This window comes from Ruegeria sp. CDSC002 (assembly GCF_059610905.1).
The window spans coordinates 1-53,721 of the sequence record NZ_JBXWOM010000004.1 but is presented as its reverse complement, the minus strand read 5'-3'; the positions used below and the strand labels follow the sequence as shown (position 1 = coordinate 53,721).

Below are 53,721 nucleotides of genomic sequence, written 5' to 3'. Positions count from 1 at the left end.
TCTTTGGGTACGTCGTTCACGATCTCGACGCAGGCATCTGCAACAGCCAGCTGTTCGCTGGCGACGACATCTGCGGCGACATCGTACATGCGCACCATGGTCAGTGTCGGCGCAGGTTCTTCTGCGCGTCCGAAGGCCAACGTGCTTTCGCACAACGACACTGCCCGTGTGATCGAGTTCACCAGCTTAGGCGCCATACGCCGCACCAAGGGATCATCGCTGGTCTCAATCCGGTCGGTGAACAACTGTGCCGAAGTCAGTATGTTCCGCAAATCGTGGCTGACCTTGGCCACCGCGCCGCCCAGCTGCGCCAGCCGTTCACGTTGCTTCAATGCCTGCGTCAGCTCGGTCTGCAATTGCTGCAGCGCCTCCTCGGCCTCGCGAAGTTCGGTCACTTTGGAGTTGGGCGAGATGATTCCTCGTGCGTCTTCGGGCGCCTCTGCATAGCGCTGCATATAACCAACAACACTTTTGATCGGTTTCACCAAAACGACGCGCACAGCCAAAAACAAAAAGAACGCGGTGATGATGGAAATTACGAAGGACAGCCCCAGAATGCGCAGGCCATAATCTGTCATCGCCATTCGCAGCGGCATGCTTTCTATGGTGACTTCAATCAGCAGACCTGCCCCTTTGACGGGTTCGCCAATAACGCGGATGACTTCGTTCTCAGTAGTGAACAATCGCGCCAGCGCGTCGCGGATCAACACCCAGGGCCCTGCGTCGCGCAGATCGTAGGTCTTGGTGATCTGTTCCGGAATCGGCGAAGACAGCATAAGCTGGCGCACCTCGTCGCGGCGTAGCACGACGTTATAGACACCAGCGTTGGCCAGCAGTTCGGCCTCAAGGTCTTCGGCCAGCATATCGTCAGCCAGCAGCGCCAATGACGCGATCTGCGCGCGCTCAAGCCGGTTCAGCAGAAAGTCTTCGCGAAAGCGCGCGATTGAAGGAACAAAGATCAAAATCTCGGCCAACATCACGAAGACCGTCGTCAGGATCAGAAATCGGCCCGACAGCGAATTCAATCTGCTCTCCCTTCTTGGCTAGGGCATCCAGCGTTGGACGAACCTGACCACTTGTTTAACCATCTGATTCTCAAACAGCCTTGGCGAGAAATAGGCACCCGCCACCCGTTTGTTAAGCTCTCCGATCGTCGGATAGGGCGAAACCATCGCAGCAATCTGACCCATCTTCAGGTTATTGGCCAACGCAAGCGACCACAAGTTGATCAGCTCTCCGGCCTGATGCCCTACGATTGTGGCCCCCACAGGCCGACCCTTTATGACCATGACCTTAATGAACCCTTTGGTTTTCCGCTCAGAGATTGCCCGGTCGTTATGGTGATAGTCAAAGCGCGCGATTTCGACCTTGTCACCATGTTGTTCACGGGCCTGAGCCTCGGTCAGGCCCACCTGCGCCAATTCCGGGTCGGTGTAGGTCGCCCAAGGGATATGTGCGGCTTTTGCCTTCGAGGGCAGGCCAAACAACGCAGAACGGATGATGATCCCTGCGTGATATCCAGCGACATGAGTGAATTGCAGACCACCAGCGACGTCGCCAATGGCGTAAACTCTGCGATTCGTCGTGCGCAGCGCGTCATCGACCTTGATCCCGTTGCGGGTTGGTTCAATCCCGGCAGCCTTTAAGTTCAAACGGTCTGTGTTGGCCTTACGCCCGGCGGCCAACAACAAATGAGACCCCGAATAGATCTCACCCGCCTCGGTCACAATTTCTATGGCCCCTTTGTTGTCGCGAATCTGGGCGACCATAGCCTGTTCATGAATAACCACACCTTCGGCGCGCAAGCTGTCCAGAACGACCGCGGCGGCCTCGCGGTCATCCTTGCCTAGCGCCTTCAGGCCTTCGACAACCGTGACCTTACAGCCCAGTCGGACATGCGCTTGCGCCATCTCCATCCCGATCGGTCCGCCACCAATAATCAAAAGATGTTCAGGCTTGTCGCGCAGGTCAAAGATCGTCTCATTGGTATAGAATGGCACCTGGTCCAATCCCGGAATCGGAGGCACCAAAGGCGAAGAGCCCGTCGCGATCACTATGCGCCGTGCGGTGATCATGTTGTCGCCCGCCTGCACCTGTGTCGGAGAGACGAAACTGCCGAATTCCCGGATCACATTTACGCCGAAACCTTCAAACCGTTCCTGACTGTCCATCGGCTCGATCTGAGCGATAACATCGTGAACGTGGTCTTTGGCGGCGGCGTAGTCGACCTGCGGTACTACGTCAGCCACGCCCAGCGCGGCAGAATGTGCCTGACCGTAAGCGGCCTTGCCGCTGGCAATAAGGGCCTTGGAAGGGACGCAGCCGAAGTTGAGGCAATCGCCACCCATCTTGTGACCTTCCAGCAGAATCACATCGGCCCCCATCTGGCTGGCGCCAGCAGCGACTGACAGCCCCCCGGACCCGGCGCCAATCACCAGGATGTCGGTTTTCAATTCTTGCATGATTTCAGCGGTCCTTTCGGCCACGCAGGGATTTGATGACAATTGGCAGCGTGGCCAGCACACACAAGCCGATGATCGGGCCAATCACAAATGGTTCCCATAACAGCGATACATCAGGTGTTTCGCCCCGATCGAACACACCACCCAGCCCGACGCCGATCCATGTGTAGACGATTCCGCCCGGGATAATGCCCAGCGCGGTGGTGATCAGGAAGTTGCGGAACCTCACGCCGACCAGCGCCGGCACTAGGTTGGCCACAAAAAACGGCACAACGGGAACAAGACGCAATAGAAACAGCACCGAGATCTCATTCTCGCGTAGCCCGTCTTTCAGTTTCCTGATCGTCCCTTCCGAGGACTCAAGCCGTTTGGTCAGGGATTCGCCCAACCCCCAGCGCGCCGCCAGAAAGATTGCAGAGGCTCCGATGGTTGCCGCAAACACGTTGAACACGGTTCCGGCGAACAGGCCGAAAAGAAACCCGCCGGTCATTGACGCCACTGCGGCACCCGGCAGCGAAAACGCGACGATGACAATGTAAATGCCAACGAAAGCTGCCGCCATTGCCCAATAGTTGGCGTCGCGCCAGGCCAATAGCGCCTCACGATTGTCGCGCAGCGTCTCAAAAGTCAGGTAGTCGCCCAGTGTGAAGAACCCCACCGCAGCGACGGCGAGAATCACCAGCAATGGAATATGCCGCGCCAACCCGTTGCGCGGTGCCTGAGTCGTTTCGCTCATAAGGCTGTCCGGTTTGTTACGTTTCATTCTGACCCCAACATGCGCTGCTTGCGCCCTACGCAACAGGGGCCTCACGCTGCCTTGATGTTTTTGATAGAGAATGTGAGGGTTTGGGGCGATAATCCCGCTGATTTGAAACCTTTTGCCCGACACGATTACAGAATTGTTGCAAAAGCCACGAAAACCCCCACCTAGGGGTTTGACTTACCCCCCACTACCCAGTAGAGGACGGGCTTCGAACACCACGGGCAGGCGAATCCGCGCTGCACCCGACCGCATAGATTGGAGACGGAGCGATGAAACGCACCTATCAGCCTTCGAACCTGGTTCGCAAACGCCGCCACGGTTTCCGCGCGCGCATGGCCACTAAGGCCGGCCGCAAAATCCTGAATTCGCGCCGCGCACGCGGCCGCAAGTCGCTGAGCGCGTAAACCGCTCACCGATCAGGTTATGAACATGACGCCGCCGGAGGCCCCTCGTGGATGGTAAGAACCAGCCCGGGGAAACGCCCCCGGCGGCGTCCGTTTGCGCGCCTGAAATTTTGACCGTTCTCAGGAAACGATCTGATTTCCTTAAGGCAGCGCGTGCCCGCAGGCAGGGCACCTCCTCGATGATGGTGCAGGCTCGCAAACGTACCCTGGACGAGGCGACCGGAATTCGGGTTGGCTTTACCTGTTCCAAAAAGGTTGGCAATGCCGTAGCACGCAACCGCGCCAAACGCAGGTTGCGCGAGGCCGCTCGGGCTGTTCTGCCCGTCAATGGCCATGACGGGTGGGATTACGTCCTGATCGGCCGGGCTGAAACGACGGCAGCACGACCATATGAGGCGCTTCTGGACGATCTGCGTTATGCGCTTCGCAAAGTGCACAGCGGGCGGAAATGACCCTCTTCTCTCATATCGTGGCTTTGCCGGTCAGGGCCTATCGGCTGGTCTTCAGTCCCTGGGTTGGCTTCAATTGCCGATACCAGCCCACCTGCTCGGCCTATGCGCTGGAAGCATTGGAAAAGCACGGGGCCATCAAGGGAAGCTGGCTGGCTGCACGGCGGATTGGCCGATGCCACCCCTGGGGCGGCGATGGGTACGACCCCGTACCCAACCGCAAGGAAGACGACAGCTGATCTTTATGACCCTCCGTCAGCCTTGACCCATTCGGACATGCGCTGAACACTTGAACCCGTACTGCCCGAGGTTCAGATGACATCCGACGCCCGAAATTCCTTGCCGACACATGACGTATTGAATCAGCCGCCTGAGCGTGGGGATTCTAACCTCTGGTCTTCAGATCCCGTCCTGCGAAACGCCGTGCATTTCACGGGCGGTCGCGAAGCGCCTTTGGCGGCTTACGGGGAAACGTTGGGACGGGTGGAAACCCGCGAGCTGGGGCGTGAGGCCAATCGGCACCTCGCCGAACTTCGATTGTTCGATCAGGGCGGTAGGCGCCTGGACGAGGTCCGGTTTCACCCCGCCTATCATGAGATGATGCAGATCAGCCAATCTGCCGGCTATGCGGCCTTGGCCTGGGGCGGTCAGTCGGGCGGCCACACGACCCACGCCGCGATGATGTATCTGGCCAGCCAGGTTGAGCCGGGCCATTGCTGCCCATTGACCATGACCTACGCAGCAATCCCGGCCCTTGGTGCCAATGAACAGATCGCCTCCGAGTGGCGGCCTAAGCTCATGGCGCGCAGCTATGATCCGGCGACGAAACCGATCGAACAAAAGGCCAGCGCCACATTGGGCATGGCAATGACCGAAAAGCAGGGCGGATCGGACGTGCGCGCCAATACCACCATCGCTACTCGAGACGGCGAGCACTGGCGTCTGCGCGGGCACAAGTGGTTCTGCTCGGCCCCCATGTCGGACGGTTTTCTGACGCTGGCACAAGTGCCCGGTGGGCTGACCTGTTTCCTCGTCCCCCGCTGGCTGGACGGTGACCGCAACGCCATTCACCTGATGCGGCTCAAGGACAAGCTGGGCAACAGATCCAACGCCTCGTCCGAGATCGAATATCACGATGCACTGGCTTACCAACTGGGGGAAGAAGGCGCGGGCGTGCGAACAATTATCGAGATGGTCCATCACACCCGGCTGGACACGGCCATAGCTCCGGCAGGCCTGATGCGCGCAGCGCTCACCGAGGCGCATCATTGGGTCACCCACCGCAGCGCTTTTCAGCGCCGGTTGATCGACCAACCTCTGATGCGCGCTGTCCTGGCGGATCTCGTGTTGGACTGGGAGGGCGCGTTGACGCTGGGGATGCGCGTCGCGCAGGCCTTCGACGGCCAGTCACCCGAAGACAAGGCCTTTGCCCGTATCGGTGTCGCCCTGGCCAAGTTCCTGAGTAACAAGCGGTGCCCGGCCGTAGTCGTTGAGGCAATGGAGGTGCTGGGTGGCATGGGCTATGTCGAAGACACGCCCCTGCCCCTACTGTATCGCGAAGCCCCGCTGAACGGTATTTGGGAGGGGTCGGGCAATGTGATCTGTCTCGACATTCTGCGCAGCCTGTCTCGCGACCCGCTGGCCGCTGAGGTCCTGCAGGCCGAACTGGATATAGCAACGGGTGTCGACCACGGCTTTGACGCCGCGCTCAAGGCGCATCGTGATCGGTGGCCCGGGCTGCCGCCTGAGAGTGAAGCCCGTTGGTTTGCCGAACGTACTGCATTGCTGCTGACAGCCGCTCAGCTATTGCGTCGCGCACCCGCGGCCGTTGCAGATGGATTCATCGCCACAAGGCTTTTGGGCAACAGCGGCCGCATCTCCGGATCCGTGTCCGGGCTGGACACGGACGCCCTGCTTGCCCGACTGGGCTGACCCGGCCACTTGCCCGGTTGGCTTAACTGCTGTAGGGGCAGCGCATGTTTGACGAAGCTGACGATATCCACCCGCTCTTTGCAGGCGCGCCCTCGACCACCGAGTTCAAAAAACTGCGCAAACGCATTGTGCGGCAGACCCGTGAAGCCATCGAGCACTATGGGATGGTGGACCCGTCCGCGCATGACAAGGACGGGAAACCGCCCCGCTGGCTGGTTTGCCTGTCCGGCGGTAAGGACAGTTATACCCTGTTGGCCGTTCTGTACGAACTTAAATGGCGTGGCCTGCTGCCCATTGATTTACTGGCCTGCAACCTCGACCAGGGCCAGCCCGGATTTCCGGCCACTGTCCTGCCCGAGTTCCTGGAACGAATGGGCGTTCCGCATCGGATTGAATATCAGGACACCTATTCCATCGTGATGGACAAAGTTCCACAGGGCCGCACCTTTTGCGCCCTGTGTTCGCGCCTGCGCCGAGGCAACCTGTACCGCATTGCCCGGGAAGAGGGATGCTCGGCCGTCGTACTGGGCCATCACCGCGACGATATCCTCGAGACGTTCTTCATGAACCTGTTTCACGGCGGGCGACTGGCCACCATGCCGCCCAAGCTGGTGAACGAAGAAGGCGATTTGTTCGTCTTCCGCCCCCTCGCCCATGTGGCTGAGGCCGATTGCGAGAAATTCGCGACCTCGATGAACTATCCGATTATCCCCTGCGACCTCTGCGGCAGTCAGGATGGGTTGCAACGTCAGCAGGTCAAACAGATTTTGGATCAGTGGGAAAAGAACAGCCCCGGACGCCGTCAAGTGATATTCCGGGCCCTGACAAATGCGCGTCCGTCGCATCTTTTGGACCCAAAATTGTTTGATTTTCAAAACCTTGCACTCAAACCGAATGAAAATGACGAAAATTCGGGCGAAATTCCGCAGCTCCGTTAACGAGTGACTCAGATTGGTTTCCTAGGGTCGACCTGAGCGTTTCAAACGCAAGGTAGAGGCCCGAAGATCCGATGTGGAAACATATCTCAGTCAGCAGAATTTTTGACTCTCTTGCCATGGTACTAAGCGGCCCGCCCGCCTTGGCCTTCGCGCCTGCGATCAGTCTGGCCGCGTATTGGATTGGTGGTGAGCGGGCATTGGTTGTCGTGGCACTTACCCTGCCGCTTGTGTTCGCCGCGGTATCGACCGCGCACAAGGCCAGCAATCAGGAAAAAGACGGTAACGGCCTCCTCCCTCTCGACAGGTTTGCGGCCCAGATGGAAACGCTGTTTGCGGAAAATCAGCGCACTGGCCACGAAGCCTCCTGTATGATTGTTGAATTGGACGGGTTTTCGGAATGTCTTGATCTGCACGGAAATGCGGCCGGGAACGTAATGGCTGACCAATTCCGCAGCCGGGTACTTTCGGTCATACGCTCACATGACATTGCCACTGGGCTGGACCAGGGCAAGATCGCAATCGGCCTGCACGCCGCACAGAATCTGGATCTGGAGGCTTGCATACAGATGTCCGGGCGCATTCAGGCCGCCGTCGATGAGCCAATCATGCTAAATGGCACCAGCGTTTACATGTCATGTTCAATCGGGTTTTGTCTGCAATCCACTTTGCCCGACATCACCTTTGCCGAGTGGATCGATGCCGCCAACGCGGCCTTGGCCGAAGCACAAAGGAACGGTCCTGCAACCATCCGCGCCTTTTCATCTGAAACGCAGCGGCGGGCACGCGTGCGTGCCAACCTGCGCAACGAGTTTATTGCGGCCTTGGATAGTGGTGAAATCCGCCCATGGTTTCAGCCGCAGATTTCCACCGACACCGGCCACGTTACCGGGTTCGAGGCGCTTGCCCGTTGGGAACACCCACAGAAAGGCGTGCTGGGACCGCCGGTTTTCCTGCCTTTTGCAGAACAAGCCGATCTGATGGAACGCTTGGGTCAGGTGATGCGCCATCACGCTTTCGCCGCCATGCGCCAGTGGAACCTTGCCGGTGTCGTCGTGCCTCGGATTGGCGTGAATTTCTCATCAGAAGAGCTGCGCGACCCGGCGTTGATCGACCGTCTGAAATGGGAGCTGGATCAAAATGACCTGACGCCCGACAGATTGACCGTCGAGATTCTTGAAACAGTGTTTTCCAGGCGGCCCGATGACGTTATCACCCGCAACGTAATAAGCATGTCCAAGCTCGGCTGCTGCATTGACCTCGATGATTTCGGCACCGGCCACGCCTCCATAGCGTCGATCAAGCGCTTTGACGTCTCACGCATTAAAATCGATCGGTCCTTCGTGGCAAAGGCGGATCGGGACGCAAGCCAGCAGCAGTTGGTCAGCGCGATTTTGACCATGGCGGAGCGACTGAATGTCGAAACCCTGGCCGAGGGGGTCGAAACACAAGGCGAGCATGCCTTGATGGCGCAACTGGGCTGCGATCACGTGCAGGGGTTTGGAATTGGAAAGCCCATGCCCTTTGAAAAGACGTTGGACTGGATGGCCGCACATCAAAACAAACTCAACGGAATGCCAAAAATCGGGCGTCAGGCACGTCCTTAGGCGCGAATTAACGCCACAGAACCCCAATCGGTGATGAATTACAGGGCGATTCCGCTTGACCTTTGGGCCCGCACTCTGTTGAACCCAGCGGGTGTCTTTCACTGCTTAAGGTGGCTGTCCCCGATGGACGATCAGAACAAGAACCTCATCCTCGCAACCGCGCTCAGCTTTCTCGTGATCCTGGTTTGGTTCGTGCTGTTTCCACCGCCCGAGCCGACGACCGCACCGGAATCTCCCGAGATCAGCGCGACTGATGGTACAGAGGTTCAGACCCCAAGCGCTGCTGGCACCAATACAGTTGGTGAAGCAACCGCAGACGCCACCGAGATCGAGCCCGACGCCCAAGCACCTCGGGTCGAGATTGAAACACCGCGCCTGAAAGGCAGCCTGTCCCTGTCCGGCGGTCGTATCGATGAACTGTTCCTGAAAGATTACAAAGTTTCGATCGAAGAAGGCGCACCCATTGTCGAACTGCTGTCGCCCGTTGGTTCGGAATCGGCCTACTATGCCTTGTACGGATGGGCACCGGGCGCAGGCGTCGCCGGCGCTGACGTCCCCGGCCCTAATACACTGTGGACCGTCGAAAACGGCGAAACCCTGGGGGTCGATACTCCGGTCACTCTGAAATGGGACAACAGCAAGGGCCTGACCTTCCGCCGCACTATTGAGGTTGACCAGGACTACATGTTCACCGTCACCCAGTCGGTTGAGAACAATACCCAGGCCGAGGTCGGCATGGCCCCATATGGCATCCTGGCCCGTCACGGCATTGGCGAAGACGGCGACCTGCCCGATCTGAAAAACTTCTTCATCCTGCATGAAGGCGTTATGGTTATGGCTGACGGCGTTCTGGACGAGATCGACTATGGCGATGTGCGCGACTTTGACATTGACCCGAATGAGCGTGCGCAAGCCGAAGTCTTTCAGGTCAAGGAAGGTGGCTGGGTCGGCTTTACCGATCACTACTGGATGACCACTCTGATCCCTGCAGAGGGATCTGCTTTCAAGGCTGCAGCAAAGTACGACGCGCGCCGCAAGATTTATCAGACCGAAACGGTTCTGCCGACGCTGACTGTTGCGCCCGGGGCAACTGAAGAAGTCACCACCCAACTGTTCGCAGGTGCCAAAGAATGGGAAACCATCCGCGAGTATCAGGCTGACGGTGTACAGAAGTTCGTCGACAGCATCGACTGGGGTTGGTTCTATTTCCTGACAAAACCGATCTTCTGGCTGCTGCATAACATCAACGCCCTGATTGGAAACATGGGTTGGTCGATCATTGGCCTGACGCTGATCATCAAGGCGATTCTGTTCCCGCTGGCGTACAAATCCTACGTCTCAATGGCGAAGATGAAAGAACTTCAGCCGCAGATGGAGGCCATGAAAGAAGCCGCAGGCGACGATCGCCAAAAGATGCAGCAAGGCATGATGGAGCTGTACAAGAAGGAAAAGGTAAACCCCGCTGCGGGCTGTTTGCCGATCCTGATGCAGATCCCGATCTTCTTCTCGCTGTATAAGGTGATCTTCGTCACCATCGAACTGCGTCAGGCCCCCTGGTTTGGCCCGTTCCAGGACCTCAGCGCACCTGATCCGACTTCGATCATGAACCTGTTTGGTTTGCTGCCCTTTGCCGGTCCGCAGCCAGATACCTTCATGGCACTGATCTTCATCGGTATCCTGCCTTTGCTGCTAGGGATCTCGATGTGGTTGCAGCAAAAGCTGAACCCGGCACCAACTGACCCGACTCAGGCGATGATCTTTGCCTGGATGCCTTGGGTTTTCATGTTCATGTTGGGCAGCTTTGCCAGCGGACTGGTCGTTTACTGGATCGCGAACAACACGATCACGTTCACGCAGCAATACCTGATCATGCGTAGTCAGGGCTATAAGCCTGACGTGTTCGGCAACATCAAATCCGGCTTCAAGCGGACGCCCAAAACGGACGACAAATGAATGCTGAAGTAACCCATATCTGGCGGCATCCGATCAAAAGTCATGGTCGCGAGTCCCTCCAGACCGTATCAGTGACCCCCGGGCAGACCATGCCCGGGGATCGCGTTTGGGCAGTCGCGCATGAGTCGTCGAAGGCGGATGGTTCTCAATGGGTGCCTTGCGCCAATTTCAGTCGCGGGGCGAAAGCGCCGCAACTGATGGCTATCTCGGCCCGGCTGAACGGCGACACGATAACTCTGACACATCCGGATCGTCCGGATCTGACTTTTAATCCGGATGGGGAACAGCAGGTCTTTTTGGACTGGGTCCGGCCGTTGATGCCTGCGGATCGGGCGGCGTCAGCCCGGATCATCCGAGTGCCGGGTCGCGGCATGACTGACAGCGATTACCCTTCGATCAGCCTGTGCAACATGGCATCGCACCGCGCCGTCGGGCAAAAGCTTGGCAGCAATTTGTCGATCCAGCGCTGGCGTGGCAACATCTGGTTCGATGGCCTGCCCCTGTGGGAAGAATTCGACTGGCTGGGTCGCGAAGTACAGATCGGTGAGGCCGTGTTTCATGTCAAAGAACGCATCCGCCGCTGTTTGGCGACAACGGCAAATCCCGAAACCGGCGTGCGCGATGCGGATACGCTGGGCACATTGAACAGCTGGGGCCATCAGGATTTCGGCGTTTACGCCGAGGTCGTCCGGGGCGGCGCAATCTCAGTCGGCGATAAGGTTCATCCGTTATGAGCACCCTTCCCTTCCCACTGGTCGAAGACCCGGACAAGTTCGCGCTGGAACGTGGTCGAAAATTGTTCGCGGGACAATCCGAGTTTGTCAAAGGCGTGGTCGCCATGAACGGCCTGCCGACCCCTGACCGGCTTGAGGTCTGCTTTGCCGGACGTTCAAACGTAGGCAAGTCCAGCCTGATCAATGCGCTGACCGGCACCAAAGGTCTGGCACGCGCGTCCAACACTCCGGGCCGCACGCAAGAGATCAACTTTTTCACACAAGGTCCCGAGCTTTATCTGGTTGACCTGCCCGGGTACGGCTACGCCAACGCCCCGGTGAAGGTCGTTGAAAAATGGCAGCGGCTGCTGAAACAGTATCTAAGCGGCCGCCAGACCCTGCGACGGGCGTTTGTCCTGATTGACTCGCGCCATGGGGTGAAGCCGGTCGATGCCGAGATCATGAAGCTGCTGGATTCCAGCGCTGTTACCTTTCAATGCGTGATGACCAAGGCGGACAAGGTCAAGGCCAATGAGCGGCAGAAGGTGTTGGATCAGGTTCGCGGCGCGTTGTCCAAGCACCCGGCAGCATATCCGGAGATTGTGCTGACGTCGTCTGAAAAGGGTGACGGTATTCCGACCATTCGTTCGATCATCGCACATCTGGAATGATCCGGATCGGCCGCATTTTCCCAATCCTTACATTGCTGGCAGTTGTGCTGACCGGCGCGATCCCGCAAGGCTGGATGCCCGCGATGGGCAGTGATGGGAAAGTGCTTCTGGTGATCTGTACTGGCGATGGAACAGTCGAACAATGGGTTGACCTGAACCCCGGTGATCCTGTGCACGACGACACGGATTCGCGCGCAATGTGCCCATTCGCGGGCCTAACGGCGGATACACACCTGCCGTCAGTCGGTGAGATTGTCCCTTTTGCGGCGAAAATCCAGCCACGCTGGATCCATCGTGATTTCACCCATCGCAGTGCCGGGTTCTACGCCCGCTATGATGCGCGGGGGCCACCCATCTTCTCCTGATTCACCTCAACACTTTTGTACCCGTGCACGCGCTGCGCGGGGCAGTAATCGAATCCGGAGAACAAAAATGGCACTGGATAGCCAAAACCTGGGGGATACCCCGGCGCAGAACACTGCTGCGCAAAAATTCTATTTCGCCGCCTGGCGGTGGCACTTTTATGCAGGGATCTTCGTCATCCCGTTCCTGATCATTCTGGCAATAACCGGACTAATGATGATGTTCATCACGCAGTTCGACGGTCGCGACGGCGAAAAAATCGCCGTGGATGTCCACGGGCAAGCGTTACCGGCCTCACAACAGGCCCTTATCGCCCTTGACGAGGTGCCCGGCACGGTTGCCGAGTGGATTGGTCCGAAGGCTGATAATCTGGCCACTGTGTTTCGCATCAAAGCCGAAGAAGGTCAGCGTCTTGTCGCCGTCGATCCTTATGCCGGTGAGGTTCTGCAGGTCTGGGATCGTCGCGCCGGATGGTATGATCTGGCCGACAACATTCACTCGACCCTTCTGATTGGCACGACCGGAGACCGCATTATTGAAATCGCAGCGGGGCTGAGCCTGCTTTTGGTCTTTACCGGTCTTTACATGTGGTGGCCGCGTGGAAACACCTTGGCCGCTTTTGTGCCCAATCTGCGCGCACGCGGCCGCGCATTGTGGCGGTCGCTGCACGCTGTGATTGGGTTCTGGATGTCCGGGCTGTTGGTGGTCTTCCTGATCTCGGGTCTCTCCTGGGCGGGCGTCTGGGGCGGTATGATCGTTCAGCCATGGAGCAGCTTTCCGGCCGAAAAATGGGACAATGTCCCCCTGTCCGATGACATCCACGCCAGCATGAACCACGGCCACCAGAATGACGTCCCATGGGCGTTGGAACAAACGCCCATGCCCGCCTCTGGGTCCGAGGCCGGGATCGACGGTGTTCCACAAAGCACACAGGTCGATATCGACGCGCTTGTGGCCCTTGGCACCGCCTTGGACATGACCGGGCGCTTTCGTGTGGCCTATCCAGGCGGCGAGGATGGTGTCTGGACCCTGAACCGCGACAGCATGAGCAGCGACTCGACCGATCCGGTGAATGACCGCACTGTCCACGTGGACCAATTCACCGGCAAGATTCTGGCGGATGTCCGGTATGAGGATTACTCGTTGATGGGAAAATCCATGGCCATTGGGATCCCATTTCACATGGGTCTGATGGGCATGTGGAACTTTGTCCTGAACCTGGTGTTCTGCCTGTCGGTCATCTTTGTCTGCATCTCGGGCGTTGTGATGTGGGTAAAACGTCGTCCCCAGCGGGCCGGACGTCTGGCCGCGCCGCCGATGCCAGCGGAACTGCCATTGTGGAAAGGGGCCGTCCTGATCGGCTTGTTCACCGCGATGGCGTTCCCGCTGGTGGGCCTGACCTTGCTGACCGTACTGGCCGTCGATTTGCTGCTGATCAGCAACATCCCGGCGATGAAACGCGCAATAAACTGACACACAAACAGCCGCATCCGGGCAACCGGTTGCGGCCCTATACGCGATCCGGTCTTGGCAGAACTGCGCAAAGGCCCTAACACGGGTTCCCAGAGGGACTGCAGCCATGAAGACAAGAGACATGAACCGGGACTGGATCGCCACCGCCGCAACGCTGAACAGCGCATTGCCATACCTGCAACGCTACGACGGCGCTATTGTCGTCATTAAACTTGGCGGCCATGCCATGGGCAGCGACGAGGCGATGGAGAGCTTTGCCCGCGATGTCGTTCTGATGCGTCAGGTTGGCGTTAACCCGGTTGTCGTGCACGGCGGCGGTCCGATGATCAACGCAATGCTGGATAAGCTGGATATCCAGTCCGAATTCGTGAACGGCAAGCGTGTCACCGACAAAGCAACCGTTGAAGTGGTTGAGATGGTGTTGTCCGGCCTCGTGAACAAGCGAATCGTGCAGGCGATCAATGGCCAGGGCGGCTCGGCCGTGGGCCTGTCGGGCAAAGATGCGCAGTTGATGACTTGTGATCAGACCGATGAATCCCTGGGTTTTGTCGGAAGTCCCGCAGAGATGAACCCTAAAATCCTGCATGACCTGTTTGCCCATGATGTAATTCCTGTCATCGCCCCGCTGGGTGCGGGGCGGAACGGGGAAACCTTCAACGTCAATGGGGATACTGCCGCTGGTGCTATTGCATCCGCGCTAAAGGCCGATCGACTGCTACTGTTGACCGATGTCTCGGGTGTTAAGAATGCCGCCGGGGACGTCGTGACCGAACTGAAGGCGGGCCAAATCCGAGAGATGACGCTGGACGGCACCATTGCGGGCGGCATGATACCCAAGACCGAGACGGCTCTGGACGCGCTGCACAGCGGGGTCCGTGCCGTAGTTATCCTTGACGGACGCGCGCCGAATGCCGTCTTGCTTGAACTTTATACGGAACACGGCGCCGGGTCGCTGATACGACCGGATTGAGCCTTTGGCGGAGGAGACATGACCGAACGCCATCCCCCCTCCTCTGACCCGGCAGCGCATAGCTATGCTGATATCGAAAAGGCTGCACAGGACGTTGGCCTGATCATCATGGGCGCGCTGCACCCTCGCGTTACAGACGCCAAGCAGTTGGAAGGTGGCACGCTGATCCTGCTGGGTGCGGGGGCGGCTTTCTGGCCTGCCCTGAAGTCCTCACCTGAATGGCAAGGTGATGACCAGGTTGACCGCTGGTCGTCGCGTGTGGTGGGGCAAATGGCGCAGGACTTATCCGCCACAGCCTATTTTCCGTTTGGCGGCCCGCCCTATACGCCCTTTATCGACTGGGCATTGAAATCGGGACGCACGTTCAGCAGCCCGGTGGGCGCTTTGGTGCACGATGAGGTCGGCATGATGATCTCATTCCGGGGCGCGCTGCATTTCACCAACGAATTTCCCATACCCGCACCACCTGGCTCGTCCCCCTGCACCACCTGCGCCGCCCCCTGCACCCAGACATGCCCGGTGGGCGCTTTGAACAGTCGGGACTTTTATGATGTGTCGACCTGCCATGGACACCTGTCCACTCCTGAAGGGCAAACCTGCATGACCGGCGGTTGTCTTGTGCGGCTGTCCTGTCCTCTCAGCTCGGGTGCCGCGCGTGATCCCGAACAGTCCGCGCATCACATGAGAGCGTTTCACCCCTCATGACCCGCACTCTGATCCTGACACGCCACGCGAAATCCAGTTGGGACAGTCCGGCCCTTGAAGATCATGATCGCCCGCTGAACAAGCGCGGGCGCAGTTCGGCCCCAGCGATTGCCGCGTGGCTGCGTGAAAACGACTGGATGCCGGATGAAGTTCTCAGCTCAAGCTCGGCCAGAACCCGCGAGACGTGGGAGAGGATGGGTCTGCAGGCAGATAGCGTTTGCTTTCACCGAACGCTTTACCATGCGGACCCCGCAGATATGCTGCTTGAATTATCGGGCGCGACGAAACAGACCGTTTTGATGCTGGGCCACAATCCCGGCATTGCCGCTTTTGCGAGCCAAATCGTTAAGCACCCGCCGGATCACGCCCGGTTCTACGACTACCCGACCTGTGCAACGACTGTGATCCGCTTTGACATTGGGGATTGGTCCGACGTCCGGTGGCACAGCGGCGATGTGCAGGGGTTTGTTATTCCACGCGAGTTGCTGGAATAGAAAAAGGCGAGGCCAAAGCCCCGCCTTCTCCTGAATTGGTAACCGGGTTCAGTGCCCCAAAATCTGGCTGAGGAACAGCTTGGTCCGTTCGCTCTGCGGGTTGTTGAAGAACTCTTCCGGTTCATTCTGTTCCACGATCTGACCAGCATCCATAAAGATCACGCGGTTCGCCACCTGACGGGCAAAGCCCATCTCGTGCGTGACGCACAGCATGGTCATGCCTTCCTCGGCCAGCTCGATCATGGTGTCGAGCACCTCTTTGATCATCTCGGGGTCCAGCGCCGATGTCGGTTCATCGAACAACATGATCCGCGGCATCATGCAGAGCGAGCGGGCAATTGCCACACGCTGCTGCTGACCACCTGAAAGCTGACCGGGATACTTATCCGCCTGCTCGGGGATTTTCACCTTCTCCAGGAAGTGCATCGCGCGCTCTTCGGCCTCTTTCTTGGGCGTCTTGCGCACCCAGATCGGGGCCAGCGTGCAGTTCTCCAGAATGGTCAGATGCGGGAACAGGTTGAAGTGCTGGAACACCATGCCAACCTCGGACCGGATCTTGTCGATGTTCTTGAGGTCATTCGACAGCTCGGTCCCATCCACCATGATCGTGCCCTGCTGGTGTTCCTCCAGCGCGTTCAGACAACGGATCAATGTGGACTTCCCGGAACCGGAAGGCCCCGCGATCACGATCCGCTCGCCCTGATTGACGGTCAGATTGATGTCGCGCAGCACGTGGAAAGATCCGTACCACTTGTTCATGTTGTTGATTTCGATGGCGACCTCGTCGCTCACCTGCATCTTCGAGCGATCGATTTGACGGTCAATTGCAAGTTCAGACATATGTTGAACTCCTTAATGGTGGCCAGTCTGAAGCTTGCGCTCCAGATACATGGAGTAACGGGACATGGAGAAGCAGACGACGAAGAACAGCGCAGCGATAAACGCGAACAGTTCCCAGTAGATGCCGTTCCAGGCGGTGTCGGCGCGGATGGCAGATGCCAGTCCGATCACGTCGAACAATCCGATGATCGACACCAGTGTCGTATCCTTGAAGATCCCGATGAATGTGCTCACGATGCCCGGAATTGAGATTTTCAAGGCTTGCGGCATGATGATCAGTCGCTGTGCTTGCCAGTAGTTCAGGCCGAGACTGTCGGCACCTTCATATTGGCCCCGTGGCAGGGCAGCCAGACCACCCCGGATCACCTCGGCCATATAGGCAGCCGAGAACAGGGTCATCATGATCATCACCCGCAGGATGATGTCAAAGTTGGTGCCCGGCGGCAGGAACAGGTTCAGCAGCAACGAGGCCACGAACAGCAGCGTGATCAGCGGCACACCGCGGATGAACTCGATAAAGCCCACGCACAGGTACTTGACGATCATCAGGTCGGACTGACGGCCCAGCGCCAGTACAATTCCGATCGGCAACGAGACACCAATGGCCACGACACCCAGCAAGATCGCCAGCATGAAGCCACCGAACTGACGGCTTTGTACGGCTTCGATACCGATTGGCAGGATCGAGTCCAGCGCACCGACGAAATAGCTGGACAAAACCAGCCACCAGATAACCGACGCTGCGACGCCCGCAATCAAGCCAAACAGACCGCTCAGTTGTTTGCTGACAAGGGTGTAGACACCCCAACCGACAACAAACCCCAACGCTGCCGCGATCGGTCCCCAAATGGTGCCGCCCCACATCAGGAACGGCATCAGGAACGGATAAATCGCAGTGACGATCAGCATCTTGGACGGCACACGATCCGAGTACAGAACCGGGGCCAATGCGACCAACAGCAGGATCAGCGATACAATCGGACGCCAGTACAGGTGGCTCGGGTAGAACCCGAACAGCAACTGCAGCCAACGGTCATTGATCACCGCCCAGCAAGCATGGCCATGGGTTGAACCCCAGGTGTCAATCATAATCTCGCGACATTCGTTCAGCGAGTTGGCGTTCCAGACGGACTGAAAGATCCATGGCAGAACGCCCGACAACACGTACCAGATCGCGTAAAGCGAAACCAACGTCAGGATCGCGTTGAACCAACTGGAGAACAGGTTGTGCCTGATCCACCCGATTGCTCCAACTTCGGACGCTGGCGGGGCTTGTTCCGGCAACATTTCCGTGCGGACAAATGAAACATCACTCATATTACCGCTCCACCAGTTTGACACGGTTGTTGTACCAGTTCATCACCGCCGAAATGCTCAGCGAGATGGCCAGATAGACCAGCATCAGCAGCAGAACGCATTCCAGCTCGCGGCCGGTCTGGTTCATGGTGATGCCACCCAGGGTCCCCGTGATGTCCATGTATCCGACCGCGATCGCCAGCGACGAGTTCTTGGTCAGGTTTAGATAGTTCGAGATCATCGGCGGGATGATCACCCGCAGCGCCTGAGGTAGGATAACCAGCCGCATGGTGCGACCCGGGCGCAAGCCCAGCGCAGACGCGGCTTCGGTCTGACCCTTGGATATAGCCAGAATGCCGGCGCGTACGATCTCGGCGATGAAGGCCGCCGTGTACAGCGACAAAGCCAGCCATAGCGCGATCAGAGAGTTGCGCATATGCGTGCCGCCTCTGAAATTGAATCCTTTCAATTCCGGGTATCCAAGGTGTAAGCCCAGTGCAGTCATCAGGATGATCATCGGGACGAACAGAATGCCCAGCTGGATATGCCAGATCTTAGGACGGTCGCCTGTTGATTCCTGTTTGGCGGCGGCCCAGGCGGACACTTTGCGCATGGTAAAGATGCTGCCACCCAGAACGACCAGAAACGCGACCAGATCCAGCGAAATATCAAACCGAAGGCTTGATGTTCCGAACAAGTGAATGTCGCCCAAACTACGCGAGAACAGGAACTCCGGGATATACACACCCCGATTGGTAACGGCGACGGTGTTGAACAGATCCATCGTTGCCGTGGGGTTATCACCGCGGAACGCATTAGGTGCGGGCAAGCCTTCGATCAAAATGGCCATGGCCAGAACGATCCACAGCAGGACAGGCACGTTACGGAAAATCTCGACATAGAAGGTCATGATACGCGCGACCAACCAGTTGTTCGACAGACGCAGCACGCCGACAAAAACGCCGACTATCGTCGCCGTGATACACCCGAGAACCGCAACAACCAGCGTGTTCAGCAAACCGATGAAGGCGGCGCGAAGATGGCTGTCCTGTGAGGTGTATTCCAGCAATCGCTGGTTAATGTCATAACTTGCGGATTCTGCAAAAAAACCGAATTCGACCGGTTTTCCCAACCCTTCAAGGTTTTGAATGGTATTTGAGATGATCCAGGCTGCCAGAAGCATGAAACCAATCAATGCAATGACCTGAATGGTCGCTGATCGGTACCGCGTATCGTAAAGGAGCATGGACAGCCGGAACTGCTCCTTCGGCGGGTCAGTGAGAGTCGTCATGACCTATGTATTTCCCCGTGCATCCCGTTTTTTTTGCCGGCGAAGTTGATCTTCGCTCAATCCATCCGGGAGTGTTTCTTGTTTATGGAAAAAGGGCGCAGGTTGCCCCGCGCCCTTTCCCGTGGATTTTAGCGGAACGGCGGCGAGTACAGCAGGCCACCATCGGTCCACTGGGCATTCAGGCCGCGTGCAAGACCAATCGGAGTTTCCTCACCGATGTTCTTGGCAAATACTTCACCATAGTTGCCACCCGCCTTGATTGCGCTTGCTGCCCAATCTGCGTTCAGACCCAGCATCTCGCCCAGAGTACCTTCGGTACCCAGCAGACGGTTTACTTCCGGGTTGTCGGTGCCAGCGCTCAGCTCATCAATGTTCGCCGATGTCACGCCCAGTTCTTCAGCCGAAACCAGTGCGTTCAGAGTCCAGCGGACGATGTCGCCCCACTCGTGATCGCCATGACGGACCAGCGGGCCCAGCGGCTCTTTCGAGATGATTTCGGGCAGCAGGACGTGATCACCGGGGTTTTCGAACGTGGCGCGGGTTGCAGCTAGGCCCGATGCGTCGGTGGTGTAAACGTCACATGCGCCAGCCAGATACTGCTGCTGCGCTTCGGCGTTGGTTTCGATCGGAACCGGCTCATAGCTGATGTTGTTGGCACGGAAGAAATCGGCCAGGTTCAGCTCGGTCGTGGTGCCGGTCTGGATGCAGACGGTCGCGCCGTCCAGTTCCTTGGCCGAGCTTACGCCCAGTGCTTTCGGAACCATGAAACCCTGACCGTCATAGTAGTTGACGCCAGCAAATTCGAACTTGAGGTCGACATCGCGGCTGAAGGTCCATGTGGTGTTACGTGCCAGCATGTCGATCTCACCCGAAGCCAGCGCAGTAAAGCGCGTCTTACCGGTGGTCGGCACAAACTCGACAGCGCTGGAATCGCCCAGAACGGCTGCGGCAACGGCACGGCAGACAGCAACGTCAAAACCTTGCCATTCGCCATTCGCGTCAGGCAGCGAAAAGCCGGCCAGTCCGGAGGACACGCCACAGTTCAGCTTGCCGCGCGCTTTGACGTCGTCAACGGTGCCCGCTGTCGCTGCCGCAGCAGCCAGACCGGCAACTGTGGCCACGCCCAAAATTACGGATTTTTTCATTTTTACCTCTTCCTGTTTACCCGCCCCTATTCCGGGACGGCTCTGTCCGGCACCTCTGGCACCAGAAAGGTTACTCCAAAGGTGTCTCCCCTTTAGTGGGCATGAGTTTGCTCGCATTCATAAACAAACGTCAAGGGTCGGATCAGGGAAAACGATGAGTCAATTCAGCGATGACCGGATCTGTGTCAAAAATTAATGCCCAATAGGCTCAGATAGAGATTTCAATGAACCGTTTAGCGTGTAGAAACGCAGCTTTTTTGATCTCGGCAACCGCGTGCGCCTCGTCATCGTGGCCCCATTGTTCGCTTTGCCAGGCCTCGTCGAGCCTTGAGATGTCCCAGATTTCGTCCGTCGCGCGCCAGTCCATGGCGGCGGCAAATCCCAGTACCAGTGAGCCGGACAGGCTGACCAGATCGTGAAAGGCGGCGAGCTGGAAGTCGTTGAATTCGTGTACGCGGCCTCGAAGTGTGCTGAGCGCTTCTGCAGACTGTGGCTGATGCAGCACACCAAGCACAGGAACCAATCGCGCGGCTAGGGTTTCAGCTGCCCAATCCAGGGCCGGGTCCCACTGATCTGCCTGTCGCTGCTGCAACGTTTGCGGGTGTGTCGCCCGGTAACACAACAAATCCGAATCGCCGTAATCGGCCAGCATGTCCGCAACCTCGGCGTGCTGATGACGCACTTTGTCGATGGCCGCATTTGCAGACCGGGTAAACGGCATCAGGGTCGGATCGACCTCTTTTTCCTGCGCATCCCATTCTGCAGCAACCGCGTCGGCCATTGCCTGCGTCGGCAGGATCAATGCGGCCTTGGCCGGGGTCTTGACCCGGCGACCGTCCAATTCGACGGTGTATCCGTTTTCCGCTGGGACAACCGTGCTTGCGGTCCAAAATCGCTTGGGCTTCCAGTCACTCATGTCTTCAGGTCCAGATATTATCCAGCGCACGGGGCAACTGGTCAAAATTTTCAATTATACAGGCCGCGCCGTTCAGGGCTGATCGGTCATGATATCCCCAGGATACGCCGATGCCTGTTACTCCGGCAGCCCGCGCCATATCCATGTCGAACCGGGTATCGCCAATCATCACCGTATCTGCCGCATCAACGCCGGTTTCAGAACGGGCCGTGTCGATCATCGACGGATGCGGTTTCGAGGGGTGATGGTCCGCAACCTGCCGGGTCACGAAATAGCGCTCCAGGTCATGTGCTTCGATCAAGGCATCCAGACCGCGTTGGGATTTTCCGGTGGCCACACCTAGCAGCACCTCGGGGATGTCATGCAGGGTTTCGATTGCGTCCCGCGCACCGGGATAGAGCGGTGAGCTTGCGGCCCCCTGCTCCAAACGATTTGCGTGATAGGCCTGTTTGTAGCCCTCAACAAGGTTGTGTTGAACCGTTTCGCTCTGCTCGGGCGCAAGCCGAGCCATGGCATTGGGCAAGGACAGACCGACGATGGACAAAATCGCCTCGCGGTCAGGGACCGTCAGGGACAAGGCACCAAAACTGGCGGTCATCGCCGCGACAATGCTGCCTTGGCTGTCGACAAGGGTTCCGTCCACATCAAAAAGCACCAAACGCAAGGGTGCGCTCATTGCAGTTCCTCGAACGGGTCTTCCGCGGCCAGATCTTCGGTCCAGCCGAACGTGTCCCAGCTGTGTTTCATATGCTCAGGCAGCGGAGCTTTGACGGTTATAGTCTTGCGCGTGACCGGATGCTGGAATGAGGCCTGCCGCGCGTGTAGGTGCAGCTTCTTGCTGATGACCCCGCCCAGTTGCGCGCCCCAACCGTCCCCCATATTTTCCTGCCCCGAGCCACCGTATTTGCCATCGCCAACGATTGGGTGACCGATCGCCGCCATGTGCACCCTCAGCTGGTGCGTACGGCCGGTGATCGGCTCCATCGCGACCCACGAGGCGCGCCCGGCCACGCGATACAACGTTGCATACAGCGTATGCGCCCGTTTCGCGCCCGGCGTGTCGTTGATTTCATTCAGATGTACGGCGATCATCTTCTCGCCCTCACCCTGTTTACCGTGACCGGATGCCTTGACCAACCCAGTCTTGATCTCGCCCAGATACGGGGTCGGCACGCCAGCAACCAGCGCCCAATAGATCTTGCGTGTATCGCGATGCCGGAAGGCAGCTGTCAGCCTCTTGGCGGCCTCGCGGGTGCGGGCCATCAGCAATACACCCGATGTGTCCTTGTCCAAGCGGTGCACAAGGCGGGGATTTTCATCATAGCCAAAGCGCAGAGCCTCGGCCAGACCGTCCACGTGGCGGGTCTGGCCGCTGCCGCCCTGCACTGGAAGACCTTGTGGCTTGTTCAGGGCCAGAACATGATCGTCGCGATAGATCACGCAAGACTGGATCATCTTGGCGTCGGCATCCGAGATGCCTCGTTTGACTGCAACCGGCTTGTGATCAGCATCCGGCAAGGGTGGCACGCGCACGACCTGCCCGACCTCAAGCCGGGTCGAGGCTTTGACCCGCCCGCCTTCCACGCGTACCTCACCTTTGCGGCACATCTTTTCGATGCGGCCCTGGCTGACATGCGGGAACAGGCGGCGCAGCCACCGATCCAGCCGCTGGTCGCCGTCACCCTCTGCCACGGTGATCATCTGTACGCCGCTCATGCCGATATCCTCTGCGTCGCGCGGATTATCCGCCCGCCAAACAAGTGTGTAAGTGCCCTAGAAAACATGCGCGTCTGTGCCGTGCAAAAGGCCAAGAGTCAAGCCGGTCAAATGCCCGAGAAACCCAGGCGCCTGCGTTGTCTCGGCGTCGGATCACCTCTTGCTCTCTTGCGCATTCGTTCTTCAGCGTATCACGCAACGGTGTTCTACTCGTTCCTCTGTGCCCGCAGCTTGGCAAAGTAATCCAGACGCTTCTTCAACTCACGCTCGAACCCACGCTCCACGGGCTTATACAATTCCGGTCGCTTCATGCCGTCAGGGAAATAGTTTTGTCCGGAGAAGCCATCTTCGGCGTCATGGTCATAGGCATAGCCCGTGCCATAGCCCTGATCTTTCATCAACGATGTCGGCGCGTTCAGGATGTGTTTTGGCGGGGGTTCGCTGCCTGACTGCTTGGCCAATCGCATCGCCGCCTTGTACCCGACATAGGCACCGTTCGATTTCGGGGCCAACGCCAGATAAACCAGCGCCTGCGCTATGGCCAATTCACCTTCGGGGCTACCCAAGCGTTCGTAAGTCTCCCACGCGTGCAGGCAGATCGTCTGCGCCTGCGGATCGGCAAGACCAATGTCTTCGACCGCCATCCGCGTGATCCGCCGCGCCAGATAGCGCGGGTCTTCCCCACCCGTCAGCATCCGCGCAAACCAGTAAAGCGCCGCATCCGGGTCAGATCCGCGCACGGACTTATGCAGGGCCGAGATCAAATTGTAATGCTCGTCACCGGATTTGTCGTATTTGGCCGCGCGGCGCATCAATCTTGTCGACAACGCATCAGGATCCAGCGGTGCATCCACCTTCCAAGCCGCAACCTGTTCGATCAGATTCAACAGCGCGCGCCCGTCGCCATCCGCCATCTCCTGCATAGCTTCGCGGGCATTGCCCGTCAGCGGCAGGGCGCGGTCCAGCTCTTTCTCTGCGCGCTGTGTCAGATGCTCAAGGTCGGCGAGGCTGAGCCGTTCAAGGACCAGAACCTGTGCTCGGCTAAGCACAGCGGCGTTCAGTTCAAAGGACGGGTTCTCGGTCGTGGCCCCGACCAGCAGGATCGTCCCATCCTCCATGTGCGGCAGGAACCCGTCCTGCTGCGCTTTGTTGAAGCGGTGAATCTCATCGACAAACAGCAACGTGCCCTGCCCGTTCTGCCGACGGATCTTGGCCGCCTCAAACACTTTCTTCAGGTCCGGCACGCCAGTAAAAATCGCACTGATCTGAACGAAATGCAGATCGGTTTCCTGCGCCAGCAAGCGTGCAATGGTGGTTTTCCCAACGCCCGGCGGGCCCCAAAAAACCAAACTGGACAGACTGCCCGAGGCCAGCATGACCCCCAGCGGAGCATCCGGGCCCAGTACCTGCAGTTGTCCGATGACCTCGGCCAACGACTGCGGGCGCAGCCGGTCCGCCAACGGGCGGTGCGGGGATGGTGCAGGCTCGCTCGCCCCGGTATCGAACAGGTCGCTCATGGAGTTACAGCCGGAACCGCAGAGATACGGCCCGTCCGCCCCGCAGAACATCCAAATTCAATCTGCGCCCCGGATCGGTCATCGCATCCACCACGTCCACAGGATGCCGGACTTCCGTTCCGTTGATGCTTAGGACCACGTCACCCGCGCGCAATCCGGATCGTCCTCCGTACCGGCCTGCATCCACAATCACCACGCCAGTTTGCGACAGCAAAAGCCCCATTTGGGTAATGATCGCCGGGTTGATGCGCGACACCTTCAGGCCCGGCATCACGGTGTTATCGTTCAGAACGGTTTCATCAGCCGGTGGAGTTTCCGGGACCTTGATCAGGGCAACCTCGATATCCGCACTGTCGTGACCCCGCAGCCGGGTCAGCACCGAAGTGCCACCAACGCCGGCGACGGACATGCGGAACTTCATCTCGGCCGGGGAATTCACCTCATCCCCATCAACATGGGTTACCACGTCCCCCACGCGCAGCCCTGCCTCACCCAGCGGACTCAGAGCGTGCAGGTCCGAGATCACAACACCCATAGGGAATACCAACCCCAAAGATTCGGCGATATCCGCACTCATGTGCTGACCAGCGACCCCGGCCCAAGGGCTGACAAAGCTTTCATTCCCAGCCTTGGCCTGGCGCAAAAATTCGGCAACCAGATTGGCCGGGATCGCAAACCCGATGCCGTTGGAGCCGCCGGATCGCGTCAGGATTGAAGTGTTTATCCCGATCAGATCGCCATTCACGTCGATCAGCGCCCCGCCGGAATTGCCCGGATTGATCGCAGCATCGGTTTGAATAAAGTACCCACGCGCGTTGCCGGTGGCCGTCCCGGTCCGCGCCAATCCGGAGATGATCCCGGAAGATACGGTTTGTCCCACACCAAACGGATTACCGATCGCAAGCGCCAGTTCCCCTACCTCGATCTGGTCGGAATCGCGGAAGTTCAGATGCGGCAAATCCTTGGCGTCTTCCAACCGCAGGATGGCAATATCGCTTTCCTTGTCGCCCAGCACCACTTGCGCTGAAAATTCGCGTCGATCGGTTGTCACCACGCGGATTTCGGTAGCCGTGCCAACAACGTGATAGTTCGACACCACATAACCGTCTTCTGACAGAATGACGCCAGATCCCAGTGAATTCTGTACACGTGGGCGCGGTTCGGCAAATCCCCTGCCAAAGAACTCTTCAAAAAACGGGTCCGAGAAAAACGGATTGGCCCCGCCCTGTCTTACGATCTTAGCATAGATATTGACGACTGCAGGTGAGGCCTGCTTCACCACCGGGGCGAAACCCAGGCTGATTTCGGCCTGCGATGTTGGCACCTTTGTTTCAGCATTTGCTGACACTGCAAGTGTCGCCAGCATCAGAGCACAGAGAACTTTCCGCATGATCCATCCGTCGGTTAATCGCCTATCGGATATGCGTCTACACCTGCCGTAATGCAAGCATCCGTTCTGCGCGTTGGAGGCCTCAATCCAACGGAGCGTGCAGCCGCGTGCCTTCCGTGATGATCCCGCCGCGCTTGCCCACCTCGATGGTGCCGTAACGTTGCCTGAAAACTTCGGGCAATTCGCGATCTCCTTCCGGCGACAGCCAAAGCCTCAGCAAATGGCGGCGCTCTACCGGGTCAGGCCAGTCCACGAACCCGGTCCGGTCGTGCAGTTGCGAATGGTTGTACACGAACTGCATGTCGCCCGGTTGCAGCCGCATAGAAAGACAGAGGTCGGGATCATTCGCCAGCTCATCAAATCGGTCCAGCGCCTCAATGTGATCCGGTGTCAGCCGCATCGCTTCAGGAAATCGTTGCGCACTGTCGATATACTGTCTTTGGTAAAACACCGTCAGCTTACCATCGTGCCAGGAAAACGGCGGGATCGACATAAAAGGTTCCATGCCGTCTGGTACTTCCCCGCGCCGGTCGGTCGCTATTGGGTCAAACAACCGTTCCAGCAATTCCGGGCATTCTGACCGCATCCTATTAAAGATCGTCTCGGCACTGACCAGCAGCGAATCTCCGCCCTCCTTAGCCTCGCGCAGGCACAGCAGGCCGACGATATCGGCGCTGTCGGTGTGAAATGTCTGGCGCTCATGCGTTTGATAGATCCGGGTATTCGGATCGTTCGCATCTGCACCGATGTCGCGAACATGCCCCAGAATGTGTCCTTGCGCGTTCTGTGACCGGGCCGAGCCAAGATGAGCACCCACGCCGCAGAAAATCGTGGCCGCGACCTGTTGCGAATAATTCTGCACTGGAAGGCCACGGATCACTTCGAAACCGATCCCGTTGATCAGCTTCTCTCGCAGGCTTGCCAGATGCCGGTCAAACCGCTTTAGGGGGAAAGCGGGCTTTGTGATCTCACCGATATCTCTTTCGAGGCTCAGGTAGTGACGGGCAGCTTGTTCAAGATCCTCGATGTCGTCCCCCGTCAGATCAATGATCCATTCACTCCGACGCGCACGCATGTCCCGACCGGTCCACACAGACGGACCCGTGAGTTCGTTCGGTAATTTAGTTGGGATTGCCATCATCCGTCCTCCACCCTCATCGTGCAGCATGATCCGTGAGGTTCGGGGATTCATCAACGGATATCGCCGAAAATGCCCTAACCGCGACACCAAGGGACCAAAAAGAAAAAACCCCCGCGTCCGAAACGCGGGGGTTTGAATTCAGAAAGCCGGGCTTTCTTATTCTTCGTCTGCGGCCTCTTCGGCGGCAACGCGGGCTTTGTCAGCCGCGCCTTTGGCGTCCAGATCACGATCAACGAATTCGATGATCGCCATCGGTGCCATGTCGCCGTAGCGGAAGCCAGCTTTCAGGATACGGACATAACCGCCCTGACGCTCGGCGTAGCGGGGACCCAGGATTTCGAACAGCTTTGCGACGTATTGGTCTTCTTTCAGCTGCGATGCGGCCTGACGGCGGGCGTGCAAATCGCCGCGCTTGCCCAGGGTGATCAGTTTTTCAACGATCGGGCGCAGTTCTTTTGCTTTGGGCAGAGTTGTTTTGATCTGCTCATGTTCGATGAGCGAGCCAGCCATGTTTGCAAACAGAGCCTTACGGTGCTCATGAGTACGGTTCAGGCGGCGGTAACCACGTGCGTGACGCATTTTCTAGTTCCTTCTTCAGCGTTTTGCTTTGTCTGGCCGGCGATGCGTGTCACCGGCTCTCCTTGGGGCGGAAGTGCCCGTTTTGTCCCCGGCAGCCCGGGCATTGGGGAAGACGCGCTTAAAACGCGTCTTCGAATTTCTTCGCCAGATCTTCGATGTTGTCAGGCGGCCAGTCCTCGACATCCATGCCGAGGTGCAGACCCATGCCGGACAGCACTTCCTTGATCTCGTTCAGCGACTTGCGGCCGAAGTTCGGGGTGCGCAGCATCTCGGCTTCGGTTTTCTGGATCAGGTCGCCGATGTAAACGATGTTGTCGTTCTTCAGGCAGTTTGCCGAACGGACCGACAGTTCCAGCTCGTCTACTTTTTTCAGCAGCAGCGGGTTGAATTCCAGACCATCGTCTTCGTCCTGGCGACCAGCCGCTTCGGGCTCGTCGAAGTTGACGAAGATTGACAGCTGATCCTGCAGGATACGTGCGGCAAAAGCCAGCGCGTCTTCCGGCGTGATCGAACCATCGGTTTCGATCTTCAGGGTCAGCTTGTCATAGTCCAGTACCTGACCTTCGCGGGTTGGCTGAACGTCGTAGGCAACCTTTTTGACCGGCGAATAGATCGCGTCGATCGGGATCAGACCGATAGGCGCGTCTTCCGGTTTGTTCTTCTCAGCCGAAACATAGCCCTTACCGGTGTTGACGGTCAGTTCCATGAACAGGTCGGCGCCATCGTCCAGGTGACAGATGACGTGATCGCGGTTCAGAACCTCGATACCAGCGCTTTCGCTGATGTCACCGGCGGTAACAACTGCAGGGCCTTTGGCATTGATCGACAGGCGTTTGGGGCCTTCGACTTCCATACGCAGGGCAACCTGCTTGAGGTTCAGGATGATGTCAGTGACGTCTTCGCGAACGCCAGCGACGCTCGAGAACTCGTGCAATACGTTGTCGATCTGGACGCTGGTGATGGCCGCACCTTGCAGCGAGCTCATCAGAACGCGGCGTAGCGCGTTGCCCAAGGTCAGACCAAAGCCACGCTCCAGCGGTTCAGCAACCAAGGTAGCCTGACGCGCTGGGTCGTTGCCCGGCTTGCCATCCAGCTGTGTCGGCTTGATCAATTCAGCCCAATTCTTATGGATCATGTAATCCCTCCATTCCTGTCCGCGCCCCATGACCAACAAGGTGCAGACGCCCGAGGTTCAAAATGACGTGCTGGGGCCGTGCGAAAACACAGCCCCAGCTCAATTCAAAATCGCTTAGACGCGGCGGCGCTTCGGCGGGCGGCAACCGTTGTGAGCAATCGGTGTCACGTCACGGATCGACGTGATGTTGAAGCCCACAGCAGCCAGTGCGCGCAGAGCCGATTCACGACCAGAGCCAGGGCCCTGAACTTCGACTTCCAGCGTCTTGACACCGTGATCCTGCGCCTTCTTGCCTGCATCTTCTGCAGCCATCTGAGCGGCGTAAGGTGTCGATTTACGCGAACCTTTGAAACCCATGGTTCCTGCTGAAGACCATGCAATAGCGTTGCCTTGCACGTCCGAGATCAGGATCTTGGTGTTGTTGAAGGTCGAATTCACGTGGGCGACGCCCGATGCGATATTCTTGCGCTCTTTTTTCTTGGTACGAGTCTTTTCGCGTGCCATCAGTCAGACCCTCCTTATTTCTTCTTACCAGCAATGGCCTTTGCGGGGCCTTTGCGGGTACGAGCATTGGTGTGGGTACGCTGACCGCGAACGGGCAGGTTACGACGGTGACGCAGACCGCGGTAGCAGCCCAGGTCCATCAGGCGCTTGACGTTCATCTGAACTTCGCGGCGCAGGTCACCTTCAACGGTGAAGTTTGCGTCGATATGTTCGCGGATGGCCAGAACTTCGGCGTCGGACAGTTCATTGACGCGACGGGTCGCGTCGATGCCTACGGCTTCGCAGATCGCTTTGGCCGAAGTGTTTCCGATACCGGTGATATATGTGAGGGCGATAGGTACCCGCTTTGCAGTCGGGATGTTTACGCCGGCAATACGTGCCACGTGTCACTTTCCTTTTTTGTTGCGGTTCCGTAGCTCCGGAACCTTTTTTCACAACACTCGATCTTGGCAGTGACGCCAGAGGATCCAGTATTATTCGAGGTGGTCGGGGCATCCGGAACGAATCCCGCATGCGGTCGTGATTCCCGTTAGGGATGGGGGTCGATATGGGCTTTTCCCGCTCAGGTCAAGGGCAGAAATGGATCAGCCGTTTCCGACGTCGACGCCACCATCCAAAACCTGCGAAATCTCGTTTTGAACGGCGTCGATTTCACCCAGGCCGTCAACCCAGGACAGGTTGCCCTTGGCATAGTAATAGCCGATCAGCATCGAGGTCTTTTTGTAGTACTCCATCAGACGGGTCTTGAGGCTTTCCTCATTATCATCGGCGCGGCGTTTAAAGTCGTTTTCCTTGCCACAGTTGGAGCATTTTCCATCGGCAGGGATCGGCTTGGTGATGTCATTGTAGACCTCGCCGCAGCCTCCACAGGTCGAGCGGGCGGTGATCCGTTCGACCAGCGCGTCATCGTTGACTTCCATCGCGATGACCGCATCCAGCGTTTCGCTGGTGCTGTTCAGCAGATCTCCCAACGCGTCAGCCTGTGCCAGCGTGCGCGGGAATCCGTCGAAGATGAAACCGCCCTTGGCACCCTGTTCCAGCTTTTCACGGATCAGGCCGATGACGATCTCGTCGGTTACCAGTTCACCTTTGGCCATCACCTCGGCGACGCGGTTGCCCATTTCGGTCCCGCTGTCCTTGGCTTCTCGTAGCATGTCACCGGTGCTCAGTTGCACCATACCACGCGTTTCAACCAGATGACGCGCTTGCGTTCCTTTACCCGCACCCGGCGGGCCCAACAAAATGATGTTCATCGACGAGCGGGTCCCTTCCTGCCGCGTTTCTTGCTTTTACCGCGCAGCTGGGACTTTTCGATAAGCCCTTCGTATTGATGCGCCAGCAAATGGCTCTGCACCTGCTGGATCGTGTCCATGGTCACAGAGACGATAATCAGAACCGAGGTGCCGCCGAAGTAGAACGGGATGGCGAATTGGTTCCGCAGAATTTCAGGCAGCAGACATACCAGCGCCAGATAGGCCGAACCCAGAACCAGCACGCGGTTGACCACGTATTCCAGATACTCGGCGGTTTTCTTGCCGGGGCGAATGCCGGGCACAAAACCGTTCTGCTTTTTCAGGTTGTCCGCAACATCATCCGGTTTGAACGAGACATTGAAGGTGTAGAAATAGGCGAAGAACACGATCATCGACGCGAAGAACAGCAGATACAGCGGCTGGCCGGGGCCAAAATTGGCCAGCAGCCACGACATGACCGGACCGTTTGTGGCACCCGAAGAGAAGGTCGAGATCGTTACCGGCAGCAACAGCAAAGAGCTGGCAAAAATCGCCGGGATAACGCCCGCCGGGTTCACCTTGACTGGCAGGTGGCTGGAGCCGCCCTCGTATACCTTCATACCGGCCTGACGGCGCGGGTATTGAATGTGGATCTTACGCAGCGCGCGTTCCATGAACACCACGAAGGTGATGACCACGATAACCATGACGATCACACCGATAATCACGGCGGGGCTGATTGCACCAGAGCGACCGGACGCAAAGAACTGCGCCAGAGCGGCCGGAACCTCGGCAATGATGCCGACGAAGATGATCAGAGAGATACCGTTGCCGATGCCGCGCGCGGTGATCTGTTCACCCAGCCACATCAGGAACATCGTACCGCCAACCAGAGTGATCATGGTCGACATGCGGAAGAAAAGCCCAGGATCGGTGGCCAGATCGCCCGATTCCAGCGAAACCGCCAGACCATAGGCCTGAACAGTGGCCAGTGCCACGGTGCCGAAACGGGTGTACTGGTTGATTTTCTTGCGCCCCTGCTCGCCCTCTTTTTTGAGTTGTTCGAGCGCGGGAACCATGGATGTCAGCAGTTGCACGATGATCGAGGCTGAAATGTAAGGCATGATGCCGAGGGCAAAGATACCCATCCGCCCCAGCGCCCCGCCGGTGAACATCGAAACCATGCCGCCGATGCCCTGCCCCGCTTGCTCCATGAACTCGCGCAGTGCTTGTCCGTCAATCCCCGGCACCGGAATGAAGGTGCCCAGACGATAGACGATCAGCAATGCAAGCGTGAACAGGATGCGGTTGCGCAGATCGGTGGCTTTACCAAGGGCAGACCAGCTTGTGTTGGCTGCCATTTGTTCTGCTGCTGATACCATAAATCGGTCTCTCTTATGAAAACACCGCCCGGAACCGTTTTCCGGCTCGGGCGGCGTCTTGGAAAACTCTGAGGTCTATGTAAGCGGGTCTTGGCCCGCTCACAAGCGCTTACTCTGCCGCAGCAGCTTTTGTGACCGTAAGTGAGCCGCCCGCTTTCTCAACTGCTTCAACAGCAGCCTTCGAAGCACCGGTGACTTCCAGGTTCAATTTGGCGCTGATTTCGCCTTTGGCCAGAACGCGGATACCGTCCAGCTTGCGACGAACAAGACCGGAGGCAACCAGCGCATCCTCGGTGATCGCAGCTTTGGCGTCCAGCTTGCCGGCGTCGACGAATTTCTGGATCAGGCCCAGGTTGATAACGGCGAATGCCTTGCGGTTCGGCTTGTTGAAGCCACGCTTGGGCAGACGCTGGTACAAAGGCATCTGACCGCCTTCATAGCCATTGATGGCCACACCCGAACGGGATTTCTGGCCTTTGATACCACGGCCACCCATTTTACCTTTGCCGGAACCCGGACCACGGCCAACGCGGGTGCGTTTCGGTGTGGCGCCAGGATTGTCGCGCAATTCGTTCAGTTTCATTTCGCTTCTCCTAAGCCGGAAATGACCCGCGAAGCGTGATGGGTCAGACACGGCATTTCTTGGTTTTGATTCGTATGGCGCAAAGCCACCGCAGGCGTATAGGACTGTTGGGACAAGTTGGCAAGCCCGCAGCCCCTATACGTCATTCGTCAGACACGTCGGCAAGGTCTTCCGTTGCGGCTTTTTTCTGCAAGGGTGCTGCGTGCGGGTCGATCCCATGCTTTTCGACCAGCCGGCCAACCATGCTTTCCGGATGTGGGATTCCGTTGAACCGATTGAGTATGAACGAACGCATGCGACGGCCATAGAAATGGATCGACATGGTGTTCTCGGTAAGGAACCGCTCGGCATTTCCGTTGGATCGTACCATTGCCCGCCGAGCCCTGTAGGTTACAGGGTACAAAACGTCTTGGGGCTGCGAAAAACGAGCCTCGTTATTGTCCCTCAAAAGCCAGGTCAGGGCGCGTGGGCCCCAAATACCCCACGGCATATCGCTTGCGTGTGGCGTTTCACCAGCCAAAGCCATGTCAATAAGCGGTCGGCGTTGCTTGGGCGACAGCCAATGCGGAATGCGATAAGGATTATTGGTGTAGTCGATCAAATCATACAGCGTTGCGCTGTCCGCAGGCAAAGCCAACACCCCACCGTTGATTTCGTGCGCGGCTAGCCAGCCATGCAAATGACCGTTTTCAGTTGTAAAGGGTTTGACGCAATACGCGTCGGTATCGGCCCAGATTATGTCCGGCACTTTCGCCAACATCTGGACGCGAAACTTGTCGGAATGCAGAGCGGGACTGCCCGTGCGCTTGTGTAGGATCACCTCATCATCTGCCAGTACTTCCCGCGCGTCACGCACTTCGACACCCTCAGGGATGTTTGTGACCGGCCCGTAAGTATAAAGGCGGACATGTTGGCCGACATCCAGAAAGGACTTGATGCACAACTGCTCGAGAAAGCTAAGTGGGCCTTCAATCCAAAGCATGCCAACCTGATACTCTTTCACCGGCTCCGGCCCTTCGTGTTGTTCTTGGTTACGGCACCGACAGGTGCCCTATCGCGTATTTGGCCCATTTCCCGCTAGGTCGCAACGGTTGGGGCGAAATTCCTGTCGACTGTGCCAAGAGCACCCCGGAATCAAAAGAGACGCCCTCAGGCGTCTCTTGATCAGGTTGTCGGTAAGGTCACGAACAATAAACGTGGTCCCGAGCGATGTCCTTTATATCGCAGCGGCGAACGCCGATGTCGTCCAGTTCACGATCTGTCAGACTCTGCAATTCCGAATAAGTCTGATCATACTGAGCACGCAGGGCATTTGCCTCTTTGACGCGCTCGAAAAAGTTCGCGATGCGGGCGCTCAGGCCAAAGCCGTCGCGGGAATATGTTGCTGTGTGAGCCATGATGTATTTCCTTTCTCTGCCCGGGGCGAATTCCCCGGAAACTGTTTGCGTTCCTTGTTTGGACAGGGCTGAGATAGGCCCGGGCGATATCGCTAACAACCGAAGTTTCGGTCTAGCCGTTATGCATCTATTGAATAGCTGAGCAGCGGGTCGCGCTGCTGTGAGACCAATTGCATGGGAGTAAGCGGCGGCTACTGGTGCAGCTACTATCCCGCACGCCTTCTGCGGGCAGTCATCGCCCGGCCGTCGCGTATACTCAACCCCATCAAAGTGAGGTTAGTGGCACCAGCGAGCAACTCAACGACCTGCACAGCGTAGAAACTGATGTCAAAGGAACCAGCGCTCGCTTTCGCGTTCAGGAAGATTGCAGCGGGAACAAGGATCAACAGACCGTTCATCGCGATGATCGGCATTCGCTTCTTCTTGGCTAGCGCCGGTGCGTCCTTGCGTCGACGCCCAAGGGACATGCCGGATGCACCCACGATCACCATCGCGGGCACAAGGATAAACAGCCCGCTGACGATCATGGACTTTACGGCCGCGACAGTCGCATGGGTCGCAAACAATTCGCTGTACAAAGTGGATGTCCAGAACATGAATATTGTCAGGAATCCTATTTTACCGGCGATGGGGTGAATTGATTTTATCATGTGCCTACTCCGCTTTTGGCATCAGGCGACGCAGTGGTTTTCGACTGTGAGCTTTCTTAGAAGATGTGGACGCGCCACGGCGCTTTCGGGATAGTCTGCGATTCGACGCTGGAACTCTGGGTGGGTGAAGGCGTCGCGAAAGCTTTTGACGTCCTGCCAGATCGCGTAGTTCACGAAAGTCGAACTGCCAGCGATCCCCTGATGAAGCTGAGTCGATATATATCCTGACTGGGACTTCATGAAGTCAGCATCATGTGCCCAGGCCTTCAACAGCGCCTCTTCGTCTTTCGCGTCCACTGTAAATATGTTGATCAGCACCACAGGGCCTTCCTCGGCCTGCATCTGATCAGCCAGTGTGACGACCTTATCCATCTCTTCGATATGAGCCATTTCGATTCCTTTCCATTCTTTTGTATAGCTTGCTATATATTATTGCATAGCTTGCTATTCAAGTGTAAATCTCAAGCATGGATTTCGAAAAAGAGAACTCGGCCGGATATCTGGTCAATCACATGGCGCGATTGTTCGCGAAAGAGCTGCAGCACCACATTGCGCCTTTGGGCATCGTTGTTGGACAGTTCCCAGTCTTGCTGGAGCTATGGCTCAAAGACGGGGTCACCCAAAAGGATCTGCTGGCCAGAATTGACGTCGAACAAGCGACCCTGGCCAACACACTCAACCGTATGGAGCGCGACGGCTTGATCAAAAGAACGAAAAACCCCGCTGACGCCAGGGCCCAGTTGATCTGGTTAACCGAAAAGGCCGCCGCACTTAGAAACAGCGCCTATGAGTCGGCCCAGAACGTGAATTCCCAAGCCATGCAGGTTCTGACTGAGCCTGAGCGGGCGCAGTTCATGGACTATATGCGGCGGGTAATAAGCGGAATACGTTCAAGTTGAACTAAAACCACATCGGGTGAGGCGACAGCCAACACTGCCCTCAAACAAAAAAACGCCCCCGAACTGATCGGAGGCGTTTCTAGCTCTTAGAAGCAAGGCGCTTAGCCGCGCTCTTCGATGATCTCAACCAGATGCGGGATCTTGTTGACCATGCCGCGGACCGAGGGGGTATCCTCAAGCTCGCGGGTTTTGTGCATCTTGTTCAGGCCCAGGCCGATCAGAGTTGCGCGCTGCTCAGCGGGGCGACGGATCGGGGAACCGATTTGCTTGACGACGATGGTTTTTGCCATGGGTCGCTCTCCTTATGCTTCTGCTTCAGCAGCAGCTGGTGCTTCGTCCCGCTTGGGCAGGATGTCAGCAACCTTTTTGCCACGACGCTGTGCAACCGAACGCGGGCTCTGCTCTTTCTGCAGGCCGTTGATGGTGGCACGGATCATGTTGTACGGGTTCTGCGAGCCCAGCGACTTGGACACAACGTCCTTTACGCCCAGCATTTCGAACACGGCACGCATCGGACCACCGGCGATGATACCGGTACCTTCAGGTGCGCTGCGCATAACCACTTTACCGGCGCCATGACGGCCTTCGATGTCGTGGTGCAGGGTACGACCTTCGCGCAGTTGCACGCGGATCATCTGACGCTTAGCTTGTTCAGTCGCTTTGCGGATGGCTTCAGGTACTTCTTTCGCCTTACCTTTGCCAAAGCCGACGCGGCCTTTCTGATCGCCTACGACCACCAGAGCGGCGAAGCCAAAGCGCTTACCACCTTTTACGGTTTTCGATACGCGGTTGATCGCAACCAGACGATCTGCGAATTCCGGAGTTTCGTCGCGGTCACGTCCACGGCCCCGGCGGTTATCACGTTCTGCCATTTTGGCATCCCTTTTCTTTGGTGACGCTTGCGGCGTCGTTTGTTCAATCCAAGTGGGCCCCGGCATTGCCAAGGCCCCCGGATCATCGGGGCGGATCGAAACCCGCCCGCAAGTCTTAGATCTTCAGACCACCTTCACGCGCAGCGTCGGCGACAGCCTTCACTTTGCCGTGGAACAGGAAGCCGCCACGATCGAAATAGGCCTCTTCGACGCCCGCCTTTTTGGCACGCTCGGCGATGGCCGCGCCCACTTTGGTGGCCGCTTCGACGTTGTTCTTGCCAACAACACCCAGATCTTTTTCCAGGGTTGAGGCCGAGGCCAGGGTCACGCCACGTACGTCGTCGATCAACTGAACAGAGATGTTCTTGTTCGAACGGTGCACGGACAAACGCGGACGACCCGCGTTGACCTTGCGAAGTTTGTTCCGAACGCGCAGGCGGCGCTTCAGAAACAGGGTTCTTTTGCTGTTTGCCATTGTTTGCGTCCTTACTTCTTCTTGCCTTCTTTGCGGAAGATGAACTCGCCCTTATAGCGGATGCCTTTGCCCTTATAGGGCTCGGGACGGCGCCATTCACGGATTTTCGCCGCGACTTCGCCCACCTGCTGCTGGTCGTTACCTTCCACAATGATCACGGTCTGCTTCGGCGCGGTGATGGTGACACCTTCCGGAGCGACGAAATCAACGTCATGGCTGTAGCCCAGGTTCAGCTTCAGGGTGTTGCCCTGCATCTGAGCCCGGTAACCAACACCCTGGATCTCCAGCTCTTTCTTGAAGCCTTCGGTCACACCGGTCACCAGGTTTGCGACCATTGTGCGGCTCATGCCCCACTGCTGGCGCGCGCGCTTGGACATACCGCGGGGGTTGATCTGAACCACGTTATCTTCGACCGACAGCGTAACGTCGTCAGTCGCAGTGAAGCTGCGGGCGCCTTTCGGGCCTTTGACTTCGATGGTCTGGCCGGAAACCGAGGCAGTTACGCCGCTGGGCAATTCGACCGGACGTTTACCAATACGAGACATTGACAGACCTCCTTAGAAGACGGTGCAGAGCACTTCGCCACCAACATTGTTGGAGCGTGCGTTCTGGTCCGACATCACACCTTTCGGAGTGCTGACAATCGACACACCCAGACCCTGACGGACCTGCGGGATGTCATTGACGCCCATGTATACGCGACGACCGGGCTTAGAGACCCGCTTCAGTTCGCGAATGACAGGGGTGCCTTCGTAGTATTTCAGGCTGATTTCGATGGCCGGATGACCGTTTTCACCGGTCGTCGCTTCGTAGCCACGGATGTAACCTTCGTCCGCCAGCACGTCCAGAACCCAACCACGCAGCTTGGAAGCCGGGGTGGAAACGGTGGACTTGCCACGCATTTGCGCGTTGCGGATACGGGTGAGCATATCGCCGATAGGATCGTTCATATCATTCTCTCCCTTACCAGCTCGATTTCACCATGCCGGGGATCTGACCAGCAGAACCCAGCTCGCGCAGCGCGATACGGCTGACCTTCAGCTTACGGTAGTAAGCGTGGGGACGACCGGTCAGCTGACAGCGGTTGTGCAGACGAGTAGCCGAGCTGTTGCGCGGCAGTTTCGCCAGTTTCAGACGCGCTTTGAAACGCTCTTCCATCGGCTTGCTCTCGTCATTCGCGATTTCTTTAAGCTCGGCACGCTTTGCGGCATATTTGGCCACCAGGCGTTCGCGCTTCTTCTCGCGTTCGATCATTGCTTTTTTAGCCATGTCTCAATCCTCCCGGCGCTTACGCGTTGAACGGCATGTTGAAAGCTTTCAACAGTGCCTTTGCTTCAGCGTCGGTTTTCGCTGTGGTGGCAATTACGATGTCCATGCCCCAGACTTCGTCAACTTTGTCGAAGTCGATTTCCGGGAACACGATGTGCTCTTTCATGCCCATGGCAAAATTGCCCTGACCATCGAAAGACGGCTTCACGCCGCGGAAGTCACGAATACGTGGCATCGCGATGGTGATCAGGCGATCCAGGAATTCGTACATCCGGTCACCGCGCAGGGTCACTTTCGCACCCAACGGCATGTCCTCACGGACGCGGAAGCCAGCGATCGACTTCTTCGCCTTGGTCGAAACAGCCTGTTGACCAGCAATCGCAGTCAGATCCTCGACAGCAGCTTTCGCTTTCTTCGAGTCTTTGACCGCTTCGGCACCACAACCGATGTTCAGAACGATTTTGTCCAGCTTGGGCAGCTGCATGTCGTTCTTGTAGCCGAACTCTTCTTTCAGAGCGGCACGGATGGTTTCAGCGTACTGAGCTTTCAGACGCGGGGTGTAGGTTGCGTTATCAAGCATCGATCACGTCCCCCGTGGTCTTGGCGAAGCGCACTTTCTTGTCACCTTCCATGCGGAAGCCAACGCGAGTTGCTTTGCCGTTCTTGTCCAGCAGAGCCAAGTTCGACAACTCGATCGGGTTTGCCTGAGGCAGACGACCACCCTGAGAGTTTTGTGTCTGGCGAGTGGCGCGGATGGCGATGTTGATACCGTCAACAACAGCTTTTCCGGCAGATGGGTTAACCGAGGTGATAGTTCCCTCTTTGCCCTTGTCCTTGCCGGCCAGCACGACGACCTTGTCGCCTTTGCGGAGTTTAGCAGCCATGATTACAGCACCTCCGGAGCGAGCGAGATGATTTTCATGAAGTTCTTGCCACGCAGTTCACGAACAACCGGGCCAAAGATACGTGTACCTACGGGCTCGTTGTTGTTGTTCAGGATGACGGCGGCGTTGCGATCAAAACGGATCGCGGTGCCGTCTTCGCGACGGACTTCTTTGGCGGTGCGTACGACGACGGCCTTACGGACGTCACCTTTCTTTACGCGGCCGCGCGGGATGGCTTCCTTCACCGAGACGACAATGATGTCGCCGACGGAGGCGTATTTACGCTTGGAACCACCCAGGACCTTGATGCACTGAACTCGGCGTGCGCCGGAGTTGTCAGCGACATCCAGATTGGTCTGCATCTGGATCATGTGGTTTCTCCCGACCTGTGGGGGCTGGTCTGGTTAGATCCCCCAGGGTTTCGACAAATGGAAAAATCCTGAAAGCTTACGCTTCCAGAACTTCCCAACGTTTCGTCTTCGATTTCGGCGCGCATTCGATGATGCGAACAGAGTCACCGACCTTGAAGGCGTTCTTTTCATCGTGAGCCCGGTATTTCTTGGACTTACGGATGGTTTTCTTCAGAACCGGATGCGTAAAGCGGCGCTCGACGGACACGGTTACGGTTTGTGCGTTGGCATCGCTGGTTACGGTGCCGGACAGGATACGCTTGGGCATAGGATTACTCCTCCGATGCCGCAGCAGCGGCCTTTTCGTTCAGAATGGTTTTGACGCGGGCAGCGTTGCGGCGGGCCGCTTTGATGCCGGCGGTGCTTTCCAGCTGACCGGTTGCCTGTTGAAAGCGCAGGTTAAAGCTTTCTTTCTTCAGGTTGGCCAGTTCCTCGCGGAGCTGGTCCGGGGTCTTGTCACGCAGTTCTTGGGCGTTCATCGCCTTTTTCCTTTGCTCAAAACACCAGAAGGCCCCTTACAGGGTCACCTTTGACCTGGTGGATGAATGATAGACATACGAATCCCCCGACTCGGCCAGGGGAACGCAAGATGCCGCTCTATAGGGGGTTCAGCAGTGGGTGGCAAGGGAAAGTTTGGCGCATGAGAATGTAAGCAAACTAGCCAAGTAAAAACTATATTTGTTTGCAGGCTTCCAAAGCTTGAAGCAGGACATAAAACGTTGCGCTGATCGTCACCGCCGAAACAACCAATTCAACCGGGGTGATGTTTCGCATTCCGCGCAAACCTATGATCGCCAGAATGCTCTCTCTCACGTTCCAACCCGTTCGATAAAGTATCAGCAGAAACAGCACCAACACGCCCCCCCAAAATACTGGAGTAGCAGTTTCCATGGCCTGCCTGAGACACGGGTTTATACCACTTGTTGTCAAAGCTAACACCGATCACTTCCTTCGCGGCGATCTTCATCAGTGCGTCGCAGTGCAGTCAATCGCAATTTTGGCACTACCTTCCACAAACGAAAAACGCGGCCTCGTTAGCACGAGACCGCGTCTTCAACTGTCTAAGTCTAAGTGACTTACGCCAGAGCGATGTTCACAGCCGACTCGCGACCGTCACGGCCGGGCTCGATGTCGAATGTTACTTTCTGGTCGTCGGCCAGGCCGGTCAGACCCGAGCGCTCAACAGCAGAGATGTGTACAAACACGTCTTTGCCACCGGTCTCCGGTGCGATGAAGCCAAAACCTTTAGTTGTGTTGAACCATTTTACGGTGCCATTGGCCATATCCGTAGTCTCCTATTAAATTGCTGTCCGCGGAATTGCGACAGCGCGGCGTTGTAGGTCTGGATCGAGAGACTGAACGCCGAAGATTCGGGAGACAGTGGTCGAAAAAGAAAAACGTAAGCGTGCCTCACATGGTTCATGACGACACATATTGCAAGGTTTTTCGACAACTCGAAGTGAAAAGTGATTGGCGGGGGCGCCGCCCATTCGTCCCGCAATCGCTACATTAGTACAATTGCTGTGTCGTGACCCGCGGCTCACTCCCACTTGTAGTTAAAGCTGACACTGATGCGCTCATCCTCAGCCATATTCATTGGCACCTCATGTCGCAGCCAGCTTTCCCACAGCAAGACATCTCCCACCTGCGGCTTCATATAGATGAACGGCTGCAAATCCCGCCGCCCGCCCTTTAGCCGCGTCGGTGCCGCCATCATACGGGCCGAGCGGGGGTCTTCCAGTTTCAGCGCGCTTGCCCCTTCGGGCATCGCCACATAGGTCGTGCCGGAAATCACGCTGTGCGGGTGCAGGTGGCTGGAGTGCATTCCGCCTTCGGGGAGAATGTTGATCCACAGGTCTTCGAGCTTCAATTCACCCTCGCCCAGATCGAACTCCAGATCCTTGGCAAAGGCTGCCACATGCTGATCCAACGCTTTGACCAGATCGGCAAAGATCGGGAACCGCCAGGGCAGATCGGTCAGCGAGGCATAGCTGGTGTAGCCGGGATAGCCGTTTTCTTCGCACCATTCCTGCCCGGCCTCATCATCCTCGGCGATGACAAGACAGGAATTTTCCATTTCCGCGGGATCGATCTTGGGAGCGAATTCGGAAAGGGCTGCGCGATAAAGACGGGTAACGAAGAGTGATTCAATCTGTGCCATGGGCCGGGCATAGCCCAAGCCCTGACCCAAGACCAGCCCCAGCCAGCCTTCAGTTTTTGACCGGTCCCGAACCGCAGCGCGGGATCGGGCGTCCGCCATCTGCGTAGGCCAGACACATGACGATCTCATCCGGTTTCGGCGCATCCGGAATATTCAAAGTCATGGTATCGAAATGGTCAAAGGACCACGGGTTGTCCTTGTGCCCAAGCGGCAGATCGATTGAACATCCCGGTGCCCCGAGCTTGGCATTGGACGGAATGACAGCTTCGCCCCCACCCGCTGTAGCACGCATAGGAGCGCCAAGTTTCGGGTGGATCAGTGCGCCGCCTTGTTCGAGATCGCCATTCGCGCCAACAATCGCTGCTTTACCATACGAAATCGGAGAACCGTCGAGTTGAGAAACAGCCTCGGCCGCGAGGTCTGCGCCGAGCGCACCACCTATTTCAAACAGCTCGGACAAGTCTTCCGAAAATTTACCGGCGAGTGGGTTCTGTATGACTGCCAAAGCTGCAACCCGGCAGACCGGAGCACATAGTTGCCCCAATTGATCGGTGGTTATGACCTCTTTGATGAATACCTTCTTGCGCAGTTGAAACATATGACCCTCCCATTCACAATTGTCAGCCTATGGGGGCCATGGACAATCGTCGACTTCTTTCACGATACGATGGGATGGATCACAATAGGCTGACGAAAAAGAAAACCCCCGCCGGTGTCCCGACGGGGGTTAATCTTGTTACGAAGGGCTTTCGCCCAATCGCTTACCAGTCTTCGCGGATCACTACGCGGGTCTTGATCGGCAGCTTCATCGCGGCCAGACGCAGGGCCTCACGTGCGATGTCGTCATTGACGCCGTCGATCTCGAACATCACGCGGCCAGGCTTGACTTTGCATGCCCAGCGGTCGACCGAACCTTTACCTTTACCCATACGAACTTCGATCGGCTTTGCAGTGACCGGGGTGTCGGGGAAGATGCGGATCCAGACACGGCCCTGACGCTTCATGTGACGCGTCATGGCACGACGTGCAGCTTCGATCTGGCGTGCAGTTACACGCTCAGGCTCAAGAGCTTTCAGACCATAGGTGCCAAAGTTCAGATCAGAGCCGCCTTTGGCTTCACCCTTGATCCGGCCTTTGTGCATCTTGCGGAATTTAGTACGCTTTGGTTGAAGCATATCTTTCCCTCCTTAGCGACGACCGCCACCAGCACCACGAGGTGCAGGGCCGTCCTGGAGTTCCTGTGCTTTACGGTCACGTGCCTGCGGATCGTGCTCCATGATCTCACCTTTGAAGATCCAGACCTTGATCCCGATGATCCCGTAGGGGGTCATCGCTTCGGCTTGTGCGTAATCGATGTCGGCGCGCAGCGTGTGCAGAGGCACACGGCCTTCGCGGTACCACTCGGTCCGTGCGATTTCGGCGCCGCCCAGACGGCCAGCGACGTTCACCCGGATACCCAGAGAGCCCATGCGCATGGCGTTCTGAACCGAGCGCTTCATTGCGCGACGGAACGAAACACGACGTTCCAGCTGCTGAGCGATGGACTCGGCAACAAGCTGCGCGTCAAGCTCGGGCTTGCGCACTTCGACGATGTTCAGGTGCAGTTCGCTGTCAGTCATGTGAGCAAGCTTTTTGCGCAGCACTTCAATGTCTGCACCTTTCTTGCCGATGATGACACCGGGACGTGCGGTGTGGATCGTAACGCGGCACTTCTTGTGCGGACGTTCGATGATCACACGTGCAATTCCGGCCTGCTTGCACTCTTTGTTGATGAACTCACGGATCTTGAGGTCTTCCAGCAGAAGATCACCGTAGTCCTTGGTGTCGGCGTACCAGCGGCTGTCCCAGGTGCGGTTCACCTGCAGGCGCATGCCGATCGGATTTACTTTATGACCCATTAGGCTTGCTCCTCAACTTGACGCACCTTGATGGTGATCTCCGAGAACGGCTTCATAATCTTGCCGAACCGACCACGGGCACGCGGGCGACCGCGCTTCATGACCAGGTTCTTGCCAACCCATGCTTCGGCGACGATCAGCTCGTCAACGTCCAGGTTGTGGTTGTTCTCGGCGTTGGCGATTGCGGACTGCAGGCACTTCTTGACGTCCTGCGCGACACGCTTGTTCGAGAAAGTCAGATCGGTCAGAGCCTTCTCAACTTTCTTGCCGCGGATCATTTGCGCAACCAGGTTCAGTTTCTGCGGGCTAGTGCGAAGCATGCGTGTTTTCGCCATTGCTTCGTTTTCAGCCACGCGGCGGGGGTTCTTTTCCTTGCCCATGACTTACTTCCGCTTCGCTTTTTTGTCAGCGGCGTGACCGTAATAGGTACGAGTTGGCGAATACTCACCGAACTTCTGACCGATCATGTCTTCCGAGACGTTGACGGGGATATGCTTATGGCCGTTGTACACACCAAAGGTCAGACCCACGAACTGGGGCAGAATGGTGGAACGACGCGACCAAATCTTGATGACTTCGTTGCGGCCCGACTCGCGCGCTGCTTCGGCTTTTTTGAGCACATAAGCATCGACGAAAGGACCCTTCCAAACAGAGCGAGACATAGATTAACGTCCCTTCTTCTTGGCGTGCCGCGAGCGGATGATCAGCTTCTGGGACGCTTTGTTCTTGTTGCGGGTACGCTTACCCTTGGTGTCCTTACCCCATGGAGTAACCGGTGTACGGCCACCCGAGGTACGACCTTCACCACCACCGTGCGGGTGATCGATCGGGTTCATTGCAACACCACGAACCGACGGGCGCACGCCTTTGTGGCGCATACGACCGGCTTTACCGAGGTTTTGGTTCGAGTTGTCGGGGTTGGACACGGCACCGACGGTGGCCATGCATTCCTGACGGACCATGCGCAGCTCGCCCGAGCTCAGACGGATCTGAGCGTAGCCGCCATCGCGACCAACGAACTGAGCGTAAGTACCAGCCGCACGTGCGATCTGACCGCCTTTACCAGGCTTCATCTCGATGTTGTGGACGATGGTACCGATGGGCATGCCCGAGAACGGCATTGCGTTGCCCGGCTTGATGTCAGCCTTGGCGGATGCCACGACTTTGTCACCAACAGCCAGACGCTGCGGAGCCAGGATATATGCCTGCTCGCCGTCTTCGTATTTTACCAGTGCGATGAATGCGGTCCGGTTCGGGTCATATTCGATCCGTTCGACGGTTGCCGCGACATCAAATTTATTCCGTTTGAAGTCAACGATCCGGTAGAGACGCTTTGCGCCACCGCCGCGGCGGCGTGAAGTGATCCGTCCGGTGTTGTTCCGGCCGCCCGATTTGGTCAAACCCTCAGTGAGAGACTTGACCGGACGTCCTTTCCAAAGCTCCGAACGGTCGATCAGCACCAGCCCGCGCTGGCCCGGCGTCGTCGGCTTGTACGACTTGAGTGCCATGCTTTCTGTCTTCCGTTTAGCAAGTGCGGGGATTTCCCCGCTATGTGATAGGCCCCCGTAGGTGCCAAAGGTATAGGGCCCCGAAGGTCCCGGGTTTCAAATATCATAGGCCCCGGAACGAATCCGAGGCCGTAAGATTGGGTGCGTTTAGCAGTGTTGGGGGTGGGTGTCTATAGAAATCAAAAACATTATGTATGTGTCTCACTCCCCCTTTATTCCCTGGTCGAAGGAGTGCCTTTAGAACCTCTTGTTGGTTCGTATACCAATTAGCGTTTTTTAGTGAGAAATTCATGCCTCAGGAGCGTTTCGCTTGCTGAATCGTACGCGCTTTGTGGCGTGTACACAGACCGGCGCGCGCTGACAAATACAAGAAACAGCCGGACCCGCATTTCCAGTTCGGCCCCCTCAAATCCAATAGCCTCAAAAACCCCCTTCACAAACTCATATCGCCTGCGATCGACTTCTTTCAGGGCTTCGGCCACGACGGGGTCCTGAGCCGCCCAAGATCGGAAAGCAATATCAAATTGATCAAGTCCTTCAGACTCGACATATTGCGTTAACGACAACAGACGCTCTGACGGTGAAGCCTCGGACGTATTGACATCGTTGATGACCGACTCCGTAAACTCCTTGGACCAGTAGTCGATCAGCGCCCGAACAAACTCATCACGGTTTTTGAAGTGGTGGTAAAAACTGCCCTTCGTGACTCCCAGGTTTTTGACGAGAGAGTCGATTCGCAGCCGGGCACCCCCCTCTGTCGCAAGGACATTAAGGGCTGTTTCTAACCATCTTTCACGGTCATATCGAGGAAGAGGCGGGGATTTTTCAGCGTCGCGCATGCCCTTTTTTTAAGCCAAAATTGCGTTCCGTCAAGGCGTACATACCAAAAAGTACTTTACAGACCATTAAGTATGTAACATACCAAAAGGTACCCAATATACATATTCGAATGGTTGAGGTTTTCAGACCTAAAGGGGGATGTACGATGCCTAAGAAACTTTTATCAGCAACGCTCGCGACAGCTTGCGTCATTGCCGCAACTGCAACTGCGCAAACCTGGGAAGAAAATCTTGCGGCCGGTGCTGCAACAACAGAGCAGAACCATCTCAACGTGCCGTTCACGCAAATGAAGAATATGAAGACGGCCTTCAGTTCGCCCGGAAACTGGCCAATATTTGAGAACCGAGGGCCACTAGATCGCTCGCCTACCGACAAGCCGTCCAAAGTTCTGGTCATGGGAAGCGGCGACCCGAATCCCAACCCCTATCGTTATGGCCCGGCTCTGGCGGTAATAGTAAACGACTATCCCTATTTCATTGACGCTGGAGAAGGCTGGTGGCGCGCGCTGGGTAAATCGGTTCAGTCTCAGGGCGCAATGGATCTGGCAACGATCATGAACGTCCCGAACATCAAATACATGTTCCTGACCCACCTGCACGAAGATCATACCGTTGGATTGCCGTCTTTCATTTTGAATCCGTTCAAATTCGGGTCGAACCTGGCCGTCGTCGACAAGAAAGTTTACGGCCCCGCCGGTGTCGACGAGATGATGGCCAGCATCAACGACGCATGGCGCATTGACCGCAACGAAATGGCACAAGGATCGACAGTGCAGAAATTTGACGGCGCAACCGCAGTTGGGGTGCCGGTCTGGCCACATGTTGACGTCAACGGACGTAAGATTTTCGAAGATGACAATGTTCTGGTCGAAGCCTTCCCGACAGCGCACGGGTTTTTAGAGAATACCCACGCCTACAGGTTTACGACGAAACCCGACGGCCGTGTTCTCGTTTTTGGCGGCGACGGGCACTACTCGGAAGGCCTGGTGAATGCAGCCAAAGATGCTGACTTACTATTTATCGAGGGCATTACCCGCAAGAATATCAAGTACGCACCTTGGGGCGGTGACTCCGAGGAAGAAAAAGTGAAGGTCATCGGCGCCTACCACATGTTCCCCAGCGACATGAAGAAGTTACAAGATGATAGCGGCGTCAAAGGAATCGTCATGGTTCATGTTCAGAACTACAACAGCCCTGAAGACTTTGACCGGCTCAGCGTTCTGCAAGAGATGATCGACGAAGGCGTGGTCAACATCCTGCAGGCTTCGGACGGCGATCTCTACTAAACACGATCAGCGTGCCAAAACAGCTTGGTACCAATCCTCACAAAGTAAGGCCCCTGCTAGCGCTGGGGCCTTTGTCGCTCCCAAAACGAATTCGACCTGAGACCGCTGGACACGTCGATGTGTGCTCCCCTCTTCCAGGGGCACATATCTATTTGAAGTCTTTCTGCTTGCCCAACCGGCCTCGCACAATCACTTCTTGTCGCGCGCGGCCTTCTCTTCTTTGGTCAGTTTGGCGTTCCAGACATTCTTGCTCAAACCCAGCTCTGCAGGCGCGGGTTTGGTCTTGCCGACGCTGACTTTGCCTCCTTTATCCAGGAACTCCTGAATAAGGGCCTCATCTGTTGTTTCTTTGGGGACATGTTTCATACGTGTATGCCTATCTGCTCTGCGCAGTCGAAGCAACGGCAGCTTCTCAGGGCCAATCTGACAGAGCAGGTTCAGAACAGAGATTCAAATAATAAAAACTCCCGATTGCGTGGGGGGCTTTCGTCATTTCCCAAGGGCAGCTCCGATCAGAGGCCGGTGGGCACGTCGAAGGTGTTACCCTCTTCCAGGGACACATGCTATTTCTTGACGTCTTTCCCGTTGTGCTCCACCCAGCGGAACACCCCTCACCCATACAGCGCGCGCGCCTCGGCGAAGGACAACAAACGGCGATTATTTTCGTCCCACAGATGCAACCGCGCGTTGGCGAGGCTCTCACGGATGGTCATCTTGTTGCTGTTGGCCAGCTCATCATGGTCGCGCAGCACTTCGGTCAGGCGATAGAACGGGATGCGGCTGTACAGGTGGTGCACGTGGTGAATGCCGATATTGGCGCTGAACCACTGCAGCACGGATGGCAGGATGTAATGCGAGCTGCCGTGCAAGGCAGCCTCATGCAGTTGCCAGTCCTTATCAGCGTCCCAATGCGTATCCTCGAACTGGTGTTGTACGTAAAACAGCCACACGCCCGCGGTCGCGGCAATCAGGGTTGAGGGCAGAAAGATCAGCAGCACCGGCATCAGGCCGCCAAAATAGTATACGGCCACGAGCGCAGCCAGAATGGCAAGGTTGGTGCTCATCGCGCTGACCCAAAACCTGACGCTGCCCGTCAAACCCAGCGGGAGGCGGTTCTGGAACAGAAACAGGTAGCCGGGGCCAAGGACAAACAGTGTAATGGGGTTGCGATAAACCCGATACCAGAACCGGTTCATGGGCGTCTTTGACCGGTACTCGGTGACTGTCAAAGTGTGGATATCGCCCATTCCCCGTTTGTCCAAATTCCCCGAGCTGTTGTGATGGTTGGAATGCGTGCGACGCCAGACGTCATAAGGCGTCAGGGTCAATACACCAATGACCCGCCCAACCCAGTCGCTGACCGACCGGTTCTTGAAGAACGCTCCGTGCCCACAATCATGCTGGATCGCAAACAAGCGCAGCAGGAAGGCCGCGTTGAGAACGGCAATCGCAAAAGCCAACCAATAGCTGACCGAAAGCGACATCCAGGACAGCGCCCATAGCAAGAAGAAAGGGATAATACTGACACCCAGCTCAAAGGAGCTGCGCCACTGGTTCGGCTCGCGGTATTTGGCAAGTGTCGTAACCCAATCCCGCGCGGCGGTCACATCCGGTTTGTCCGGGGTCGAGAGATAGGGTTTTGTCATGCGTCTGCCATGTCACTTATGTTTGTAGAAACCGCATAGACTACCGATCCGGCATAGCAAGCGAATTCTGGTTGAGGCGAATGTGTCGCGCTCATTTTCTCTGGTGTTGTTGCACAAGAAAACCTCCGCTTTCGCGGCGACCCTCACGCTTATCCGTAGGCGGATCCGATCAGAGATAGGTGCTCACATCGATAGTGTAACCCTCTGCCTAGATCAAAAAGTGCTTTTTTTCCCTTTTCCGGCGACCCAACTGGCCATGGAACCGCCTGACCTTAATCCTCGCCCTGAAACACGTATCGCGAAACATGGCGATAGGTTTGACCCTTGCGCAATACCGCACTTGGAAACCCTTGCTGGTTGATTGAATCGGGCCAGACCTGTGGTTCCAAAGCGACGCCCGAATAAGGGCCGTAGGGTTGGCCACCCAAGCCAATGCGTGGACCTTCATCAAAAGACGCACCAGAATAGACCTGCAAACCCGGCTCGGTCGTCTCTAGATGCATCGAAAGACCTGAGGACGATCCGGTCAGCGTCGCCACAGGACGACAAGCCAGACGCTGATCGGACAGGCAGAAATTGTGATCATATGCCCAGCCCCCCAAAGGTCGCGGTGACCGCAGATCAAAGGGCGTGCCCTCAACGCTAAGCGCTTCGCCTGTGGGAATGAGGTCCCCGTCAACAGGGGTGTAGTGTTCTGCGCGCACCATTAGTTCGTGCTGGCGGATGTCTGCGCCGCCGTCGAGGTTGAAGTAGATATGCGGGGTCAGATTGCAGAGGCTTGCCGACGTTGTCCGCGCTTCCATTTCGATACTCAATGTAGCCTCCGCCTCGACTCGGAAGGTCACCGTCACTTCCAAGTCGCCGCCAAAGCCCATATGGCCATCAGGCAGGGTCAGCTGCAAAGTGACCGCGCCCGGTGTAACGCTGGAAATTTCCCAGACCAAACAATCCATACCTTGCGTTCCGCCGTGCAACGTATGAGTGCCCAAATAATTGCGATCCAGCTGGTAGTTTGCACCATCCAAACTGTATGACGCGCGCGCGATCCGATTGGCACAACGGCCCACCATGGCTCCTAGGTAAGCAGTGCTGTCTTCATAGCCTGCAATCTCTGGCCACCCCAATATCAGAGGATGCTCAAAACCCTGCAAACGCAGATCCTGCAGCGTTGCGCCATAGGTCAGGATACGCGCAGAAAGCGTCCCCTGCCCGATATCGATGCTTTTGACGATCTGACCATCCCGGGTTTTCCCGAAATCGCGAACCTGCTGTTCAGCCTGCATATCACCCGTCTCACTGCCTAGAGGTCACTGTGCATAGGTCCGGGCCAAGTTCAACGCGACCAAACGAGCTGCGCCAACAAAAAAGGCCCCTGCTTCAGCAGGGGCCCTTTATTTTTTTCCAAAGACGAGTCCGATCAGAGACCGGTGCTTACGTCGATGGTGTTACCCTCTTCCAGGGTCACATATGCTTTTTTGACGTCTTTCCGCTTGCCTAATTGGCCGCGGAACCGCTTGACTTTGCCTTTGGTGATGGTGGTGTTGACCGCCTTCACCTTGACACCAAACAGCGATTCAACCGCTTCTTTGATCTGCGGTTTGTTGCTGTCGATCGCCACTTCAAAGACAATCGCGCCGTTCTCAGACGCCATGGTCGACTTTTCAGTGATGATCGGCTTGCGGATCACGTCGTAGTGTTCTGCCTTCGCGCTCATTTCAGACGAGCCTCCAGTGCTTCGACAGCCGCTTTGGTGAGCACCAGAGTGTCACGCTTGAGGATGTCATAAACGTTTGCACCCATCGACGGCAGGATGTCCAGACCTTCGATGTTGCGCGACGCCTTCAGGAAACCTTCGTTCACGGTCGCCCCGTCGATGACAAGAGCGCGTTTCCAGCCCAGGTTTGCAACCTGTTTGGCCAGTGCAGCGGTCTTGCCTTCGGCTTCGGCGTTTTCGATCACAACCAGTTCACCAGCTGCCATTTTGGCAGACAGCGCGTGGCGCAGACCGAGTTTACGGAACTTCTTCGGCAGGTCATGACCATGCGAACGCACGACCGGGCCTTTGTAAACGCCACCACCCCGGAAGATCGGTGCCGAGCGAGCGCCGTGGCGTGCGCCACCGGTGCCTTTTTGGCGATAGATCTTCTTGGTCGAGTAGGACACTTCCGAGCGGGTCTTGACCTTGTGGGTGCCAGCCTGCGCGTTGTTGCGCTGCCAACGGACCACACGGTGCAGGATGTCCGCGCGCGGCTCGAGGCCGAACAGATCGGCATCCAGCTCGATGTTGCCGGCTTTACCGCCGTCCAGTTTGATTACATCAAGTTTCATGCTTCACCACCTTCCGCGGGAGCTTCTTCCGCAGGTGCTTCAGTTGCAGCACCTTTTACGGCTGCCGGGAAAGGCAGGCCTTCCGGTGCTTTCTTCTTGACGGCGTCCTTGACGGTAACCCAGCCCGATTTCGGTCCGGGAACGGCGCCTTTGATGAAGACCAGACCACGGTCGGCGTCGGTTTTGACGACTTCCAGGTTCTGGGTGGTTACACGGGCAGCACCCATGTGACCGGCCATCTTCTTGCCTTTGAAAACCTTGCCCGGATCCTGACACTGGCCAGTCGAACCGTGCGAACGGTGGCTGATCGAAACACCGTGCGAGGCGCGAAGACCACCGAAGTTGTGGCGCTTCATTGCACCGGCAAAGCCTTTACCGATCGAGGTACCCGAAACGTCAACCTTCTGACCTTCCAGGAAGTGTTCTGCCGAAATCTCGGCGCCCACTTCGATCAGGCCATCTTCGGAGACGCGGAACTCGGCCAGCTTACGCTTGGGCTCGACCTTTGCAGCGGCATAGTGACCGCGCATGGCCTTCGAGGTGCGTTTTGCCTTGGCAGCACCAGCGCCCAGCTGAACGGCGGTGTAGCCGTCTTTGTCAGCGGTACGCTGTGCAACGACCTGCAGGCCGTCCAGGTGAAGAACGGTCACAGGGATCTGCTTGCCGTCTTCCATGAACAGGCGGGTCATGCCTACTTTTTTTGCGATAATACCAGAGCGCATAATCTATACCCTCCGATCTTACGACTGCAGCTTGATCTCGACGTCCACACCAGCGGCGAGGTCGAGCTTCATCAGCGCGTCAACGGTCTGGGGGGTCGGATCAACGATGTCGAGCAGACGCTTGTGCGTGCGGATCTCGAACTGGTCGCGGGATTTCTTGTCAACGTGAGGGCCACGGAGAACCGTGAACTTCTCGATCTTGTTCGGCAGCGGGATCGGGCCGCGCACGTTCGCGCCGGTCCGCTTGGCAGTGTTGACGATCTCTTGCGTGCTGGCATCCAGAACGCGATAGTCAAATGCCTTCAGCCGAATACGGATGTTTTGGCTTTGCATAATAACAGCCTTTTATCAGGCGTTGAGGTTGAGAGGAGGACAAGCGCGCATCGCCAACCCTCTTCGAACCCAAAAGGCGGGAATCACCCCGCCTCGATGTTCTTGTAGAGAACTCGCGCGATCTACAGGGGTGTGGGGGGTTTGGCAAGGGGTTTTTCAGGCTTACTAATTCTGGATTTGACTGCCGCCAAACATCTCGAACCCGCCACGCCGCATCAACCAAGTATTATCGCGGCAAAACCGGAATTACCCGTGCCCATGGGCGCACGTATCTAGAAGGAAAGAACGACTTCCTCCTACGGCTTTACGCCCTTCGCTGCAATGCGCGATAGCTTCAAATCCCGAAAGTCAAACAAAGGGCTGTTAAAAGGTGCAAAAATCGCGTCGCAATCGGTTGCCTGCGGCGACGGCGGTCTGATGAAATCGTGCAGTTCAAACCCCTGACCTGCCATAACCGAAACAAAATCGCTAAACTTGTAGCCGCCTTGATAACGACGGCGTGTTGAAACCTCGGCCAAGACAAATGCGCAGTTTTTCAGCATTTCCGACGCGCCCCGAATTACTTCGATTTCGAAACCTTCGGTATCAATCTTAAGGCCGAAAGGTCCTTTGTAGGTCGAAGCGATCTCGTCAAGTGTTTTCACGGGCACCTGTCTTTCTTCGATTTTCGATATGTGCGCCGTAGCAGAATCATCGAACTCAAGCATAGTCGCGCGCGTTCCAAATGATCGGGCACCGACCGTTGGGATACGCAGCGTTGTCTGCCCGTTTTCCGCCCCAACACCGCAGGCGTGAAAATCAAAATTGATTTTGTCCGCCCATTTTCTTCGTAGCTTTGTTTCATAGTCTGCAATCGGCTCGATCAAAACAAATTTTGAATCCGGAAACGCCGCATACAAATGCGCTGTGCCGCCGGCAACACCAACATCAAATACTGTCTGAACCTGGAAACCGAGACTGTTAATATATTCGCCCGTTTCCTTGTTTGGCAAAACCTGGTATCCGCGTCGTTTCAAACGTCTGGACAGCCTTTGTACGGTTTCGTCCATTTCAAAGTACTCCTTGTGGGCTAACGCCTGTTTTTTGGCGGCGGTTTTCAAAAAAGCACTTCTTCGGAAATACTACAACTCGGAATGAACGGCTGGTTCTGGGTCGGTGTCTGAGCCGCAGGGTAATTCATCAAACCGTCTTATCGGAGGGGTGTTTCAAACTCTGAGCAGTTCAGCAACAGAAGGGCAAATTCGGACAGTTTGCTTTGCGGACAAACGTGGTTCAGAAACCGCAAAATGAAAAAAAGGCCGCCCCGGACGGAGCGGCCTTCTTTGGTTTCTCACCGTGTTGCTCTCGGCAGATTTCCCTGAGGAAAATAGCCTGCCGCAACCAGGCGCGACAAGCGCGCCTTACTCGACGATTTTCGACACGACGCCGGCGCCGACGGTGCGGCCGCCTTCACGGATGGCGAAACGCAGGCCGTTTTCCATCGCGATCGGTGCGATCAGTTCAACCTCGAACGACACGTTGTCGCCGGGCATAACCATCTCGGTGCCAGCTGCCAGAGTCACGGTGCCGGTCACGTCAGTCGT

69 protein-coding genes and 1 pseudogene (1 of these 70 only partly in view) are annotated in these 53,721 nt (G+C 57.1%); 16 read left to right on the top strand and 54 right to left on the bottom strand.

Annotated features, from left to right (window positions below):
* The 3 genes in view from AC2FJE_RS08685 to AC2FJE_RS08675 are tightly spaced (at most 18 nt apart) and all read right to left on the bottom strand, a layout consistent with a single transcriptional unit that may run on beyond the window.
* Window positions 1–1,025, bottom strand: partial view of an ATP-binding protein gene (locus tag AC2FJE_RS08685; RefSeq protein ID WP_496755677.1) — the 5' portion only. Its footprint begins 358 nt before the window's first position; only the first 1,025 of its 1,383 coding nucleotides appear in the window; its start codon is at window positions 1,023–1,025; its stop codon lies off the left edge, out of view.
* An 18-nt stretch (window positions 1,026–1,043) separates the two neighbouring features.
* Window positions 1,044–2,462: a dihydrolipoyl dehydrogenase family protein gene (locus AC2FJE_RS08680; protein ID WP_496755678.1), complete on the bottom strand. Its 1,419-nt coding sequence runs from the start codon at window positions 2,460–2,462 to the stop codon at window positions 1,044–1,046.
* 4 nt (window positions 2,463–2,466) lie between these two features.
* The gene (locus AC2FJE_RS08675; RefSeq protein WP_472724487.1) at window positions 2,467–3,198 is read right to left on the bottom strand and encodes a TVP38/TMEM64 family protein; all 732 of its coding nucleotides are present in this window, start codon (window positions 3,196–3,198) and stop codon (window positions 2,467–2,469) included.
* A 296-nt stretch (window positions 3,199–3,494) separates the two neighbouring features.
* Between AC2FJE_RS08675 and rpmH the strand changes: the two genes are divergently transcribed.
* The 14 genes and pseudogenes from rpmH to AC2FJE_RS08605 all read left to right on the top strand — a co-directional run bounded on the left by rpmH (window position 3,495) and on the right by AC2FJE_RS08605 (window position 15,894).
* Entirely contained in the window at window positions 3,495–3,629 is a 135-nt protein-coding gene (gene rpmH / locus AC2FJE_RS08670) for a 50S ribosomal protein L34 (RefSeq protein WP_005632162.1), read from the top strand.
* A gap of 25 nt (window positions 3,630–3,654) precedes the next feature.
* A pseudogene (gene rnpA, locus AC2FJE_RS08665) lies at window positions 3,655–4,081 on the top strand (ribonuclease P protein component).
* Complete coding sequence (yidD, locus tag AC2FJE_RS08660) at window positions 4,078–4,317, top strand: membrane protein insertion efficiency factor YidD (protein ID WP_496755679.1); 240 nt, start codon at window positions 4,078–4,080, stop codon at window positions 4,315–4,317. Before rnpA ends, yidD begins: the two are co-directional and overlap by 4 nt.
* Before the next feature lie 76 nt (window positions 4,318–4,393).
* Window positions 4,394–6,010 (top strand): acyl-CoA dehydrogenase family protein, encoded by a 1,617-nt coding sequence (locus tag AC2FJE_RS08655; RefSeq protein ID WP_496760858.1) that lies wholly within the window; start codon window positions 4,394–4,396, stop codon window positions 6,008–6,010.
* A 44-nt stretch (window positions 6,011–6,054) separates the two neighbouring features.
* Window positions 6,055–6,948 (top strand): tRNA 2-thiocytidine(32) synthetase TtcA, encoded by an 894-nt coding sequence (gene ttcA, locus AC2FJE_RS08650; RefSeq protein ID WP_496755681.1) that lies wholly within the window; start codon window positions 6,055–6,057, stop codon window positions 6,946–6,948.
* A 116-nt stretch (window positions 6,949–7,064) separates the two neighbouring features.
* Entirely contained in the window at window positions 7,065–8,552 is a 1,488-nt protein-coding gene (locus AC2FJE_RS08645) for a putative bifunctional diguanylate cyclase/phosphodiesterase (protein ID WP_496725292.1), read from the top strand.
* Window positions 8,553–8,675: 123 nt separating this feature from the next.
* Window positions 8,676–10,505 carry a membrane protein insertase YidC gene (gene yidC, locus AC2FJE_RS08640; RefSeq protein WP_496755682.1) on the top strand — a complete coding sequence of 610 codons (1,830 nt, stop codon included), beginning with the start codon at window positions 8,676–8,678 and terminating at the stop codon, window positions 10,503–10,505.
* Complete coding sequence (locus tag AC2FJE_RS08635) at window positions 10,502–11,239, top strand: MOSC domain-containing protein (protein WP_282171069.1); 738 nt, start codon at window positions 10,502–10,504, stop codon at window positions 11,237–11,239. The genes yidC and AC2FJE_RS08635 overlap by 4 nt, the downstream gene beginning before the upstream one ends.
* Entirely contained in the window at window positions 11,236–11,889 is a 654-nt protein-coding gene (yihA, locus tag AC2FJE_RS08630) for a ribosome biogenesis GTP-binding protein YihA/YsxC (RefSeq protein WP_496760857.1), read from the top strand. The genes AC2FJE_RS08635 and yihA overlap by 4 nt, the downstream gene beginning before the upstream one ends.
* Window positions 11,886–12,254, top strand: coding sequence for a DUF2946 family protein (locus AC2FJE_RS08625; RefSeq protein WP_496755684.1), 369 nt, complete (start codon window positions 11,886–11,888; stop codon window positions 12,252–12,254). Before yihA ends, AC2FJE_RS08625 begins: the two co-directional genes overlap by 4 nt.
* Before the next feature lie 67 nt (window positions 12,255–12,321).
* Window positions 12,322–13,725, top strand: a complete 1,404-nt coding sequence (locus AC2FJE_RS08620; RefSeq protein WP_496755685.1) for a PepSY-associated TM helix domain-containing protein — start codon at window positions 12,322–12,324, stop codon at window positions 13,723–13,725.
* 106 nt (window positions 13,726–13,831) lie between these two features.
* The gene (gene argB / locus AC2FJE_RS08615) at window positions 13,832–14,695 is read left to right on the top strand and encodes an acetylglutamate kinase (protein WP_058272395.1); all 864 of its coding nucleotides are present in this window, start codon (window positions 13,832–13,834) and stop codon (window positions 14,693–14,695) included.
* Window positions 14,696–14,713: 18 nt separating this feature from the next.
* Complete coding sequence (locus AC2FJE_RS08610) at window positions 14,714–15,400, top strand: ferredoxin (protein WP_496755686.1); 687 nt, start codon at window positions 14,714–14,716, stop codon at window positions 15,398–15,400.
* Complete coding sequence (locus AC2FJE_RS08605) at window positions 15,397–15,894, top strand: SixA phosphatase family protein (RefSeq protein ID WP_496755687.1); 498 nt, start codon at window positions 15,397–15,399, stop codon at window positions 15,892–15,894. Before AC2FJE_RS08610 ends, AC2FJE_RS08605 begins: the two co-directional genes overlap by 4 nt.
* Window positions 15,895–15,942: 48 nt before the next feature.
* Here the strand turns inward: AC2FJE_RS08605 and AC2FJE_RS08600 are convergent, their stop codons facing one another.
* From AC2FJE_RS08600 to AC2FJE_RS08500, 21 genes are all read right to left on the bottom strand, one after another.
* Window positions 15,943–16,734 (bottom strand): amino acid ABC transporter ATP-binding protein, encoded by a 792-nt coding sequence (locus AC2FJE_RS08600; protein ID WP_058272392.1) that lies wholly within the window; start codon window positions 16,732–16,734, stop codon window positions 15,943–15,945.
* A 12-nt stretch (window positions 16,735–16,746) separates the two neighbouring features.
* Complete coding sequence (locus AC2FJE_RS08595; protein WP_472724499.1) at window positions 16,747–18,051, bottom strand: amino acid ABC transporter permease; 1,305 nt, start codon at window positions 18,049–18,051, stop codon at window positions 16,747–16,749.
* Between the two features lies 1 nt (window position 18,052).
* Window positions 18,053–19,321, bottom strand: coding sequence for an amino acid ABC transporter permease (locus AC2FJE_RS08590; protein ID WP_282120551.1), 1,269 nt, complete (start codon window positions 19,319–19,321; stop codon window positions 18,053–18,055).
* A gap of 128 nt (window positions 19,322–19,449) precedes the next feature.
* Window positions 19,450–20,466, bottom strand: a complete 1,017-nt coding sequence (locus AC2FJE_RS08585) for an amino acid ABC transporter substrate-binding protein (protein WP_282120550.1) — start codon at window positions 20,464–20,466, stop codon at window positions 19,450–19,452.
* Between the two features lie 208 nt (window positions 20,467–20,674).
* Window positions 20,675–21,382 carry an ATP12 family chaperone protein gene (locus AC2FJE_RS08580; protein WP_496760856.1) on the bottom strand — a complete coding sequence of 236 codons (708 nt, stop codon included), beginning with the start codon at window positions 21,380–21,382 and terminating at the stop codon, window positions 20,675–20,677.
* Window positions 21,383–21,386: 4 nt separating this feature from the next.
* Window positions 21,387–22,058, bottom strand: a complete 672-nt coding sequence (locus tag AC2FJE_RS08575; protein ID WP_282120548.1) for an HAD-IA family hydrolase — start codon at window positions 22,056–22,058, stop codon at window positions 21,387–21,389.
* Entirely contained in the window at window positions 22,055–23,098 is a 1,044-nt protein-coding gene (locus AC2FJE_RS08570) for an RluA family pseudouridine synthase (protein ID WP_496755689.1), read from the bottom strand. Before AC2FJE_RS08570 ends, AC2FJE_RS08575 begins: the two co-directional genes overlap by 4 nt.
* A 206-nt stretch (window positions 23,099–23,304) precedes the next feature.
* Window positions 23,305–24,615, bottom strand: coding sequence for a replication-associated recombination protein A (locus AC2FJE_RS08565; RefSeq protein ID WP_496755690.1), 1,311 nt, complete (start codon window positions 24,613–24,615; stop codon window positions 23,305–23,307).
* A 4-nt stretch (window positions 24,616–24,619) separates the two neighbouring features.
* Window positions 24,620–26,008, bottom strand: coding sequence for a trypsin-like peptidase domain-containing protein (locus tag AC2FJE_RS08560; protein ID WP_432653453.1), 1,389 nt, complete (start codon window positions 26,006–26,008; stop codon window positions 24,620–24,622).
* 79 nt (window positions 26,009–26,087) lie between these two features.
* Window positions 26,088–27,197, bottom strand: coding sequence for a TauD/TfdA family dioxygenase (locus AC2FJE_RS08555; RefSeq protein WP_496760855.1), 1,110 nt, complete (start codon window positions 27,195–27,197; stop codon window positions 26,088–26,090).
* 105 nt (window positions 27,198–27,302) lie between these two features.
* Entirely contained in the window at window positions 27,303–27,725 is a 423-nt protein-coding gene (rplQ, locus tag AC2FJE_RS08550) for a 50S ribosomal protein L17 (RefSeq protein ID WP_120633899.1), read from the bottom strand.
* A 118-nt stretch (window positions 27,726–27,843) separates the two neighbouring features.
* A complete protein-coding gene (locus tag AC2FJE_RS08545; protein ID WP_058272456.1) occupies window positions 27,844–28,860 on the bottom strand; it encodes a DNA-directed RNA polymerase subunit alpha in 1,017 nt (338 codons plus the stop codon).
* A gap of 114 nt (window positions 28,861–28,974) precedes the next feature.
* On the bottom strand, window positions 28,975–29,364 hold the full coding sequence (gene rpsK / locus AC2FJE_RS08540) for a 30S ribosomal protein S11 (protein ID WP_037311698.1): 390 nt from the start codon (window positions 29,362–29,364) through the stop codon (window positions 28,975–28,977).
* Window positions 29,365–29,378: 14 nt separating this feature from the next.
* Window positions 29,379–29,747, bottom strand: coding sequence for a 30S ribosomal protein S13 (gene rpsM / locus AC2FJE_RS08535; RefSeq protein WP_058272383.1), 369 nt, complete (start codon window positions 29,745–29,747; stop codon window positions 29,379–29,381).
* A 201-nt stretch (window positions 29,748–29,948) separates the two neighbouring features.
* On the bottom strand, window positions 29,949–30,617 hold the full coding sequence (locus AC2FJE_RS08530) for an adenylate kinase (protein WP_282171059.1): 669 nt from the start codon (window positions 30,615–30,617) through the stop codon (window positions 29,949–29,951).
* Window positions 30,614–31,978: a preprotein translocase subunit SecY gene (gene secY / locus AC2FJE_RS08525; RefSeq protein ID WP_058276180.1), complete on the bottom strand. Its 1,365-nt coding sequence runs from the start codon at window positions 31,976–31,978 to the stop codon at window positions 30,614–30,616. The genes AC2FJE_RS08530 and secY overlap by 4 nt, the downstream gene beginning before the upstream one ends.
* A 109-nt stretch (window positions 31,979–32,087) precedes the next feature.
* Window positions 32,088–32,561 carry a 50S ribosomal protein L15 gene (gene rplO, locus AC2FJE_RS08520; RefSeq protein WP_058272380.1) on the bottom strand — a complete coding sequence of 158 codons (474 nt, stop codon included), beginning with the start codon at window positions 32,559–32,561 and terminating at the stop codon, window positions 32,088–32,090.
* Window positions 32,562–32,703: 142 nt separating this feature from the next.
* Window positions 32,704–33,543 (bottom strand): hypothetical protein, encoded by an 840-nt coding sequence (locus AC2FJE_RS08515; protein ID WP_282171058.1) that lies wholly within the window; start codon window positions 33,541–33,543, stop codon window positions 32,704–32,706.
* Between the two features lie 199 nt (window positions 33,544–33,742).
* Window positions 33,743–33,958, bottom strand: a complete 216-nt coding sequence (locus tag AC2FJE_RS08510; protein ID WP_108861242.1) for a DUF1127 domain-containing protein — start codon at window positions 33,956–33,958, stop codon at window positions 33,743–33,745.
* 206 nt (window positions 33,959–34,164) lie between these two features.
* Complete coding sequence (locus tag AC2FJE_RS08505; RefSeq protein ID WP_496755693.1) at window positions 34,165–34,608, bottom strand: hypothetical protein; 444 nt, start codon at window positions 34,606–34,608, stop codon at window positions 34,165–34,167.
* Between the two features lie 21 nt (window positions 34,609–34,629).
* Window positions 34,630–34,998, bottom strand: coding sequence for an antibiotic biosynthesis monooxygenase family protein (locus AC2FJE_RS08500; protein ID WP_496755694.1), 369 nt, complete (start codon window positions 34,996–34,998; stop codon window positions 34,630–34,632).
* A 77-nt stretch (window positions 34,999–35,075) separates the two neighbouring features.
* Here AC2FJE_RS08500 and AC2FJE_RS08495 point away from each other — a divergent pair, with 77 nt between their 5' ends.
* Window positions 35,076–35,507 (top strand): MarR family winged helix-turn-helix transcriptional regulator, encoded by a 432-nt coding sequence (locus AC2FJE_RS08495; protein WP_496755695.1) that lies wholly within the window; start codon window positions 35,076–35,078, stop codon window positions 35,505–35,507.
* 101 nt (window positions 35,508–35,608) lie between these two features.
* Here AC2FJE_RS08495 and rpmD read toward each other — a convergent pair whose 3' ends face one another.
* The 21 genes from rpmD to AC2FJE_RS08390 all read right to left on the bottom strand — a co-directional run bounded on the left by rpmD (window position 35,609) and on the right by AC2FJE_RS08390 (window position 45,823).
* Entirely contained in the window at window positions 35,609–35,797 is a 189-nt protein-coding gene (gene rpmD, locus AC2FJE_RS08490) for a 50S ribosomal protein L30 (protein ID WP_008757946.1), read from the bottom strand.
* A gap of 12 nt (window positions 35,798–35,809) precedes the next feature.
* The gene (gene rpsE / locus AC2FJE_RS08485; protein WP_058272455.1) at window positions 35,810–36,379 is read right to left on the bottom strand and encodes a 30S ribosomal protein S5; all 570 of its coding nucleotides are present in this window, start codon (window positions 36,377–36,379) and stop codon (window positions 35,810–35,812) included.
* A 115-nt stretch (window positions 36,380–36,494) separates the two neighbouring features.
* On the bottom strand, window positions 36,495–36,854 hold the full coding sequence (gene rplR, locus AC2FJE_RS08480) for a 50S ribosomal protein L18 (RefSeq protein WP_010437103.1): 360 nt from the start codon (window positions 36,852–36,854) through the stop codon (window positions 36,495–36,497).
* 11 nt (window positions 36,855–36,865) lie between these two features.
* The gene (rplF, locus tag AC2FJE_RS08475) at window positions 36,866–37,399 is read right to left on the bottom strand and encodes a 50S ribosomal protein L6 (RefSeq protein ID WP_058272374.1); all 534 of its coding nucleotides are present in this window, start codon (window positions 37,397–37,399) and stop codon (window positions 36,866–36,868) included.
* Window positions 37,400–37,411: 12 nt separating this feature from the next.
* Complete coding sequence (rpsH, locus tag AC2FJE_RS08470) at window positions 37,412–37,804, bottom strand: 30S ribosomal protein S8 (RefSeq protein WP_008757119.1); 393 nt, start codon at window positions 37,802–37,804, stop codon at window positions 37,412–37,414.
* Window positions 37,805–37,817: 13 nt separating this feature from the next.
* Window positions 37,818–38,123, bottom strand: coding sequence for a 30S ribosomal protein S14 (rpsN, locus tag AC2FJE_RS08465; protein WP_010437098.1), 306 nt, complete (start codon window positions 38,121–38,123; stop codon window positions 37,818–37,820).
* Between the two features lie 19 nt (window positions 38,124–38,142).
* Window positions 38,143–38,703: a 50S ribosomal protein L5 gene (gene rplE, locus AC2FJE_RS08460; RefSeq protein WP_058272373.1), complete on the bottom strand. Its 561-nt coding sequence runs from the start codon at window positions 38,701–38,703 to the stop codon at window positions 38,143–38,145.
* On the bottom strand, window positions 38,696–39,007 hold the full coding sequence (gene rplX / locus AC2FJE_RS08455; RefSeq protein ID WP_058272372.1) for a 50S ribosomal protein L24: 312 nt from the start codon (window positions 39,005–39,007) through the stop codon (window positions 38,696–38,698). Before rplX ends, rplE begins: the two co-directional genes overlap by 8 nt.
* A 2-nt stretch (window positions 39,008–39,009) precedes the next feature.
* On the bottom strand, window positions 39,010–39,378 hold the full coding sequence (rplN, locus tag AC2FJE_RS08450) for a 50S ribosomal protein L14 (RefSeq protein WP_008757934.1): 369 nt from the start codon (window positions 39,376–39,378) through the stop codon (window positions 39,010–39,012).
* A 76-nt stretch (window positions 39,379–39,454) separates the two neighbouring features.
* On the bottom strand, window positions 39,455–39,685 hold the full coding sequence (rpsQ, locus tag AC2FJE_RS08445; RefSeq protein ID WP_058272371.1) for a 30S ribosomal protein S17: 231 nt from the start codon (window positions 39,683–39,685) through the stop codon (window positions 39,455–39,457).
* Between the two features lie 4 nt (window positions 39,686–39,689).
* On the bottom strand, window positions 39,690–39,896 hold the full coding sequence (gene rpmC, locus AC2FJE_RS08440) for a 50S ribosomal protein L29 (protein ID WP_037311745.1): 207 nt from the start codon (window positions 39,894–39,896) through the stop codon (window positions 39,690–39,692).
* 193 nt (window positions 39,897–40,089) lie between these two features.
* Window positions 40,090–40,308 carry a hypothetical protein gene (locus AC2FJE_RS08435; protein WP_282153871.1) on the bottom strand — a complete coding sequence of 73 codons (219 nt, stop codon included), beginning with the start codon at window positions 40,306–40,308 and terminating at the stop codon, window positions 40,090–40,092.
* Window positions 40,309–40,493: 185 nt separating this feature from the next.
* A complete protein-coding gene (locus AC2FJE_RS08430) occupies window positions 40,494–40,700 on the bottom strand; it encodes a cold-shock protein (RefSeq protein WP_010437077.1) in 207 nt (68 codons plus the stop codon).
* A 257-nt stretch (window positions 40,701–40,957) separates the two neighbouring features.
* On the bottom strand, window positions 40,958–41,578 hold the full coding sequence (locus tag AC2FJE_RS08425) for a 2OG-Fe(II) oxygenase family protein (RefSeq protein WP_496760923.1): 621 nt from the start codon (window positions 41,576–41,578) through the stop codon (window positions 40,958–40,960).
* 49 nt (window positions 41,579–41,627) lie between these two features.
* A complete protein-coding gene (locus AC2FJE_RS08420) occupies window positions 41,628–42,176 on the bottom strand; it encodes an amino acid synthesis family protein (RefSeq protein ID WP_282120538.1) in 549 nt (182 codons plus the stop codon).
* Window positions 42,177–42,339: 163 nt separating this feature from the next.
* Window positions 42,340–42,753 carry a 50S ribosomal protein L16 gene (rplP, locus tag AC2FJE_RS08415; RefSeq protein WP_058272368.1) on the bottom strand — a complete coding sequence of 138 codons (414 nt, stop codon included), beginning with the start codon at window positions 42,751–42,753 and terminating at the stop codon, window positions 42,340–42,342.
* 12 nt (window positions 42,754–42,765) lie between these two features.
* The gene (gene rpsC / locus AC2FJE_RS08410; protein ID WP_058272367.1) at window positions 42,766–43,476 is read right to left on the bottom strand and encodes a 30S ribosomal protein S3; all 711 of its coding nucleotides are present in this window, start codon (window positions 43,474–43,476) and stop codon (window positions 42,766–42,768) included.
* Entirely contained in the window at window positions 43,476–43,856 is a 381-nt protein-coding gene (gene rplV / locus AC2FJE_RS08405) for a 50S ribosomal protein L22 (RefSeq protein WP_039538267.1), read from the bottom strand. The genes rpsC and rplV overlap by 1 nt, the downstream gene beginning before the upstream one ends.
* Window positions 43,857–43,859: 3 nt before the next feature.
* Window positions 43,860–44,138, bottom strand: a complete 279-nt coding sequence (gene rpsS, locus AC2FJE_RS08400) for a 30S ribosomal protein S19 (protein WP_010437056.1) — start codon at window positions 44,136–44,138, stop codon at window positions 43,860–43,862.
* Between the two features lie 3 nt (window positions 44,139–44,141).
* Window positions 44,142–44,984 carry a 50S ribosomal protein L2 gene (gene rplB, locus AC2FJE_RS08395; protein WP_008757664.1) on the bottom strand — a complete coding sequence of 281 codons (843 nt, stop codon included), beginning with the start codon at window positions 44,982–44,984 and terminating at the stop codon, window positions 44,142–44,144.
* Between the two features lie 266 nt (window positions 44,985–45,250).
* Window positions 45,251–45,823 carry a TetR/AcrR family transcriptional regulator gene (locus AC2FJE_RS08390; protein WP_496755696.1) on the bottom strand — a complete coding sequence of 191 codons (573 nt, stop codon included), beginning with the start codon at window positions 45,821–45,823 and terminating at the stop codon, window positions 45,251–45,253.
* Window positions 45,824–45,969: 146 nt separating this feature from the next.
* Here AC2FJE_RS08390 and AC2FJE_RS08385 point away from each other — a divergent pair, with 146 nt between their 5' ends.
* The gene (locus tag AC2FJE_RS08385) at window positions 45,970–47,109 is read left to right on the top strand and encodes an MBL fold metallo-hydrolase (RefSeq protein WP_160116543.1); all 1,140 of its coding nucleotides are present in this window, start codon (window positions 45,970–45,972) and stop codon (window positions 47,107–47,109) included.
* Between the two features lie 189 nt (window positions 47,110–47,298).
* Here the strand turns inward: AC2FJE_RS08385 and AC2FJE_RS08380 are convergent, their stop codons facing one another.
* The 9 genes from AC2FJE_RS08380 to AC2FJE_RS08340 form a co-directional block, all read right to left on the bottom strand.
* Window positions 47,299–47,475 carry a hypothetical protein gene (locus AC2FJE_RS08380; protein ID WP_050605905.1) on the bottom strand — a complete coding sequence of 59 codons (177 nt, stop codon included), beginning with the start codon at window positions 47,473–47,475 and terminating at the stop codon, window positions 47,299–47,301.
* 245 nt (window positions 47,476–47,720) lie between these two features.
* Window positions 47,721–48,755, bottom strand: a complete 1,035-nt coding sequence (locus AC2FJE_RS08375) for a fatty acid desaturase (RefSeq protein ID WP_109312777.1) — start codon at window positions 48,753–48,755, stop codon at window positions 47,721–47,723.
* A 272-nt stretch (window positions 48,756–49,027) separates the two neighbouring features.
* Window positions 49,028–50,038: an aldose epimerase family protein gene (locus AC2FJE_RS08370; protein WP_496760854.1), complete on the bottom strand. Its 1,011-nt coding sequence runs from the start codon at window positions 50,036–50,038 to the stop codon at window positions 49,028–49,030.
* Window positions 50,039–50,172: 134 nt separating this feature from the next.
* Window positions 50,173–50,469, bottom strand: coding sequence for a 50S ribosomal protein L23 (locus tag AC2FJE_RS08365; protein WP_058272362.1), 297 nt, complete (start codon window positions 50,467–50,469; stop codon window positions 50,173–50,175).
* Window positions 50,466–51,083, bottom strand: coding sequence for a 50S ribosomal protein L4 (rplD, locus tag AC2FJE_RS08360; protein WP_050605826.1), 618 nt, complete (start codon window positions 51,081–51,083; stop codon window positions 50,466–50,468). Before rplD ends, AC2FJE_RS08365 begins: the two co-directional genes overlap by 4 nt.
* On the bottom strand, window positions 51,080–51,805 hold the full coding sequence (gene rplC / locus AC2FJE_RS08355) for a 50S ribosomal protein L3 (protein WP_058272361.1): 726 nt from the start codon (window positions 51,803–51,805) through the stop codon (window positions 51,080–51,082). Before rplC ends, rplD begins: the two co-directional genes overlap by 4 nt.
* An 18-nt stretch (window positions 51,806–51,823) precedes the next feature.
* On the bottom strand, window positions 51,824–52,138 hold the full coding sequence (rpsJ, locus tag AC2FJE_RS08350; RefSeq protein ID WP_008756422.1) for a 30S ribosomal protein S10: 315 nt from the start codon (window positions 52,136–52,138) through the stop codon (window positions 51,824–51,826).
* 296 nt (window positions 52,139–52,434) lie between these two features.
* Entirely contained in the window at window positions 52,435–53,238 is an 804-nt protein-coding gene (locus AC2FJE_RS08345) for an FkbM family methyltransferase (RefSeq protein WP_496755697.1), read from the bottom strand.
* Window positions 53,239–53,538: 300 nt separating this feature from the next.
* Window positions 53,539–53,721 (bottom strand): EF-Tu C-terminal domain-related protein (locus AC2FJE_RS08340; RefSeq protein ID WP_496691896.1); only part of this gene is annotated, 183 nt, incomplete at its 5' end.

Excerpts from the sequence above, each read along its gene's own strand:
- yihA (WP_496760857.1), top strand. The coding sequence starts at position 11,236 with ATGAGCACCCTTCCCTTCCCACTGGTCGAAGACCCGGACAAGTTCGCG.
- AC2FJE_RS08625 (WP_496755684.1), top strand. The coding sequence starts at position 11,886 with ATGATCCGGATCGGCCGCATTTTCCCAATCCTTACATTGCTGGCAGTT.
- rpmD (WP_008757946.1), bottom strand. The coding sequence starts at position 35,797 with ATGGCAAAAACCATCGTCGTCAAGCAAATCGGTTCCCCGATCCGTCGC.
- AC2FJE_RS08365 (WP_058272362.1), bottom strand. The coding sequence starts at position 50,469 with ATGAGCGCGAAGGCAGAACACTACGACGTGATCCGCAAGCCGATCATC.
- secY (WP_058276180.1), bottom strand. The coding sequence starts at position 31,978 with ATGGTATCAGCAGCAGAACAAATGGCAGCCAACACAAGCTGGTCTGCC.
- AC2FJE_RS08380 (WP_050605905.1), bottom strand. The coding sequence starts at position 47,475 with ATGAAACATGTCCCCAAAGAAACAACAGATGAGGCCCTTATTCAGGAG.
- AC2FJE_RS08530 (WP_282171059.1), bottom strand. The coding sequence starts at position 30,617 with ATGAACATCATTTTGTTGGGCCCGCCGGGTGCGGGTAAAGGAACGCAA.
- rpsN (WP_010437098.1), bottom strand. The coding sequence starts at position 38,123 with ATGGCTAAAAAAGCAATGATCGAACGCGAGAAGAAGCGCGAACGCCTG.
- rplN (WP_008757934.1), bottom strand. The coding sequence starts at position 39,378 with ATGATCCAGATGCAGACCAATCTGGATGTCGCTGACAACTCCGGCGCA.
- AC2FJE_RS08390 (WP_496755696.1), bottom strand. The coding sequence starts at position 45,823 with ATGCGCGACGCTGAAAAATCCCCGCCTCTTCCTCGATATGACCGTGAA.
- AC2FJE_RS08655 (WP_496760858.1), top strand. The coding sequence starts at position 4,394 with ATGACATCCGACGCCCGAAATTCCTTGCCGACACATGACGTATTGAAT.
- AC2FJE_RS08580 (WP_496760856.1), bottom strand. The coding sequence starts at position 21,382 with ATGAGTGACTGGAAGCCCAAGCGATTTTGGACCGCAAGCACGGTTGTC.
- AC2FJE_RS08610 (WP_496755686.1), top strand. The coding sequence starts at position 14,714 with ATGACCGAACGCCATCCCCCCTCCTCTGACCCGGCAGCGCATAGCTAT.
- rpmC (WP_037311745.1), bottom strand. The coding sequence starts at position 39,896 with ATGAACGCCCAAGAACTGCGTGACAAGACCCCGGACCAGCTCCGCGAG.
- AC2FJE_RS08420 (WP_282120538.1), bottom strand. The coding sequence starts at position 42,176 with ATGTTTCAACTGCGCAAGAAGGTATTCATCAAAGAGGTCATAACCACC.
- rplC (WP_058272361.1), bottom strand. The coding sequence starts at position 51,805 with ATGCGCTCTGGTATTATCGCAAAAAAAGTAGGCATGACCCGCCTGTTC.
- rplF (WP_058272374.1), bottom strand. The coding sequence starts at position 37,399 with ATGTCTCGTATTGGTAAACGTCCGGTCGAATTGCCCAGCGGCGTAACT.
- rpsS (WP_010437056.1), bottom strand. The coding sequence starts at position 44,138 with ATGTCTCGCTCTGTTTGGAAGGGTCCTTTCGTCGATGCTTATGTGCTC.
- AC2FJE_RS08385 (WP_160116543.1), top strand. The coding sequence starts at position 45,970 with ATGCCTAAGAAACTTTTATCAGCAACGCTCGCGACAGCTTGCGTCATT.
- AC2FJE_RS08545 (WP_058272456.1), bottom strand. The coding sequence starts at position 28,860 with ATGATCCATAAGAATTGGGCTGAATTGATCAAGCCGACACAGCTGGAT.
- rplQ (WP_120633899.1), bottom strand. The coding sequence starts at position 27,725 with ATGCGTCACGCACGTGGTTACCGCCGCCTGAACCGTACTCATGAGCAC.
- rpsE (WP_058272455.1), bottom strand. The coding sequence starts at position 36,379 with ATGGCAGAACGTGATAACCGCCGGGGCCGTGGACGTGACCGCGACGAA.
- yidC (WP_496755682.1), top strand. The coding sequence starts at position 8,676 with ATGGACGATCAGAACAAGAACCTCATCCTCGCAACCGCGCTCAGCTTT.
- rplR (WP_010437103.1), bottom strand. The coding sequence starts at position 36,854 with ATGGCAAACAGCAAAAGAACCCTGTTTCTGAAGCGCCGCCTGCGCGTT.
- AC2FJE_RS08435 (WP_282153871.1), bottom strand. The coding sequence starts at position 40,308 with ATGGAAACTGCTACTCCAGTATTTTGGGGGGGCGTGTTGGTGCTGTTT.
- AC2FJE_RS08605 (WP_496755687.1), top strand. The coding sequence starts at position 15,397 with ATGACCCGCACTCTGATCCTGACACGCCACGCGAAATCCAGTTGGGAC.
- AC2FJE_RS08565 (WP_496755690.1), bottom strand. The coding sequence starts at position 24,615 with ATGAGCGACCTGTTCGATACCGGGGCGAGCGAGCCTGCACCATCCCCG.
- AC2FJE_RS08645 (WP_496725292.1), top strand. The coding sequence starts at position 7,065 with ATGGTACTAAGCGGCCCGCCCGCCTTGGCCTTCGCGCCTGCGATCAGT.
- rplP (WP_058272368.1), bottom strand. The coding sequence starts at position 42,753 with ATGCTTCAACCAAAGCGTACTAAATTCCGCAAGATGCACAAAGGCCGG.
- AC2FJE_RS08575 (WP_282120548.1), bottom strand. The coding sequence starts at position 22,058 with ATGAGCGCACCCTTGCGTTTGGTGCTTTTTGATGTGGACGGAACCCTT.
- AC2FJE_RS08595 (WP_472724499.1), bottom strand. The coding sequence starts at position 18,051 with ATGAGTGATGTTTCATTTGTCCGCACGGAAATGTTGCCGGAACAAGCC.
- argB (WP_058272395.1), top strand. The coding sequence starts at position 13,832 with ATGAAGACAAGAGACATGAACCGGGACTGGATCGCCACCGCCGCAACG.
- AC2FJE_RS08430 (WP_010437077.1), bottom strand. The coding sequence starts at position 40,700 with ATGGCCAATGGCACCGTAAAATGGTTCAACACAACTAAAGGTTTTGGC.
- AC2FJE_RS08515 (WP_282171058.1), bottom strand. The coding sequence starts at position 33,543 with ATGCTTTGGATTGAAGGCCCACTTAGCTTTCTCGAGCAGTTGTGCATC.
- rpmH (WP_005632162.1), top strand. The coding sequence starts at position 3,495 with ATGAAACGCACCTATCAGCCTTCGAACCTGGTTCGCAAACGCCGCCAC.
- rpsQ (WP_058272371.1), bottom strand. The coding sequence starts at position 39,685 with ATGCCCAAGCGTATCCTGTCCGGCACCGTAACCAGCGATGCCAACGCA.
- rpsJ (WP_008756422.1), bottom strand. The coding sequence starts at position 52,138 with ATGCAAAGCCAAAACATCCGTATTCGGCTGAAGGCATTTGACTATCGC.
- AC2FJE_RS08600 (WP_058272392.1), bottom strand. The coding sequence starts at position 16,734 with ATGTCTGAACTTGCAATTGACCGTCAAATCGATCGCTCGAAGATGCAG.
- AC2FJE_RS08555 (WP_496760855.1), bottom strand. The coding sequence starts at position 27,197 with ATGAATCCCCGAACCTCACGGATCATGCTGCACGATGAGGGTGGAGGA.
- AC2FJE_RS08570 (WP_496755689.1), bottom strand. The coding sequence starts at position 23,098 with ATGAGCGGCGTACAGATGATCACCGTGGCAGAGGGTGACGGCGACCAG.
- AC2FJE_RS08505 (WP_496755693.1), bottom strand. The coding sequence starts at position 34,608 with ATGATAAAATCAATTCACCCCATCGCCGGTAAAATAGGATTCCTGACA.
- AC2FJE_RS08500 (WP_496755694.1), bottom strand. The coding sequence starts at position 34,998 with ATGGCTCATATCGAAGAGATGGATAAGGTCGTCACACTGGCTGATCAG.
- AC2FJE_RS08495 (WP_496755695.1), top strand. The coding sequence starts at position 35,076 with ATGGATTTCGAAAAAGAGAACTCGGCCGGATATCTGGTCAATCACATG.
- AC2FJE_RS08635 (WP_282171069.1), top strand. The coding sequence starts at position 10,502 with ATGAATGCTGAAGTAACCCATATCTGGCGGCATCCGATCAAAAGTCAT.
- AC2FJE_RS08620 (WP_496755685.1), top strand. The coding sequence starts at position 12,322 with ATGGCACTGGATAGCCAAAACCTGGGGGATACCCCGGCGCAGAACACT.
- rplV (WP_039538267.1), bottom strand. The coding sequence starts at position 43,856 with ATGGGCAAGGAAAAGAACCCCCGCCGCGTGGCTGAAAACGAAGCAATG.
- AC2FJE_RS08675 (WP_472724487.1), bottom strand. The coding sequence starts at position 3,198 with ATGAGCGAAACGACTCAGGCACCGCGCAACGGGTTGGCGCGGCATATT.
- rplX (WP_058272372.1), bottom strand. The coding sequence starts at position 39,007 with ATGGCTGCTAAACTCCGCAAAGGCGACAAGGTCGTCGTGCTGGCCGGC.
- AC2FJE_RS08375 (WP_109312777.1), bottom strand. The coding sequence starts at position 48,755 with ATGACAAAACCCTATCTCTCGACCCCGGACAAACCGGATGTGACCGCC.
- rplB (WP_008757664.1), bottom strand. The coding sequence starts at position 44,984 with ATGGCACTCAAGTCGTACAAGCCGACGACGCCGGGCCAGCGCGGGCTG.
- rplE (WP_058272373.1), bottom strand. The coding sequence starts at position 38,703 with ATGCTTGATAACGCAACCTACACCCCGCGTCTGAAAGCTCAGTACGCT.
- rpsH (WP_008757119.1), bottom strand. The coding sequence starts at position 37,804 with ATGAACGATCCTATCGGCGATATGCTCACCCGTATCCGCAACGCGCAA.
- rplO (WP_058272380.1), bottom strand. The coding sequence starts at position 32,561 with ATGAAACTGAACGAATTGCGCGACAATCCTGGCGCCACACCGAAACGC.
- AC2FJE_RS08370 (WP_496760854.1), bottom strand. The coding sequence starts at position 50,038 with ATGCAGGCTGAACAGCAGGTTCGCGATTTCGGGAAAACCCGGGATGGT.
- AC2FJE_RS08590 (WP_282120551.1), bottom strand. The coding sequence starts at position 19,321 with ATGACGACTCTCACTGACCCGCCGAAGGAGCAGTTCCGGCTGTCCATG.
- rplD (WP_050605826.1), bottom strand. The coding sequence starts at position 51,083 with ATGAAACTTGATGTAATCAAACTGGACGGCGGTAAAGCCGGCAACATC.
- AC2FJE_RS08425 (WP_496760923.1), bottom strand. The coding sequence starts at position 41,578 with ATGGCACAGATTGAATCACTCTTCGTTACCCGTCTTTATCGCGCAGCC.
- rpsC (WP_058272367.1), bottom strand. The coding sequence starts at position 43,476 with ATGGGTCATAAAGTAAATCCGATCGGCATGCGCCTGCAGGTGAACCGC.
- ttcA (WP_496755681.1), top strand. The coding sequence starts at position 6,055 with ATGTTTGACGAAGCTGACGATATCCACCCGCTCTTTGCAGGCGCGCCC.
- AC2FJE_RS08510 (WP_108861242.1), bottom strand. The coding sequence starts at position 33,958 with ATGGCTCACACAGCAACATATTCCCGCGACGGCTTTGGCCTGAGCGCC.
- AC2FJE_RS08680 (WP_496755678.1), bottom strand. The coding sequence starts at position 2,462 with ATGCAAGAATTGAAAACCGACATCCTGGTGATTGGCGCCGGGTCCGGG.
- AC2FJE_RS08585 (WP_282120550.1), bottom strand. The coding sequence starts at position 20,466 with ATGAAAAAATCCGTAATTTTGGGCGTGGCCACAGTTGCCGGTCTGGCT.
- yidD (WP_496755679.1), top strand. The coding sequence starts at position 4,078 with ATGACCCTCTTCTCTCATATCGTGGCTTTGCCGGTCAGGGCCTATCGG.
- rpsK (WP_037311698.1), bottom strand. The coding sequence starts at position 29,364 with ATGGCACGCGAAAAGACTCGTACCAAGAAAAAAGAGCGCAAGAATATC.